Here is a 56,061-nt window from a genome sequence, read left to right on the forward strand (position 1 = left end):
AACTTTACAAAGGATGATGGAATTTTCTATTTCAGCAGTTGACTATCAAAATTCAGCTTAAATTGACGCGTATGATACCAAACTACTAATTTTGTGATAATTATCTTCCATTGCATTTATTGGAGGCTTCTGATATTTTGAAAAACTTACATTATTATATCTGGGTTATATAAGTTTTAAGCAGGGTCCTACTTTTGAGAATAGGGCCCTGCTTTCTATATATAAATGTAGAAATAGAAAAAATAGGGCCCTGTTTCCCCTATATATAATGTAGGGAAAATTCAAAAAGTGAGCTTTTAGTTTGGAAATTGGTATTTTTATGTTATAATATTACTCAGGTTGTACACAATATATGGAGAGGATGTTTGATATTTATGGTAAATAATGAAGTTGAAAATAAGGGTAACTATGTAATTATCACCTACGGTTGTCCGTAAGTTATCGCTTGAAACATTAAAAAATAAAAATATAAAGGCTTAAAATCTACCTTTAAGCCCTTTGGATCCTTGAGCCCACTTGAATTGGTGGGTTATATTATTTTTGAATTGTATTGTTAAAACTTTTTTGTTGTTTATAATTATTTTGTCTATAATGCTATTTATAAAGTTTTTAAGCATTTGTCTATCAGCAATAGCAATTTTTTTATAATTCACTTCGCTATTATCAAGTAACTTTTTAGCAATCAAAAATTGATTAGCTTTATTTAGAAAGTTGTAATTCGGTTTATTATCTGCTTTATTGCTTTGTAATTCTTTTTCGATTTCTGCTATCTTATCTTCGATCTGCTTCTTATTCAATAGATAGTCCTTCTCACTCATAGTTTCCTCAGAATATAAATAAAGCTTTTGGAGGCGGTCCAGGGCCCTTTGTTCTTTTGTTATTTCTTCTAGTAACTTCTTTCTTTTACTATTCTGCAATTCATCATTACTACTTTTCTCACTAAAGATTATATCTTTACCTTTTGTGGCAATTAAGCTATATATAGAGCTGCTACCTTTAACATCTTTAACTTCCTTAAAATACTTCCCTTCTAATAACTTTTCTTTATAATTTGAGTGATCGTATTTTTGTATATGGTTAGCTAGATTCATTAAGTTGGCTATGTAATCTAAAATAAACGGGCCCAAGTTAACTTCTGATATAAAGTTTTCACATTCATAACCAAAGTTATATTCTCGACATTTATAGATCCCTGGCCTAAAACCATTTTTTCTTTTGCGACCCCGAGAGGCCAAAAAGCCAGAACTACAGTTTCCGCATTCTATTAATTCAGAAAAGACGTGTATATGCTTAGCTTTCTTTCTTCCAGCTTCAGCAGGATTGGCGTTTTTAGTTATTATGGCATTGGCTTTCTCCCAGATGTCTCGATCGATAATTGAAGGAAAACAGTCCTTGGTTAATATTTGTTCTTCCTTATCTTTCTTTTGGCCTCGACCTGACTCACGGTAGTTATAGCGATAGTCACCTTTATAAATAGGGTTTTTAACTATCTGAGCTACGGTTTTAACTCTCCAGCGGCCGTCATTTTTAGTTTTGTAATCATTTTCATTGAGAAGGTTAGCAACGTGACGGCTAGATTCACTTTCTATGTATTGCTTAAAGATTAATTCTACTATTTCAGCCTCTGATTCATTGATGGTTAGCTTTTGAGTGTCGGGGTCATAGTCATAGCCAAGTGGGGTAGGAGCTCCGTTCCAGAGCCCTTTTCTGGCCCTATCTAGCATAATAGAAGTTACTCTCTCCGAAGCTAAGTTTCTTTCTAACTCAGCAAATACTAGAATTATCTTTAACATTGCTTCTCCCATGGCCGTACTGGTATCAAATTGTTCATTTTTGGAGATGAAGGTTACTCCGTAGTCTTTAAGCTCTTCATACATTTGAGCAAAGTCAATTAGGTTTCTGGAGATCCGATCTATCTTCCAGACTAGCAAATGAGTGAATTCTTTGTTTTCGATACCGGTCATCATTTCCTGATAGCCGGGCCGGTTGGTGTTTTTACCGGAGTAGCCGGCATCGGAGAAAATCTGATAGTTGTCTATTCCTAGGACATATTTTGAGTAGTTTTCGAGCTCTTGTTTTTGAAAGTCTAGGGATTCTTTGTCTACCTGGTGGTGGGTAGATACTCTGGTGTAGATGGCAGCTTTTTTCAATTTGATCAACTCCTTAATTGAGATTATAACATTTGTGGGATATCGGATTCAATAACGGTTAGGGTAAAGATTTGTTTATTTTTCAAATTGATCTAGTTGAATTTAAAAACAAGCAGGAAATAATGTCTTAATATAGTAATAAATATTATAGCTATAATTTACTTGAATGCATATTTTAGTTATTTGTCGAGTTAGGAGGTGGGCTACACTTGTTTAAGAGTAACAAAGTGTAAGTTATAAATATTAAATTATAATAAAGGAGAAAGAAATGTGAAAAAAAGAATATTAAGTGTAATGCTAATTTTGGTTTCCCTACTTTTATTCAATTCTATTTCTTATGCTTGTGTTGGAGCTAGACCTTTAGGAATGGGAGGAGCCTTTGTTTCTGTTGCTGATAATGTAAATGCTATCTACTGGAATCCAGCTGGACTAACACAATTAGAACAATACGAAACTACATATACAAGAACAATAAACAATAGAGATATGATTAACTATAATGATTTTATTGGATTTGCTGGAACTAACGATGAATTAGGTTTTAGTTATGGTTTAGGATACATTGGCGAAGGGCAAGAAGGTACAATGATAGATCCTTACTATGGAGAAACTGAAGTTGAATTAAGTACTAACTGGTTAGTATTTTCTTTTGGTAAAGATCTTTCTGAGTTAGAAAATGAAGTGTTTGATGGTCTTTCTGTAGGTGCTAATATTCGTCGTATGAGTCGTGAAGAAGAATATAACCCTATAAATTATCAAGGGACAGCTTCGGATTCCGATTCTAGTATAGCTGTTGATTTGAGTGCTTTGTATCAGATTAATAATGAATTATCAGCTGGTCTTTTAATTCAAGATCTTTTTGAAACCGAGTTTGAATTATTCGATCAAAAAATATCTTACATAAGAAATATTAGGCCAAGTGTATCCTATCAGTTAGATGACTATTTGACTCTAGCTTTTTCAGTATACGATTTTAGAGATGAATTTGACAGAAATATCTCTTTTGGTGGAGAATTAGAAGTTACAGCAATATCTGATTTAGAAGTATTAAATTCTGAAGAAGAAAAAGTATATGTTAGAGGTGGAGCATACCAAGAAAACTTGACATTAGGTGCAGGTTATGAGTATGAAGATCTTCAATTTGATTATGCCTTCTTAGGGGGAGACTTAGAAAATACTCATCAACTAGGTGTGACTTATCAATTTGAAGGATTATAATAAATTTAATAGAATTAACTTCTATTAACAGGGGGCAAAAATGATATATAAGATATCTAAATCTAAACTTGTTTCATTATTAATATGTTTGATGGTCGTTTTAATTTTGGCTGGATGCATCCCTTCTGCTAGTAATCCTTTTAGTAGTGATGATGGTGATGGCAGTGAAATAGTTTGGGATACTTATGTCACTGATGATTTTGGGATTAAATACCCATCAGAATGGGAAATAGTTGAAGAAAGTAGTAACTTTGTTTGGATCAGACCTTCTGAAGAATCAGATTTCTTATTTGAAATAGAAGGAGTGATTGATAAGGGAGATAAAGATAATTTTTTAGAGGTTATATCTAATTTTATAGAATACTGGGTAAATTCTGATGAATTTAGAATTATTAATTGGCAAGGATATGGACCAGAAAATTATAAAATTGAAATGGATGAGAATAGTTATGATGTATATGAGTTTGAAGTTGAAATTATCAACTGGGAAAATGAAGAAAATTTTGATAAATTCCTATTAACTAGTATGCATAATGAGGGAAAAGTTATACATTTGAATTATTTGGGTTTAGAATATGAATACAATAATAATTTAGATATAGCAAAAGAAATGGTGAAGTCTTTTGAATTTCTGAATTAATACCATGTTAATTAACCAGGGCCCAGATACGGCCCTGGTTTTATAATTAGTTACCTACTGTAATCTGATTCTTCATTCCATCAAACCTGGCCGATCTTATTCTAGAGATTCTTTTGATATATTTAAAACTTTTCTAAAAAGCTTGTCTATATTAGACTAAAGGTTAAATGATGTCTGATGTGCAAATATATTTATAGAACTATTAAAACTGAAATCGAAAGGAGAGATAGTAATGAGGTCAGTAGGTGTGGTAAGAAAAATAGATAACTTGGGTAGGATTACTATCCCTAAGGAAGTGAGAGGTAATTTAGAAATAAAAGAGGGTACTCCAATGGGGGTCTATGTGGATGGGGGAAAGGTTATAGTTAAAAAATATGAGCCGCAGTGTGTTTTTTGTAATAGTACAGAGGATGTGGTTGATTTTAAAGATGAACTTGTTTGTTCTGAATGCCTTTCTGAGATTGAGGGAAAAGTGACTTAGTTAAAGGTAAGATTTAGAGATAAAAGAGATATCAAATAGTGGTGAAAGTGGACCAGGGCCCAGCTACGGCCCTGGTTTTATAATTTAATCACCTACTGTAATCTGATCCTTCACTCCATCAAATCTGGCCGGCCCTATTCCAAAACTAGCTAAATTCAGTTATTTCTTATGCAGGGCCCTATTAATCAGATTCTGAGCTTTTAAGTGGAGCAGGGCCCGATGTTTTTGATCAGGCCCTATCCCCAGTGAAGCAGCACTCTGATTAACATAATTAATAAAGACCAAAAGAGGTTACTCTAAACTTTCCTCTACAACCTTAATTTCTTCTTCGGTTAGATTATACAGATCATAGACCAGCTGATCTATTTCTTGATCAGCTTTTTCTATCTTAGATTCTAAGCCTGCTATTTCTTGCTGCAAACCTTGCCATTCATTGACTACTTTCCGGACTACATTGTACTTATCAAAGTCAGGGATCTCTATTTGCTTGACTCGTTTAGGTAAGCTGCCGCTAAATTCATTGATTTCTTCTAACTGTTCATTGGTTAAATTCTCTAGATAATATTTGATATACCTTCTTTTATATTTATCGTTTACCTGGAACTTAAATAATTCATATTGGCCAGAACTCGATTTATCAGAGTAGAGGGTTATAATCTTATCATTGATATTAACCGTCATCTCTCTGACTTTTCTGGCCCGCCCGGAGTAAATCTCATTACAAAATTCTTGGTTCATTATTTCTTCAAGTGGTATGCCTAAGCTGGAACAATACCTATTAATAAAGTTACTAAAATCCTCTTGTTTTTGATCATAGATTTGTTTTTTAAAGTCTCTAATTTCAGAAACTTTTTTTACTAAAGTAGATTGTTGATAAGCTTCAGGATATTTAAACGGGAGCTCCTTACACTCAGCTATTAGTATCTTCTGAAACACATCTTTATAAATATCTAGAAACTTATATCTGTGTATAAAGGTTATGAGCTTAGAATTTAATAAAGCGGCAATGTATCTTGGATCTATTTCTTCTTCATTAGGGATCAATCCAAAGCCTATCTGAGCAAAATATAAGGACTTATCAGTATAAGCGGAGTATATCCTAGCTGGATTTCCAGATATAATCTGTCTAACAATAACTCTAGGCTTTTCAAAAAAGCGCTGTTCGCGAGGAGCGCCAAGCCATTCACCATACTTTATATACTCCTTAATTTTAGGCTTGATAAAGTAGCGAAGGATATTCCCGCCTTTAATTAACGGCTTATATTCTTCGCTATGCTTGTTTGGTGAATGAAACTCCCTATTATCTATCACTTCTTCAGAATGACCTTTATATTTATCATAAGGGGTTATGCCTAAGCTAAAATCACAAACTTCCTTAAATGGCACTGTATCTGCATAGCATTTGTCGATTATATTTATAACTTCATCTGTAGTATAAATATTAAAGTTGTTAGCTTCGTCTTTAAGCCAGTTTTCTTTACTGATCGACTTAGGCGGACTCGTCAAAACATCATTAATCTTTTCTAGGGAAGCATTATTGATAATATGGATATTGCTTTTTTCATGGAATACATTTTTTTGAAAGCAGAAAATGATTGTATTTACATTCAAGTTAGCAAAAACTTCATTTGGTAACTTAACTATACCAGTTATACCCTCGACTAATTTTTTTCGTATCTTTTTATACGAGGAGTTAACCAAAAGTGAATTAGGTATAATAAAAGAGAGATATCCAGTAGGCTTTAGAAGTTCCAATGACCTTTCAATGAAAATAGAATAAAGATTAATTCTGTTTATTGCTGTTTCGAAGTTCTCTAAAAAGTACTCTGTGATTTCTGTATCTAAATCTTTTATGTCTACATAGGGAGGATTGCCAATGATTACATCAAATCCGCCTTCTTCTGTAGTGATTGCATTAAGTTCACTGTCTTCTGTTTCAAAGACATACATTTTTTCACTCATTTCATCTAAAAATTCTTTTCCCCAATTAAATGCTTTATCTCCAGCAATTTCTGGATCCTCAATTAATGAATTTCCGCATTTAATATTATCGTCAAGATTAGTTAATGGCTTATTTTTATTAGCGGTTTTAAGCCATAGGGATAGTTTAGTAATTTCGACTGATTCTTCATTAAGATCAACTCCATAGATGTTATTCTTAAGTATTTCTTTTTGCAAAGAGGGGAGACCAAAAATACTTCTTTGACCGTGTTCGTGTTGAAGGAATTCTCTTTGCTTTTGGATCCATTGATGCTCTTGTAGTAAATAATCAAAGGCTTGGTTTAAAAAAGCTCCAGAACCACAGGCTGGGTCTAATACCTTGATATCTTTTAGCACTTCTTCGTATTTTTCATAAAATTCTAAGTGTTGCTTTTTATACTTTCCTTCGACTTGTGGAGTGCTTGCTGATTCAAGTTCTGGTAATTCATAATAACCAAGCTTTTTTCTGATATCGTCAAGATAGCTGCCTATAGAGTTTTCTACAATGTATTTGGTTATGTATTTAGGAGTATAATAGATTCCGTCTTTTTTGCGTCTAGATTCTTTTTCATCATACTCATCTTCTCTAATATCGGCTTTTAATTCTTCTATATCAGTGATGGATTGTTCGAAAATATGGCCGAGAATATTTACATCAAGATCGCTATCAAAATCATAATCGGAGATTTCATAAATATTATCGAAGAATTCGTTCTTAATAATTAGATCATCTAGGATATCGTCATATTTAAATAGGGTACCGTTATAGCCATTAATGTTATGCTCAGGATTACCTTTATCTACTGATCTAAAAACCCCTTTTATTTCTTGCCAAACTTTAGTAGGGCTCATGCTATAGGAACCTTTAGCTCTTTGTATTGCTTCATGGAGTAGGGTATTAGGCAATAAGCCTTTATCTTCACAAAAGCAGATGAAAATAATTCTATCTAGAAACTTTTGAGCCTTTTCTAAGAGGAGCTCTTGATCATAGTTTGGGTTATTTTCTTTAAGGTGCTCGAAAAGATCGATTCTAATTTGCTTATACAGGTTATAGAATTCGGTTGAAATATCTTCTTCTCGTTTGGTTGTTTCTTCGGTTAACTGCCAGGTTAGACTGTCTTGGTGTTTATTGATTAGGTTTTCTCTGGATAATAGAAAATGGAATTTCTTAAATTCATCTGGTTGATTTAACTCTGGGATTCGAAACTCTTCATAGTGTCCTTGACCGCGAGTATACTTATAGAGTCTAATTTCGATCATATTGGAGACTATAATCCAATTACAGCCGTCATACTTAGTAGCATAATTAAAGGCTTGTTCAACTGGGGTGCCGTAATCTTTCCCGGATCTTTTTTGTTTTTTATCTAGGCTGATTTTGGGCCCTTTAAGTTCGATTACGGCTTTGGTTTGTTCAACTCCGTTGATTTCGAAAAAGCCTAAGCTACCATCTGGTTTGCTGGCATCTACTTCGGTAGCTGGCTCGGCTTTCATTGTATACTGTTTATCTTCGGCTTCGGTGGTATCTTTATAGCCTAAAATTAAACCAAAGATACCTTTTAGAAAGGCTCCCTGAAGCTGTTCTTCATTAACTCCTTGGTTTAGTTCAAGGTTTTCTTTCCATTTGGTGATTCTATCTATTTTCTCCTTTTCTTCTGGAATAGAGTGCTTTGCTAAGTGTTTGCTTAATACTTTCTTATTGAATAAGTTTGCCAATTTTTCGGCCTCCTTTAATTTCTTAAATTGCAAAATGACTAAAAGGATGTTTCGAGATGTATTTCATCATTCTATTTAAAGACTCAGTAATAGTAAATTCTCCACCTGAATAACCCCACATTGAACCAGTTATTTCTTTTAGGAAACCTGATTTTTCAATCCTTTTTAGCAAAAATATTAAATCTTGTTCATCAATATATAGCTTATTAATTACTTGCTCTTTAGGATTTAATCTAGTGGATTTTTGCAATTCATTTTCATTATTGGTTTTATTGATATCATTTTGATAGCATTTATAAAAAATATAGATTACTTTTAACTCAAGTGGTGATAGAAGCTCCAATGAATATAAATATTCTTCAGGTCTAAATTTACCGTCATTATCTACAGATATAATATTAGTTAAAACCATTACATTCATAATAATTTTTTCTCGACTTCTGGTTTTTAATGTGGAATCTAGAGCAATATTAAGCATATCATGAAACTCTTCTGTTTCTGTCCACTTTAATTTTTGATCAAACCCTTTTTTATCTAGGCTATTTTTAATAGAATGCAAAGATTTATATAGTAAGACCAAAAACATATTCATTCTTTTTTCTCTAAATTTTGTACCTGCTTTTGCTAAAAATCCATCTATAATTGGTCCTGCAATAGGTATCAATTCTACAATTGATCTTATAATATCATTTTTGGAATAAATAGAAGGGAGGTTTTCTTTTGAAATTAAGTTTTTAAATTCTTTTTCTGACATGTCCAGAATTGTATTTTCCAAGATTATTCCTCCTAGCTCTATAAAAGCAAGAAATTATCTCATTTATTGATTTTACATAATTTTATATTATTGAATCTATTATTCACAATTTGACTAAAACCAACTACTTATTAATCTAAAGTTTTATTTTAATTTGCTTGTTAGTCTATTTAAGACCCAACCTGCAACTACTTTTTGTTTATCCTCATCAAGCCATTCTACTAAAAGCCAGTTATCTTCTTTATATAAGACCTTTATAGCTGATCCAAATTCTAATTTTTTAACTTTTTCAGATTCTAAAGATTTTCTTTCTTTTAAAATAGCATAATCTGAGCTGATAAATTTATAGTCATTGATTTTATGTTGGTTTCGTTGTAGGTTCGATTTATATTTTTCTAGAGTATCTTTCTTTCCTAAGAAATCGTACATTGAGCTTCTAATATCTTCAAAACACTCTTCAACAAGAGGTTTGAAGAAAAAAGATATAACATAAATAATAAACCTTGTGATTAAAGTAGCCACTATACCTAGAGTGATCGTCCTTATTTCTTGACTATTAATGGAGTTTGTTGCCTTAGAAATCACTTGTTGCACAATGGATTCCAAGTTGAAAACCAATTCATAGAGCCCGTCTACTAAGTAGGCTGTTAAGTCAACTTCTGACAGAATAATATCTATAATTTGTCTGGTTTTTTCAGGTGATCTTTTTATAGTAATTGAAGCTGGTTTGTCTGTAACAGCTGTATTTTTCTTTTCTTCCTTAAAATTTTGTATTTCTTGATTGAATTTATCTATGAATTCATCTCTGAATATCATGTCTATTTCGTCTGGTGAGTTGATAGTTAAAGGGGTTTCTAATTCTTCTAAAAAACTTATGGTTTCTAGGGATATATCTTTAATGCCTGGTATAGAAATGAGGTCTTTGAATGTTTGATTTAATTTTTTTATAAAGTTATGATTTTGGGATATTATTTCTTGATAGTACTCGAAATCGGCCTTGATATTTGGTATAATAAAGTTAATATCAAGATTTGTTAAAGTGCCTAAATCAATTATTTCTATTTCAGAAAGCGAGTGCTGAACTCTTATTCTTGAATCATAAATCGAGTTAATTGTTGAGTTTAATTCTTCTAGGTCTTGCCTAAACTGATCTATATTTTCTAGAGTTTGAGAGTAATTTGTTAAAAATTTTCTTTGTTGTTCAAGCTGTTCAAATAATTCTAAGTGTTCTGTTATGTAGTCCATTGAATCTCACCTCTTAAAAAATATTATAGGAGTGGTTAAAATGCTTTACATTTGTGGTGTAACTGTTGCAGTACTTAATTTAGCTGGATTTTATGCTGAACCTATAATCCCAGGTTTTTTGAGATACTTAGTGCCTAGTGTATATGTTGGCTTACTTGTTTACACAGGAGTAATCAGCGGTTTCGAAGATGGTCTTAGAGTGTTTAATGCCTATGTTATTTCTTTGCTTGTGTTAATTCATATAGGTATGCTCCTATCGGAAAACTTTTTGCCAAATTAATTATAGAAGTTATATAGGGCCCTGTTCCTAACAAGCCGGGACCTATTCCCATTTTAAGAATATGTCCTTGCCCCTTAGATTTTGGACAAGAAAAGACTATGCTTTTCTAACAGAAAATTGCTCTAATTTACTCGCTAATTCTTATGCTACTAGCTTGACACCATCTATTAGCTCGTTAACCAGCTGGCTATGATAATAAGCTGGTGGAACACCTGAGATGCTTGAATGTGGGCGTTCTTGATTATATCTAGCTACAAATTCATCTATAGAACCTTTACAATGAGCAATATGACGATAATGAGTCTGATATACTTCTTCTCGTTTTAGTGTTCCGTGAAAACTCTCAATATGAGAGTTTTGTTCTGGAGTATTAACAGCTATTCTTTCGTGCTCAATATTTGTTTCGCTAATATAGTTTTGAAAGTCATTGCTTCTAAACTGAGTACCATTATCCGTTCTTAAAACCAAGTTATCTATATCTCGTGAATTTACTGCCTTCTTTAAGGCTTTAAGAGCTTCATCAGTTCGGCATCTAAGACCTACATGATGTCCTACTATTTCTCTGGTATAAACATCTATTATATCGAACATATAGACCCAGCGACCGCTTTTATCTAAATACATTTGAACCATATCCATTTCCCATAATTGGTTAGGAGCTGTTAATTCACGTTTTTGCTTTAACTGATAATTATCTGGTTTTGGAGTAACTTTGTCTTGTAACAGATCAAGTACATCCATTATACGGTAAACACGCTTGTGATTGACTTTTAAACCATGCTTAAACCTTAAGTAATCAGTCATCATTCTATAGCCTATATAAGGATGCTCTCTGCAGTGCTCTTTAATTAGCTCGATAACTTCTTTTTCAGCTACTACATTACCAGCTTGATCATAAACTGGATGACCTGAATAAAGTTTTTTACTGCTATTATTATTCTTAGAGCTAGCGTTATTTAGGCGATAATAATAGGTGCTTCTTGCTATATTAAAGGTTTTACAAAGCTCAGTAATTGAATAGTCAACTTTAAGCTGATTAATTGCTTTGACCTTATCAGTGATATTTAATCCAGCCAGGGCTTTTTTTTAAGGATTTCCATCTGAACTTTTTGTTCGCCAATGATCTTTTTCATTTCCTGGATTTGCTGTTCTTTTTCTTTAAGTTCAGCATCCTTTTTAGACTTAACTTGATTATTGTTAGCTAAACCATCTAAAGCACCGTTAAGAAAGTCTTTTTTCCAAGTATATATGGAATTGCGACTAACTTCATATTCATCAGCTATTACAGATGGCTTACGACCTTTAAGAACTTCTAGCACTATCTCCATCTTAAATTCAGGATCATAAGTTTCACCTTTTGGCATTATTTTTACCCCCTATAATTATTATAAAGTGTTAACTGACCTTTTGTCCAACATCAATAGGGGGCGTCACAAATACTTACTTTTCAATCTTCGGAAATCTTCTTTTGAAAGCTTTTCTTTTAACCCTCTTAACTCTTGAGCATCAGTCATATCTAAATATCTATCCAGGACATTGATAGTTGCCTTATATCTACCAGTGTGATAATACATTTTAGCCAATTCTCTGTATGCAGCTGGGGCCGGTCCTATCCCAGAGCTAACTAACTTCAGCCATTTCTCATCCCTAAACTTAAGTAGAGTCTGTGTTTTGATCGGGCCCTGGGTTTTTGAGCGGAGCAGGGCGCACTTTAGGTAAAGATTAAGAGGGTTAGGCTGTATACTTATATATTTAATTAAACCTCACCACCCGAAACTTTCATTATTATTATTATTAAGTTCTTTATTCAACAAATCTATAGCACTTGAGAAATATTCTTCTTTAAAATCAAACCTATCTGAAATTCCTCTTCCGATTAAACCCTTATATCTTTTCTTTACTGCTGGATTAGGGTCAAACACCCAAAATCTCCTTATTCTTGAATCTCCTAAAGTTCCTAATGCAAATAAATATCTGAAAAAAGAATCACTTTTAGGCAATGAATATCCAAAAACATAAATATTTTTTGCATCCCCTAATTCTTTTGCAGCTTGATGCCAAACATTTGTTAATTTGCCATGATAACTAGTTTTATTCCAGGTTGGAGGAACAATTAATGGGACTTCATTAATTTCATCATGTTTATGATTAACTTTACATATTTTTTCACTATTACAAGTAAGAAAGTAGTCTGAACCTAAAGTATGTTTATTAAACGATATATTGGCAGGAATTATATCATCGCATTTTAAACAATGTGCCCAATTAATGGAACCATGTAGCTTTAATATTTTAACACCGTAATTACTATCAGGGTTAAGACAATAATTGCTTTCTATATTATTTAGTTTAAAAGCTACATCTAGTGCTAGATCATAATTGAAAGTGATAATCGCCGAATTGTTAACTTTATTTTCTTGGTTATTATCTTTACTATTCTTATCTATATTTTTTATTAATTGAACGAATTTATCATAAGAAGGTGTTGGCTTAGCAAAAGTTGATTTGCCTTTTGGATATCTAATGCTTTTTTCTAAAGTTTTTACAATCAAAATTACTAAAGCATTTCTAACTTCCGAAATTTCCTCTTGAGAATAGTCATCTAATTTTTTAATGATTTTAGCCATTTCTAATATTCCAAAGAGTGATTCTATATTGTTTAAATCTAAATAAGATTTTGCATATACACTATAAAGATCTGAAATAACTTTAAAAACTTTTTTTATACTCTTCGAATAATCTTTAAAAAAATCATTTCTTAGTAAATCTTCAGCTCTATCTAAAAAATTATCCATTACTGGTGCTCCTGATTCTACTGAAGCACCAGCACCTAATATAAAAACATTTTCAGCCAAATTAATCTCCTCCTAGATTTGAAATCCTCATATATTTTATATCAAAGTTTGTTCAAAACTAACTGAATTCAGTCATCGCTAAACTTAAGTAGAGTAGGCCCTATGTTCTTGACCTGGCCCTATTTCCTTGAATGTATTAGTGTAGAGGTTAGTTTATTTATAAAATATTATCGTTTTAGATTTCGTATAATGATTTAGAAATATTTAATACCCCTAGGATTCACGCTGTCCTGTTGTTGCAGTGTGAATTTTTTTAATGCTGATTGATTTCATAAGTTAGTTCCAGTTTGCTTTTATAAATTTAAATTGGATGTCGCTAACTTTGTGTTATGTGATGTTGGGGCTTTAAAGCATTAACATTATCTTAAAGCTAATATTTTTTTATAAAAATGTTTTAAAGAAAAATCTTTAACTGAATCTAAATTTTTAGAGCTTTGATTTAACTCTATTTTATAGTTATCATAAAAAATTATTTCTAAGATAAATTTAGACTCATGAGTTTTACTATCAAACACATCTAAATCATCAATTTTAAAAGATAGAGTCTTTATATCACATAAACTTCTACATGTTAACTCAAATTCGTTTATCTTATGATCATTTGCACTCTTATTAGATTTGATTTCCCATAAATTTTCTTCAATTATAATATAAATACTTTGTATATATGGATCCTCTTTTGGAGAGAATGCGGCATCTATCTCATCTAAATTCCTTATATTTAAATATTCACATAAAAAATCAAATGTTACTTTAGTTCCAAAAAAACTTTCTAATTTATCAAGATGAATATTTAAACATCTTTGGTCATATGTATCTACCATAATTAAATCACCTCATAATAATATATTTAATAAAATTTAGATAGAATCAGTTGACATAAATTTCTCATGTGCCTCTTCAAGAACATTATAAGAAAATGTTTTATTACCAGTTAAGGAACTATTATTATTTTTAAAAGCATCTTTTATAGTTTGAAAATAATCCATTACATTACCATTTTTAAACCTATAACAATTAAAATCTATAAAATTATCATAATTTTCCTTAATAGTTCCTTCGGGATCTAAAGTGATAACATCAATAGATTTTAAATGCTCAGAATCTAAAATCGAAGATTTAAATAAATACGTCATATAAGAATCTGTCATTGGTAAAGAATATCCCAAAATTCTAATATGATTAGCTTCTTGCAATAATTTATTAGCAAGTTTCCAAGTTTCTAATACATCAGAATTTGAATTTTTATTCCAAGTAGGAGGCACTATATTTCCTTTTTCTATACAACCATGTAATTTACATAAGCAAAATTTATACGAATCCTTTTCATAATCATTAATGGAATTTACAATCTGTAAATCATTCTCCCATTCATATGTATTAGATAAAAATTTAATATAATTTTCAATAACCATATCATAGTTAAGACTAACCATAGAATAGTCATATTTTCTATCTGTAGATACTTTACCTAATATATTTCCATCTACTTTTTCAAATACTAAATTTAGAATATTAGTTATAAGGTTACCATATAAATTATGTTTGGAATTATCTCCCATAATAAAATCATAAAAATCACTATGAAGTCTATCTTTAGGAGTTATTTCGTCAGTATAATAATTTATTACATCAGTTATATAATCTATAAATATATCTCTTTGATTATTATCAATAAGATAATTTCTCATTTCTAATACAGATAATATTTCTTCAATATTAAATAAATCTGCGTCATAATAATTTTTAATAAATGACATATCGTTTATTAACTCAAATACTTCTTTAAAATGATCATACTTATCGGGTTCAGAAAAATACATATCTTTAGACTTAAAAATAAAATTAGACATAACTGGTAATCCAAGTGGTGCTGAAAATCCAGCCCCTAATATGTAAACTACTTTTTCCATTTTTCATCTCCTCTGTTTTAGAAATTTTTCTTCCATTAGAAGTTTTTCTCATAACGTTCTTCGGGTTGTCGATGCCCATGAAAACTCATAATCTCCAAACAAAAATTGAGATTTTTATAAATAAAATCTAATTTCTTTTTATGCATTAAAATAGGTGTCGGCAACGCGATGTTAGATGAAGTGACATCTCACATAAAAACACATTTAATCTATAATAATTATCTTTTTTTCGTCATTAACACACTCACTAATCATTTCTTCGATTTCATTACTTTCATGTTCTTTTTCAAAAAATCTTGCATATCTTTTTTCAATATTATATTCTTTCTCAGTTTCTCTTATATAGGCTTGTAATTTTTTATCAGCAGCCCATTTTGTATGTGCTTTTATACAAATGCAGCCTTCTTCTTTTTTTATTTCAGATTTAAATGTAAACAAATACCATGTCGGTTTAAAAATTTTATTATCATATGTCATCATCGACTTACTTACAGTCAAATTTTCTTGAATATCATCTGGATAAATTTCAGAAATTTTTTGATTATGATATCTTGCTACCCATAAATATTTTCCCTTTATTTTTGCTTTATCAGTATTATTTAAATTTTGTTCAATTCTTTCTTTATGTTTAGCTAAGTAAGATAACTGTGCTTCCTTCCCATCAACTTCTTTAATATATTCTAAATAATCTAAAAAAGCTAACCCATCTGCATCTCTTTTTATTAAATTATTTAATATAGGAAAATTATCTTCCCACTCTTTTTTTCTTAATAAATTAATAACCGAACTATCAATTAATACTCTAGGATAAATTGCTTCTTTACTTTCTAACTTATAAGAATTAACTAAACCTGAAGAAAAAATAATATCATCACTTTGATAATGCAAATCGACGGTCACTCCACCTCTTATAAAAATATTATTAACAATTAATTCAGCCTGTATATACATTATATTTAGAAGAAAGAAGAACACCCAATCAGCTATATAATCCTCTGAATTTTCTATGCAATCTGAACTAATACTAATACAATCTGAAAAGATTTTAAATTTTGGATCTATTTTTAAAGATTCATCCTTCGGAGATAATTTAGAACTCAAATTTCTTTCTACACAACTACTAATACTATCCTTTAAATTTTTAATAATCTCAACTGCTTCTGATTTATTTTCATTTGCCTGTTTAATTAAATTAGAAAATCCCATAATATCAATAAAAGCCACTATTTGTTCCTTATATTCTACTTCTTTATCAGACATTAATATAAACCCTCCTTAAATAATGTCATTTCATCTGACCTCAGGTTAGACGATCGTAGGTATACTTAATTTAATATGCAGTAATCGGATTAATATTAATCTCCCACTTTTTATTTCTTCTAGGATTATAATTTCTATCTGTATTACTAACAATAGTCACTTCTCTACGATTTTCTGCTCCATATAATATATAATTATGTAAAAATTCTCTAGGTTCAAATTCCAGTAAATTACCTTCATCATCATATAATTTAATAGATAATTCTTGAAATTCTACAGGGGTTTCACCTTCGTTAATAAATCTAAGATCAATTTCTATTTCACCATTTTTATTCTCTTTAACTCTTTCTACATCTACTCTAATCAACGAATTATTATACTTATCTCTTCTAGATAAATTTTCAATTTTTTCTAAAAAATCATCTCTATCTCTTTCCCATACACTAGTATCTATTTCATTTAAACCAAATGAATTTATAATTTTATCTTTAAAAGTATTTAATCTTTCTTTATTATTCATTTTAAAACTTACTTTAGTGGGATCTATAGCACCTTCTATGTTAGAAAACTCGAAATGTGGCAATAAAATTGATTGATATTCCCTTGAAGTTACCCAAGTTGCTCCCATCTCATTTAAACAAGGAACACTATTATAATAATTTTTAGATAAAACACATAATACCATTATATTTTGGTTAAATTGTTTTTTTATATAATCATATATTTTTTTTCCTAAAGGGATATTGTAACCTTCTAAAGAACTGCAGAAAATATAATCGTTATTTTTAGGAATACCCATGTCATTTAATAATTGAATAAGTAACTCTACATATTCTTTATCTTTTGAAGAATGACTTATAAAAATTTTTTCAAAATTTTCACCTTTAAAAATGTTTGTTTCGAAACTTTTTTCTACAGTTTCTTTTAATGCTTGTAAAACTCCTATCATTGTGTTGAAGTAACTTTCTCCTCCACCTACAGCTTCTTCACTCGCCTCCATAAACTTTGAAGTTAACGGATGTGAAGGAAAATTATCATTTAAAATAGCTATACACTTAGAAATCCATCTTTCATATTCTTCTCCACTAATATAATCAGAAAACCATTCATCACGAGAAGCATGATAATTCCTTTCTTTAACTTCTCTTCCTTCAATAATTAAATCTTTCAAATATTCTTTTATATCATCCATTATTCAATCCCTCCCTTTGATAAATAAAAATCTACTATGCCTATGTCGTCTAACTTGATTATTAATGATAAATGTCGTTTATATTCCAAATTTATTACTATTAATGACTGTCATTTATACTTTTAATATATAACGCCAAATAGAAAAAGTGTTTAGAATTATCATTCTATAGCTATCAGTTAGTCGCTTTGAGTTTATCATTAAGTATGTTTTCAGATAAGTAATTAACAGTTTTATTTTTTAATCAATAGGGCAGCAGGCCCTACTCACCAACAGCCCTAATAAGAATCCCCCGCCAAAGCCTGTCCAATACCTGATCATTCCATTCAAATTCCTTTCTCAATGAATTCCTAACCTTGATCCCCAACCCAAAATGAAATAGGTCCTCAGGATCGCCATCTTGCAGCTGCCGGCGAATCTTCTCAATTGTATCTTCTGGCATATTTTCAGCTAAATAGTCAACAGCCTAGTTTTGTTTATATTTTTGAGTTGAGTAGGGTCATATTAACTTATAAGCTCAATTATTTCTTTACCTAACTTAGTAGCAGCTGCTATATTTGGTAGCCAATCAACTAACATTCTTATTCTAGATGGTTCTGGATCTTCTTTAGATATTTCTTCTTGAATCATAGCAACCTTTTCTAACTCTTGTTCTTTTTCAGCTTTATTAAGTTGAGATTCTTTGATTACACTTCTAAGTTGTTCGAGTAAAGGTTCATAATCATTTTGATTTATGCTTAGGGTTTGATTAACATTAGATGAATTGTTAGCTATATTAGCTTGGCCATAATTTTTAATTATTTGGCTTGCAGGATTCTTCGGTTTAGGCTTTAAAGACTTGGCTTTTTCTTCTAATTGTCGTATAATATACCTAATGAAGCGGCTGATTATTTTTTTATTAACTTTTCTAATTTGATCATTAAATTTCTTGCAATACATAGAGCTGTGACCATAATTTAAAATTAAATCTTTAGCATTTTCGGCCCACAACATTATATAAATAACAGTGTAGGCATCTAATTCTTTTTTTGGCAAAGTTCCATCTGCTGATCCGACCATCCCTCTTTCTTTTGTGGCTTTTTCATACCAACTGTCAAAATCAAAACCGTTTTTTCTTATAGGTTTAAGTATTTCTTGTATTATTGGGTTATTATCACAGTAAGATTTTAAAAAATTCAGATCGGTTTGAAAGTTATCATAATCAGTGTCTAAAAAATCAGCGGCTTTATCTCTGAATTCTGTAGTAGTTTTTTGCACTTCTTCATAAGAATGCATATTTTTACCTCCTTTTAAAAATGAAAGGGTGATATTATGAGTCGAAAGCATATAGAAGTTCAGATTCCTTTAGATGACTATGGTTTAGTTAGACAGAAGTGTTCTTATTGTAGTCAAGAGTTTAAACTATTTCCTGAAGATCTTGAAGCTATAACAACCCAAAGAATGTATTGCCCGATTTGCGGACTTCATTCTGATGTAAATGAGTTTTTAACCGAAGAACAACTTGGTAAAATGATGGATATTGCTCAAAATCATGCAATTAATTTAGTTAATAACTCACTTAAAAAATTAGATAAAAGTCTTAAAAGTTCTCCAAATGTAGAATTTGAATCTAAACCTCTAAGCAAGAAAGAAGTCAGAGTTTTAATTGAAAAGTCTGATTTTGAAAAAGCTGTACTTAGTTGTTTAGAATGTTCTGAGTATTCCATATTTTTATTTGTCCCTGCAACTATGTCAGTGGTGTATTGTCTAAAATGTGGTGATATGTTATTTTTTGAGTAGTTGTTTGTGCTTAATTATATAAGTTATATTAGGGCCAACAATCTTGGCTCTTTTTTTATTCTATCTCTACTACTGTACCGTCGAGGGAGCCAGTAGTGGGGGAGTCAGATAGACAGCCAGCTGCTAGAGCAGCCAATATTAAAATCAATATTAAATAATTTTTCTTCAAGAGAGATCACTCCTTAAGTTATTCTTCGTCATAGTTCGACAATAAAATTACAAAATAGCTAAATATTTCTCAGGCAGGTAATAAAAAAAGGCTTCCGTTAGCCACTAATACCACTAATAATCCCTATCATTTCAGAAGCGAAGCCGTCAGCTGCATTTTCTATTGATGTATGTTGCATGTCCAATCCAATTATGTAATTTTTCTTTGGTGAGTGGTAAAGTATATGCTCAACTTCGTGCATAAAAACTTCCTGCTGCATTTGTTTGGTAAGATTTTTATCTATGATTATGAAGTAGTTGCTATAAGCAGACTTGTACACAAATCCCCAGAAACCCGACGGGAGCCTTGTTGTATGATAATATATGTTGTTACTCCTGGCCCACTCTTCAAAGCTTATGTATGTATCCTGGAGGGCATCTATGATCTCCTGTTTAATATCATCCTCCATAGCGTTCAGCTTCCTCTTCTTCGATCAGCTTTACTATTTCGATTATTCGTTTGATACTGCTAGGTTTTAAGTCTTTGGTCTGCTTAAACATTAGTAGTAGTTCTTCTCTAGTAGATACTTCCTCCCAAAACTCCATTAGCTCTGGATTATCTGCCAGGGCTTGTTTAATTTTTTTGTTTGCCTGTCCTGGGTTACGTTGATCGGTACGGCCGAGAAGGTAGTCTGTACTGCAATTAAAATAATTAGCTATTTTTTGTAATGTATCATAATCAGGTTGTCTTTTATTAGATTCGTATAGGCTTATTGTTTGTTGCTTTAACCCTAATTCTTTGGCTAAATCTTTTTGATATATATTATTTTCTTTTCTTAATTTCTTAATTCTATCGCCAATCATTTAAATAACCTCCAGTATTTCAATTTTAATTATACAACTATACGTAATAAAAATAAAGCTTAACAACAAATTGAAATATAAGCATTGACAAACAACATAATGTAATATATAATAAAGATAGTTAAAACAACAATATGCAATATATGAAGGAGGGGTATTATGCCTGTTAGAGATAAAATGATTGCTAAGAGAACAGCTAAAAATTGGAGCCAAGAGAAATTAGCAAGCAAAATAGGGACAAGTCAGCAAAATATATCTCTTATAGAAAATGGTAAAAGGAATCCTACACTTAAATTAGCTAAAAAGCTAGAAATAGTTCTTGAAGAAAAAATGGAAAATTTATTTCCTGATATTTTTTTGGCAATAGAAACAACAAAATGCAATGCGGATAATGAAGAAGACCAAAAACCAGCTTAGAAAGGCGGTGAGAGGATTGGGTGTACTAGTAAATCCAAGAACTAATTACTATTATGATAATTTGATTAGATATGAATGCCTTGAATGTGAAAAAGGATTTATAGTAGGTAAATATCTTAGCCAAAACAGCGACAAGGATATAATCTGTCCTTATTATCATAGTGATAGGGTAGAAGCAGATGCTTGCAGTGATGATGATTTGCTGGAAAGATATCAGCTGGGTTGTCTTAATCTTGGCTATTATAAAGAAAAATAGAATTCAAAACCGAATAAAGGGCCCTAACCAAGCCTACAAAGGTGGCAATGACTCTTATTGACAGATAAGACGAGCTTCGACGCCTCCACGGTCTAAAGAGAGCGTGGCAGACACTTGAGCAATAGCTAAGACTCAAGATGTAGCGGGATTTGTGGTCTGGGATAGGGCCCTTTGGCGAAAAGAGAGGAGGGTTAATAATGGAAAAACAAGCTATTCAGGAATTGAGATTAACATTGTTGGACTTAAAAGAAATAGAGGAAGAACTAGAGAATGAATTTTCCAAATCGGAAATGAAACTGCCAGCAGAAAAAGAAGGAGTTAGAGTAACTGAGGTGAGAGCTCAGCTACTCAAGGTATATGAATTAAAAATTAAAGTTCTATCAGAATTAAATAGCTTCTAATTCTTTTTCTACAATTATATGTGGTGGTTCTTCTTTGATTTTGATGGTTTCATATTGCTGAATCTTAAACTGTAGTTCTCTTTGATCACGAAACTCTATTAAATCTTCAAATACTCTGTCGTACTCTTCATTTTTTATTCTGTCTGAACCTAATAACTTTCCAAAGTGCAAAGTTGAATGTTCAGAAGAAGATCAAAAACCAGCTTAGGAAGGAGGGCCAGACATGAATGGTTTCAATAGAGATAGATTTAAGAAACTAATTGAAAAAGCTCAAGGGGATAGAGAACAAATGGAATTTGCCAAGGAAAGTGATCTACCTCTCAGTTACATTTCCCATGCTATAAATAAAGAAGTGTATACTCCGCCTGCTCCTAGAGTGCTAAAAAGAATAGCCGATGCATCTCAAAATAATGTAACTTATGAAGATTTAATGGATGCCGCTGGATATCTGGATGGAGTAGCTAAAATTGAGTTTAACAATAAGATCAGCAAGTTAGAACAGAAGATCGGACAGTTGGAAGAAAAGGTAGCTGAACTGGAGAAGGGAGCTCCAGCACAGCAAAAAGAATATCATTTTACTCCTAAGATTGATAGTTTAAAGACTTGCAAACCAGAAGAACTTCACTCTAAGCTTAAACAGCATAAAAAGAAAAGCCAAAAGGTCAGTTCGAAAGAAATTAAACAAGAGTTAATCAAAAAGAATTTAGAGAGATTGGCTGTCTTTGAAGAGTGCCTGGATATTGAAGTTGAATACAATGATGGTGAAGTACATAGCTCAAATAGTAAAAATTATATTTGCTGGATAAGCACTATTAATGATTTGATTAGAACTATTATTAAGTTAGCTGGTGAAGATTTAGAAAATTGGTGGTTGCGGGAATATAAAAAGATAAAAGAAAGTAAGAGTAGTGGCACATAATTAGGTTTGTTTTAAAATGTACCAGCTTTTTTCTTAGTTTTATTATATTTTTTCACTAAGAAGTTATAGACCTTTATATAATTATCCGAATAATTGTCAGCCAAGGTAGTTATATCGGCGTTATTTTCAAAGTTATATTTAGATAGAATTTCCAAGGTTAATGTGTGGATATCTTTATCTTTTCTATCTAAAATACTTGAAATTGTTGCTAAGTCTTCTTTGTTCTTTTTATTCATTTGTTACCACCTCATTCAATCTTAACTTGCCACTACTCTAAAGACATGTTTCAATGGTTTGGTAATAAAATCCTTTTTTAAAGGAGGATCCCAATGATAAACGAAATTATACAAGCTCCAGTTGAGAGCTTAAAGCCTCATCCTCAAAATGATGAATTCTTTGACGATATAGATGGCGAAAATTATCAACGCTTCAAAGAGTCAGTTCAGGAAGATGGAATAATTAGTCCGATAGTAGTTTCTTTAGATATGACTATTATAAGTGGTCACCAAAGATACAGAGCAGCCAAGGATCTGGGGATAGAGGAAGTGCCGGTTTTAATTCAGGATGAACTTACAGATGAAGACCAGAAGCTTAAAGCTTTGTTAGCTGCTAATTTTGGCAGGATTGACCATAATCCAATTAAGCAATCCAAGGTAATTAGCAAATATGAGGAACTGTGTGGTATTAGCCATGGAGGGGACAGGAAATCAAGCGGACATAATGTCCGCTTGAACCAAAAAGACATAGCTGATCAGCTAGGAGTTGATGAAAGGACAGTCCGCAGGATTAAGAAGCTACAGGATTTAATACCAGATCTTCAGGACTTAGTAGAGTCAGGTCAGTTAAGTAAGACAGCTGCAATTAAGGTTTGGTCTAGACTCCCAGAAGATGAACAGCAAGAATTTCTTGAAGAGATAGGCAAAGATAAGCTCCAGGAGATGACCACTAAAGACCAGCAGTCTAAAGTAGAAGATTTAAAAATGAAGCTTGAAAAAGCAGAGAAAGAGAAGTTAGAACTAGAAAGACAGAAGCGGGTAGCCGAAAGTCGAAAACAGAAAGCTGAAAAAGAGAAAGCCAAGCTAGAAAAAGAGTTAGAGCACGAAAAGAGCAAGGAGCCTGAAGTTGTAGAAAAAGAAGTCTTACCCGAACATGCTCGCCAGAAGCTTAAGGAATTACAGATCAAAGCTGCTAAGTTAGATGAACTTAAAGAAAGTCAGGAAGAAGTCAAAAACTACAAACAGCGGAAAAGGGAGCTGGAAAAAGAGATAGGTCAGCTTTTGGAATACCAAAGGCAACTTAAGGAGGAAAACGATGAATCGGCCCAGAGAGCCAAGATAGTCGAAGGTGTCTGCGGTCCGATCCGTAAGCTAGAAAAGCACAAAGCAGAGATAGAACAGTTACTAAAGCTAGAAGTAGAGCTAGATAAATGGGCTAGGGAGAACTTGAGAATGAAAGCAGACTTTTTAACCGAATTAGCTGAATTGATTTATGGCCGAATTGATGGAGTCAGCGTAAGCAGTCCTCAAAAAGCGGAGGTGATCGAAATTGAAGGATAACATCTACGAAGTGATGCTTAGACAGCAAAATGAACAGCAGGAGTTTGAGATTGAAAAGAACTTAGAGGAACATTATTTATTTGTGCTGGCTCTGACTGATAAAAGTATCTGCCTATCTGAGATAGGAAAAGAGAACTCTAGAAGTATTACGGCTCAGATAAGAATCTGGAAAGAGAGCCTATCGGCTAAAGAGCGAAATACTAAGTTCCTCTTTATCAAGGTAGAAGATAGCTTTAATGAGTTTAAAGACTATGTTTTAAATAAGTATTCCGGCAGCAAGAAGGACGCCTGGGAGGCTAAGTTTTCAAATCCTCAGTTCGTTAAAGATGCTAAAAGGCTTTTCATTTCTAGAGTATATAGGCACAAATATCAGTTAGCTATCAATGGTAAAGGCGGCTTCTTTAGCGGTCTAGCTCATAACCAGATGCAGCTAATCGAAACTAAAAAGCATATCCGGGGACTGTCTCACGAAGCAGCTAATAAGGCAATTAAGTATATAGAGAAACAACCAGCAGGAGCCAGATACTTAACCAGAGGAGACTTTGAGGCAATTAGGGAGATATTTGAAGATTTACTTGATCAAAAGATAGAAAACTGTCTGCCGGATAGAGCTAACGAGATGAACTTAAAGGCTATTAATTAAAATTTTTATAGATTTCCCCTTTGTACGAAAGGCGGTGGCACCAATGTAATCAAAACTTCATAGAGGCTTGCAGCAGGTTTCACTTATCGTAAGTGCTCACCTGCAAGCTTCTTTAAAGTTTTGAAAGAAGGGAGGTGAAAACAGTGGATATCTCAGAGATCTTTGATGAAGATGGCAATAAGATCCCCAGCAAGCAGGCCGATTGGTTAAGAAAGGTGTTAGCAGAAAAGCATGATATACACTCTGAAGAGGAGTTAGAGAGGGAGCATCAAAAGCTACAAGAGCAATGGGAGCAACTGGCTGAAGCAGAGATAGACTTGAATGAATCCGCTTAACTAAGGAGGTGAGTTGAAGTTGCCTAGGATGCCTACGGAAATAATCAACAATGATAATTTAGTAACTGTGAGAGAAGCTGCGGAAGTACTTGGGGTCAGTATAAATACAGTAAGCAGATACTGTAGGAGAGGCAAACTCAAAGCTTTTAAGGTTAAATCAGTATGGGCTATTGAAAAGGCTGGATTAGAGGAGTTTGATTGCAAATCCAAGCATAACAACACTTCGTTTGAGCCTCCTGAAGAGGAAGTTCAGGAGATGTGGGATACACTTTATGATTTAATTCAGACAAGCCAGAAGAAGAGAAACAGAACTAAAGTTGACTATAAGGGGAGTGAAGTCTGTTGAAAAAAGTTAAAAAGACTATGGAATGTGAAGTGATCACTAATAGTGGCTTGCCAGCTGCAATTGGTGAAGTAGTAGAAGCAGAGTGGACTGAAGTAATTGGCCCTGAAGGACTAGAAGAAGTTGTAGATATGAAGATCAATGGAGAGCCTTGCGAATTTCTAGTAAATACTAAGATGGGTTATGTATATTCATCATAATGGTGATAGCTTCCGATCAGAGGAAGGTGACTGATAGAAGCTAGTCAACCGGCGAGGAACCGGTTAAGTGAGTAACTTAGCTTAAAGCTAGTATATCAACCGAGAGTAAACAGTTTTATATTGAAATGACCTAAATCTAAACAAAGGGAGGTGTAAATGTGCGTACCGGAGACTTGATCAGAGAAGAGAGGCTTAGAAAAGGGATCACTCAAAGGGAGTTGGCCAAAAAGATACATACCTCCAGATCTACAGTAAGTAGGTATGAATCAGGAAAGCAGTCTATACCTTATGATGATTTGATGAAGATTATTGAGGTCTTAGATAGCCCTAAGTTAAGACTAGAGGTTTTGGGAGCTGCAATACCTTGTTATTACCTAGATCAGGTTAATCTAGAACCTTTAGCTACTCAGCAGAAAGCAATAGAGGAGCTAGAGGAGGCCCTGGAGAGACTGAAAAAACTCCAGCTAGTGAATAAGGTTAAGCCGGAGGATTTAAGCGAGAAAGAAAGACAGGAGCTGCTTGAGGATACAATGATGGAGCTGCACGATGTGAATGTATGTATAGATTTAACCTTTATCTCTTTATCAGAAAAGTATGATATAGACCTTAAGGAGCTAGATAAACTCAGTAGAAGGAAGATGGTGGAGAGTGGTTATAGGAGCAGAAGTTATAAGTTTGCTTAAACTCAGGGAGGTGAGATCAGTGAGCCAAGAAAAGTTAATGGAGCTTTTGATTGAACATTTGGAAAGTAGTCACGCTGGAGTTAACGGCTCGTTTAGGTATTTCCTGGAAAATAATAGAGAATAGGAGGGTTTAAATTGGCTATAGCTAAGGCGGCTTATGCTACCAAAGTCAGGACTTTCTGTGAAGATTGCATTAAAAAAGAAAAGACTTGCAATCGCAACAGAGACAAATGCAAGTCTAAAGGTAAACTGTATTTCAAGCTATACGATAAGAACTCAGTGTACCAAGCACTGAGACTTAGAAAATAGCTTAAAATACTAGGGTCTGACCTAACCAAAGGTCAGGCCCACAGCAAGAATTAGCAACTTAATTCTAACATGATTCAGACTTATTTTCAATAAGGAGGGTTGATTAAATGAGTATTACTACTAAAATTACTGACATTAGAGACTGTGTAGAGTCTCCCCGGAGGATTTGCGAATATAATTATTTGGATTTGAACTCTGAAGTTACCCAGGTTGTAAGAAGTAGAATTACTATTGATGAAATCGAAGATAAGCTTTTTCAGCTGCAAAAGGTGAGAGTCTCCCAGGATATTAACGGTAAGTTTCTATATCCCCATAATGAAGCTCTTGTCTTTGAAGATCTGTTAAAGCTGGCTAGAAAAGGGCAGTTGATTAATGTAATTCATTTGGATATGGGTTGGGTGCAGAGTTATTATCTAGTAGTGAGTATTTTGGACCAACACTTAATCTGGAAGATTTGCGGTAGCACTTGGAGTGGTCGTAATGCCAGCTAAATATATCGAGTGCAATCTTAAAAAGTACGGAATGCAGGAGAAGCATAACGGCTATTTGGATAAGCAAGGAGTGGAGAAGTTTGTTGAAGATATGAGAAGTGATATAGCTCCTGAGCAGATATATTGTATCGAAAGAGTTAACTGTAATGAGAATGTTCACTTCCTAGTCAAATATGGTGATAAATCTATGGAGAACACTAAGCGATACATTCTATCAAGATACGGCCCGGGACAAGGATCGGGAAAGCTATGCTGGTTGAATCAGATCAGAGACTTGGTTATTCCAGAAGAAGAAATAGAGAAGAGACAAAAAGTTGGAGTAAAGGAAGTTGTATAATGTTAGCTCTAGATAGGATTGAAGGAGTTGAAAAACTAGAAAGACTAAGGAACTACTTGGCTTTGATTTGTTGTATTGCAAATGAAATAGCTCCTAGTACAGCTCTAGAAGGGTTTGGTTTGTTGGATCCAAATAAAGAGCAGCAGATAATAGAGATGATCCAGCTTAAGAAGCAAGGACTTAGTTATAAAGATATAGGCAGTAGATATAATTTGAGTGCCGATGCAGTTTATAACAGGATCAGAAGGTATATGCAAAACCAAGGTGCTTGGAAGGATAGAGACTGGTAATAATAGTCGGGGTCTTCGGATCCCGGCTAACTACGAAAGGAGCGGTTAAAATGAGTAAGCCTAAATTGAAATATATAGATTATAACTGTGTATCGATCGGGGTTAGACGAAGAATTGGTACTTATCTAACTAAAGAGGATAGAGCTAATAATAAAAAGTTAGCTATTGTTTTCAATCGCAAGTACAAGGATAACAGCAAAGCTTTCCTTATATCGCCTAAGACGGCGTTAAGATTTAAAGAGGGTTTGGAGTTAAAGCTAAAGTCTATACCTAGAGATAGTGAGGATATCAGTATCTATCCAACGGTTGAAACTATAAACAATGATTTAGAAATCAAGTTAGATTTTACAATGTTCGATTTTAAATTTATGAACAGACGAGAGAATGATTTTTGGCATAGGTACATCACTTACTTAACTAAGGGCCAAGCTTTGCAGCTTTTAGAGAAGTTGAATAGGGCCCTAAGTAGAACAGGAGTTCCGGAACATAAAGTAATTATACCTAAAAGTGGTGCAGTTTGGGATTACGGTAAGGACTACCGGAGAGTATTTGCTGATGAGGTAGGGATAGATGCAGAGAAAATGATTGAAGCCGCGATCAATAGATCAGATCGAGAAGTTGTCTCTTCTGAGGAATTTAAAAGCTTTGATTTAGCTAAAAAAGCTATATAAGGAAAGGGTGAGCAAGTTGATTAATGGCATTAAGGATATAAATAGGAATCCTACAGAGCTTGAGGTTGGTCAGATTAGAATTGGCAAGAAAAACTCTCAAGGCTATCCTACTAAGCTGGACCACTTTATAATAGTAGACCCTGAAAATCAGAAACAGTTACCTGTTCAAAGTAATTATGGTAAGAAACCAAAAAGGATAAGCGTATTCCTGTTACATGATGATATAAATTCTAATTTTTTGAATTACTATGCTTATTATCAAGGCTATAACAAGCTAAGATGTCGTGGGGACGGTGAGCAGTCAGTTTGGAGGAAGGATAACGGAAGCACCAAAGAAGGTAAATGTAGTCCTTCTAACTGCAAGTATTATCAGCAGAAAAATGGCTGCAAAATCAATGGCATCTTGAAGGTTGGCTTAACTGAAGATCCTAGACTTTATGCTGCTTATTTCTTTAGAACTACTAGTTATTATACAGTTAAAAGAATCAGGGATTCACTAGGCTATATTTCTAGATTAACTGGTGGTATTTTAGCTGGACTTGAGCTCGATCTTTGCATTAAAGAAGAGAAGAATGATAACGGAAATATGTATATAGTCCATTTAGAATACCCTGGAGACATTAAGCAGCTTCAAAATGAAGCTATGCAGTTGAACTCTAGCAGAAGTAAGTTAACTAGTGGCAGCTATAATGCAAATAAAGAAGAATTAGATATTGGAAATATAGAGCTGGATAATGATTGTAAGTCAAAATTAACCAAAGAGGATCCAGAAGCCAATAAATCAGATGATGATATTATAGATAACCAAAGTAGTAGAGCTCAAAATAATAAGTCAGTTGGTAAGAAAAAAAGCCTTATAAAGAAGATAGATCAAGTTATTGAAAAGAGAGGTCTAAGCGATAAAGAGGTTAAGACAATGCTGGTTAATATATTTAGTAAAACGGACACTGAGTATTTAGCATATAATCAATTAGTTAGTTTTTTAGCAGTGCTCAAGAAAGAAAGATGTCCTAAATGTCTTAAGGACTTTCTGGACAAAGATAGCGATAGAGAAATTTGCAAGAGGTGTCAATAAACCAAGGGCCGGCTTTGGTTGGTCCAAGATATAGAGCTGGGGCCTGCGGGCCCTGGCTATCTATACTGCAAAAGGGGGCTATACTTTGAATATCCTAGTGGGATACAAATTAGTTTGGTATGTTCTGGTATGTACTTATGTGTGGTGGGGTCTTTCTTTAGTCAAATATCTCTGGTTATTCGTGATAATGAGCATTGTATTTTGGCTACAGAATTTAGATATTAATTTGAATAATTTCGTGGTTATAATCTAACAGGGAGGTGAAGAGAATTGAGTAGATATGTAAAAGTAGCAACTAAATTTTGGACGGATGAAAAAGTTAGAAAACTGTCCGAAGATGCCAGAGAATTATATTTGTATATACTGACTTCTCCACATTCAAACATGGCTGGTTATTACCGTTTGCCAAAGGCTTATATTGCTGAAGATTTATACTTTAATAATGACTTAGCAAAGGGTTTAGAAAGGGTTTCAAAAGGGTTAAAAGAACTGATAGAAAATGGTCTTATAAGGTATTGTGAAAGCAGTTCGGTAGTCTTGATTTGCAATTTTTTCAAATATAACTCAATACAGAATAAAAACCAAGCCAAAGGTGTTAATAACAAAATTTCTGAACTGCCTGAAAACCGCCTAACTTCTTATTTTATAAGGGCTTGCAAGGATTATGCTGATAATTATATTGAAGAGCTGACCAAAGGGTTACCTAAACCGTCTCGAAAGGGTTCGGGGAATACAGAAACAGAAACAGTAACAGAAACAGTATATAATAATAATTCATGTTCGGACTCTGACGAGTCCAACGACGACATTAATAATCCAGATGATCAAGCTGATTCTAAAAATCAGGAATCAAATCCTCCAGTAGCTACAGAAGAAGAGGAACCTAAGTTTGATCAAGAGAGCCCTCCTTTCAAAGCATCTTGTTATCTCCGTAAGCGAATACTGGAAAATAATAAGCGGGCCCGGGTACCAGATCCCAATCCGTCAGATATGGAAGATTGGGCTACAGAGATTGACAGACTCAATAGATTGGGCCCTATAGGTGCCAAAGAAAGTGATAACAAAGGTTACAGCTGGCAGGAGATCAGGGAAATTATTGATTGGTGCCAAGATGATAACTTTTGGAAATCTAATATTTTGAGTGCCGGTAAACTTAGGGAACAGATTGTCAAATTAGAGAATCAAATGAGGAATAGAGCATCACCGAAGGAGTCTAAGCAGGCCCAAAAAGATGATATGCTAAGAAAACTATACGCTAAAGGGGGATAACTATGACTAGACAAGAGGTTATTAAGATTTTATCGTTCATTTCAAATGCTTATGCGGGCAAGTTTGAATTTCCCAAAGGGACTGAAGAGGCTTCGGAAACATTAATTCAGTCTTGGCTTGAGTTTTTAGAAGATTATGAGCATCAAGCTGCTAAAGTAGCTTTGAAAAAATATATAGTTGAGAATCCTAAGTGGCCACCGGCAGTAGGAGAACTAGTACAGGAAATCAATAAGATTCATTTACCTGAAGAAGATAACTTACTTCCAGCGGAGGCTTGGAGCCAGCTAGTCAAAGCAATCAGGCACTATGGTTACTACAGAGAACAGGAAGCTCTAGAGAGTATGAGTCCGTTAGTTGCTAAAACTGTAGAATATATGGGTTGGCGAGAACTTTGCTATGAAACTAATACTGGAGTCTTGCGAGGCCAATTCTTGAAAATGTATAAGCAGCTGCAGCAGAGGCAGCAAAAAGAAAATATGTTACCGAGTAGTTTGAAAAAAGAAATAAAGGAGCTTAAGGGTGATCACCAAAAACGTGATGTTCTTAAATTGATTGATGATGTCAGTGATTCAGCATAATCATCATTCAGAGGGCCATACTATCGGCCGTGAGAGGGAGGTGGATTAATTGGCTTACATAGTACTGTTAGGGATAATTTTAGCAGCAGTAGTATTTCTTAGACGGGACCAGGCAAAACTAGAAGTTAAAGAGATTAATTTGGAAGGAGTTGAATTTAAAAATGAGGAAGAGAAATTGCTTTAAATGCCGTCATTTTTCAAACTGCTGGAGTATTTGGGAGTATCGAAATCCATTGGAAGTATGCGAAGGATATGAAGAGTACCAACGGAAGGAGGTGGGGTAAGTGGAGTTAGAATCTTGCTATCCCAAGGGGACAGATCTTGATAAGCAGATATCTAAACTTATCGAAGAGTTAGAAGAGTTATTCTTAGCCGCAGACCATAAAGAATTGGCAGCGGAAGCATTAGATATTAGAACTGTTTGCGACGGTATATTTGAACTAGCTATCGAAGAGATCGGCCGGAATAATGATAATTACAAGCAAGAACTAACCGAAAGACTAATTCAGGAACATAAAGAAAAATTGCTATCTAAAAAGCAGTTAGACGGGGAAGGGGAAGTTAATAATGTCAGTAATATACAAGCCGAGCGGCAGGGCTAGAGAATATGCAGACTTAGCGCTTAATATTTATAAAGGCTGTGAGCATAGATGTGAATATTGTTTTGGGCCAGCTACCCTCAGGAAGAAAAAAGAGGACTTCTTTAGCAATCCAGATCCAAAGAAGAACATAATCGATCGTTTAAGAAGAGATGCAGAGAACTGGAAAGAGGAAAAGAAACCAGTCTTATTAAGCTTTGTATCAGATCCCTACCAAGCTATAGATAGCAAGCTAGAATTGACTAGACAGGCTATTATAATTCTGAAAAAGAACGGCTTCCCGATAAAGATATTGACCAAAGCTGGAACATTAGCAATTAGAGACTTTGGTATATTAGATTCGAATGATTGGTTTGGTGTTAGTTTAACTTGCAGCTTAGAAAGCGAAAGGAAAAGATTAGAACCTGGAGCTGCCATAATTAATGATAGAATTAATAATTTGAAGTGGGCCAAAAGGTGTGGTTTGAATACTTGGGTTAGCTTAGAACCGATAATTTCTCCGACAGCGACAGTAGAATTAATTAAAAAGACTAATAAATTTGTAGATCACTATAAGGCTGGTAAATTGAATTATCATCAAGAAGCTAAGCAAATAGAAGAAGTTATCGGCTGGGATAATGTAGCTAATATGATCATAGATCAGTTAGAGCAAGTTAATGCAGATTATTATATCAAGAATAGTTTAAAAGAACATTTGGAGGGTAATTAATATGCGGAAAACTATAGGAAAAAGCCTAGCGGGAAGAAATCTCAAAGTCAAAATGCACGATCCGGGACAGAGGACGGGCCCGGGTACTCTTCAAGGGGTCAGCTTAAAATACAATAAAAAAGCGAGAAGAAAGGTGATGAAAAATGCAAGGAATAACCAATCTTCGAGTGGTACAGCGAGGCTATCAGCTAAGGTTTGAGAAGCAAGGTTTTGATTTTAAGAAAGATCAGGGCCCTGCAATAGCAGGCTGGATATCAAAAAACCGGGTCGATATATGGCTTAATTATCTTAGGGAAGAAGCTATTAAAGACGGCAAGTCAATACTAGGTTTTGCTAGTGATATTAATAGGTATTTTAGGATTAAAGAAAGACCAGAGGTTAACGAAGATCACATAAACTTGTATGAACAAGGCAGTCCAATAGGTTGGATTAGCCGGGAATACAGACAGCAGGTGGAAAATATGCTTTGGAATTATTTAAAGTATGGAGATTCAGTAGTTGAAATTGAACAAACCAATGAAGAAGAGCAGCTGTCATTATTTTAAAAAATCAGAAAGGGTGATTAAAATGGCAGATTACATAAAAGAAGGCGCAGAAAGCATAGAAGCAGTAGCTAATAGAGTAATCAAGAAACATCACGAAAAACTGGCTAATATCAAAATAGGTTACCAGTTTAGAGGCACGGCCAGAAAATCCAAAGGCAGAACTATACTAGCTGAAGCAAGTAAGATCCCTGGAAAGCTGCAAAACTTTATTAATCTTGATCTGATTATTACAGTCGCAGAAGATAAATGGGCAGCTGCTGAAGATAACAGAATAAGAGAAGCTATTATTGATGATGTTTTAAGAACTATCCATTTAGAAGAACAGGAAACAGCCGAAAACTTCCCCAGGAGATTAGCAGATGATTATTACCAGTTAAGTAGTGGGAAGAAGGTTAAAGGCTTAAAGAAAGCTCAAGAGGCTCAACTAAAGCTGTGTGATTATGAAATTAAGATCTATGATTATGATGTTAAGGCTAATATCAGGAATATGGAAGAGTACGGCCCTTGGAGAAAGGATCTTGAGAAAATGGAGCAGTCTATAAAACAGACTAATATTTTTTCTCAGGTAGCAGGTGACTAATATGAGTTATGCTAATCGAGGACAGGCACTTGAGGATATGATAGAGTTGACTAATAATCAATATCTGCGCCAGGGTAGGGCTCTGGTGCAGAAGATCGAAACTCCCGTAAAGCAATTATCTAAAATAAGCAGGAACGGAACATTTAAAGCTTGCTATAAGAAAAAATCTACCGTAGACTATTTAGGTATTTACAAAGGCCAAGGAATAGCTTTTGATGCTAAGCAGACTAAAGTAGAGACTAGATTTGACCTTAAAAACGTCAAAAAGCATCAATACTTGTACTTAACTAGCTGGGTGGCTAATGGAGGAATAGGTTTTTTGATAGTTCACTTTGCAATTCAGGATGAATTTTATTACCTGCCGTTTAAGCTACTGGATAGATACTGGCAAGCAAAGTTAAAGGGCGGCCGTAAAAGCATCCCTTATGATGAAGTCGCTAAAAAGAAGTACAGGATAGATCAGGGCCAGAGTGGAGCTTTAATAGATTACTTAAGCGTTATAGAAGATGAGGTGATTTGATGAATTTAAAAGAGGCTAAAACACTTGCCAAACTACAAGATACTAGACTAGAAATTGAAGCAAGGATTTATTGTCCAGCGTGTGATAGCGACAAAAAGACTTTAGTGTTAAAACTGCAACACGATAGAGCTTATTGTTTTAACTGCAAAAAGCATTGGACTCAAGCTCATATAGATGATTTGAGAATGATAATTCAGGCTGAGAAAGAAGAGGAGAAGATGGATATTGTTCAGATTATGAACCAGAAAGGAGTGAACCAATAAAAAAAGAAAGGCGAGCCTTAAGCCCGCCCGAATGGAAGATATATCATTGGAATCCCTAAGTTAAAATTAATTATATCAGATATTAGGGGGCGGGTAAAGGTGACTAAAGAGATAGATCGAAAAACTAGAAAGCTTATCGGCACATTAATAGAGTGGTATTTAACAGGTGAGTTAGAAGACAGGATTGAAATAGAAAAGATTAAAGCAGAAGAGGATCCAGCTCCAAGAGGAGCAAACTATAGCGGGGTTGCTTCAGGTAGTGGAGGAGGCGGTGGAAGTATAACCGAAATAGAAGGGTTTGAAATAAAGATATCTAGAGCAGAGTATAGGATGAAGAAACTAAAGAGTTTAAAGAAAATGATGGATGCAGCTTATCGGCTAATAGATAAAGAGTATAAAGTTATCTTAGAAATGTATTACAAGGAAGGTTACACTATAAAGCAGATATCAGTTAAACTTGGCTACTCAAAAAGATCCGTAAAACGTAAGAAGAGGTCTATATTAGATAATCTGGCCCGCCATTTGGATATAAAAAACTGCAAAATAATATGAGTTGGCACTTTGCTGTCACTTTTTTGGCACTAATTTGGCACTTTGCTGGCACTTTTACTACCCTTTCTTATGCTATAATGTATAATAAGAAAGATTTTATCGAAAGCGACAAATGGAAGTTTCACAATTTTTCCTCCTCGTTCTTTTGGAGAGCGAGCAATATCTGACTTAGGCCCTGCTTGAAATGGTAGGGCCTAATTTTATGTATACTTATAACTTAGTCACTTATGACTTAACTTTTTTAAAATAAAACAGGTAAATATTAAAACATTTATCTTCTTTTTTCGCAACCAATTATATAAATTGCTAAACTTAATTGTTAATTAATATCAAATAACGTATAATAAAAGCAAAGCTTTTTAGATTGGAGGCGAATAAATGATAGTTGTAAATACTGATAGTGTTGCTGGCCAAGAAATAAAGAAAACTCTAGGCTTAGTAAGAGGTAATACAATCAAGGCTAAGCATTTAGGAAATGATATTGGAGCTTCATTAAAGACTTTAGTTGGCGGAGAGATTAAAGGATATACTGACATGATCACTCAGGCTAGAGAAGAAGCAGTTGAAAGAATGATAGCAGAGGCTGAGAAGCTAGAAGCGGATGCGGTAATTAATGTCCGTTTTACTACTTCTCAGGTTATGAAAGGAGCTGCTGAAATTTTAGCTTACGGGACTGCTGTAAAGTTAAAATAATAGATCATAAAAATTTCAATATTTTATAAAGTAATGATTACACATTTTGCAATCGGTTATTATAAAATTATACTTGATGAAGATGATATAAAATAAGCTACATTCTAAACTGTAAAATGAAGCCTTAGATTAAGTGAGAACAACTAAAAAAGGAAAACTCCTAACAAATTCATAAATTGTTATTTGATTAATCTCCCCCTTAAAGCACCCAGACCCCCTTTCCCCATACTGGGTGCTTTTTTAATTTGAAAAATTAAACTAAGGAGGTGTTGCCAGTGCCAGAAGAAACCAAAATCTTACGATGCATAGGTAAGAAGAATGATGGCTCTAGATGTACTAGAGAAAAAGAGTTTGCAATGAAAAAAGCTCCAGAAGAGTGGAGGTGTTGGCAGCATCCTCCCGAAGGAAGTAAGAAAACTAATAAATCTAATGAAGTAGGTCAAAATAAGCTAACTGATAATCAAAAGGAGCAATTGATATTATGGCTTGCCGAAGGAAAAGGGCCCAAGGATATTGTTAGATTAATAGAAAAAGAGTTTGAAATGAGTTTTGCACCTGCTACAATCTGCTATTATAAAAAGAAGTACCAAGATAAAATTTTGAAAAAACAGAAGGAAATAGAGAAATATATTTCAATCAATGTTAAGCTGGCCAATAAAACTAAAAGGATAGAAGAGTTAGATAGTCTTTATCAGAGATCTTTAAATCAAAATAAACTTGATACTGCCAGAAGAGTATTAAAGTTAATTGCAGAAGAAATGGGAGAGCTTGAGCAAAACATTAATTTGAATACAACTGCTAAAGAAGGAATAATGGCAGCTTATAAAAGGAGAAAAGAGAGGGAGAGCAATGACCAATGAACCTGATTGGGAAGAGCTCTCTTATTTTTATTATGACAAACCAGTAGAATTTGTAGAAGATATTATTGGTCAAGAGCCTACTGATCAGCAAGCTAAGCTTTTAAATTCAGTTTTAGAAAATCGGGCCACTTCTGCTAAAGCGGGCCATGGAGTAGGAAAAACAGCAGGCGAAGCCTGGGTAGTGCTTTGGTTTATGTTTACTAGAGCTATGTGCAGGATCCCCTGTACTGCTCCTACTGGCCATCAGCTTAATGATATACTTTGGCCTGAAATCAAGAAATGGTATAACCAAAGCAAACTAAAGGAACATGAACTCTTTCTATGGACCAAAACTAGATTTGCATTTAATGATGAAGAGTATAAGGATATGTGGTTTGCTACTCCTAGAAGTTCAAACAAACCTGATAATATGCAAGGTTTTCATGCTGATGAAGTTTTATATATAGTTGATGAAGCTTCAGGGGTAGATCAAGAAGTAATGGAAGTTATAGAGGGGGCCCTAACAAATGATGGGGCCCGTCTTTTAATGTGTGGAAATCCTACTCAAATTTCAGGTATGTTTTATGATTCGCATAAAAAAGATAGAGACTTCTTTAACTGTCTTACTTTTTCTTGCGAGGATAGTCCTTTAGTTAGTCAGGAGTATATAGATAGGATCTATGATAGATACGGCTATCACTCCAATGTGGCCCGGGTAAGAGTTAGAGGTCAATTTCCAACTCAGGAGCCAGATACTATTATTCCAATTACTCTACCTGAAAAGGCTGCAATGACAGAGATAGATCCAGAAGGTAGAGTAGTTCATATTGGAGTAGATGTGGCCCGGTATGGAGACGATGAAACTGTATTCTACAGCAGGAGAGGTGGCAAAAACTTAGATTATGAAATAAAGCAGCAGACTTCCACTACAGATACTTCAGGCTTTGCAGCTGCCTTAGCTAAAAAATATAATAGCCAGTATCAAGTTAAAATTAAAGTTGATGTAACAGGAGTTGGAGGTGGAGTAGTTGATGAACTTAAAGCTAAGAGTTTAAATAATACTATAATAATTCCTGTTGGCTTTGGAGAAAAAGCAGCCGAAAATGATAAGTACGCTAATAAAGTAACTGAAATGTATTTTTTAGCTAAAGAGTACTTAAAAGAAAATCCTAATCAGATTCCAAATGATGAAGAGTTAATAGCTCAGTTATCCAGTAGAAAGTATAGTATCGATTCTAAGGATAGATTTAGGATAGAATCTAAAGATGATTTTAAAAAGAGGACTGGCCAGAGTCCTGACAGAGCCGATGGATTTGTATTGAGTTATTACGAAGCTAAAAGAAAAACAGCTGGTACCTGGTAGGAGGTGGATCAATGTCAGAAGAAGCAATTAAAGCTATGAGTGCTTTAGTTAATAGATTTAGATTTGTAAGCAGAATAGGAACTAGCCATAATGGTGAGCGTGATTATTATGATGTGCTTGGTTATCCAGGGATAGGCGGAATGTCTTTTGAAGACTATTGGAATATGTACGATCGTAATCCTATAGCAGGTAATATAGTTGAAAAGCCAGTCTTCTATTCTTGGAAAAACAGTCCCAAAATCATAGAAGATCAGGATAATGATACTCAGTTTGAAAAGGATATAAAAGAAATCAGGGAGAATACAAAGCTGTTCCATTATATGAAGAGGGCCGATAAAATAAGCGGGATAGGTCAGTTTGGAATATTACTTATCGGGACTAGTCAAGGAAATCTCAATGAACCTTTAGAGGATAACTCGTTAAGCGGGCCCGGAGATATATTATATACCAAACCTTATCACCAGGGGAGCGTAGAGATTAAAGAGTATTATGAGGATGCAAGTAATAAGAAGTTTGGTAAACCTAAATTCTATAATGTTAAGATTGATTTTCCGGCGACTGGTCAAACAAAGACTAAGGAAGTACATGAAAGTAGAATAATTCATATAGCGGAGGATAAAGATGAATCCGATGTAATTGGCAGGCCCAGACTTAAAAGAGCTTATAATAATTTAATCGATCTGCTTAAAGTTGTTGGCGGTGGTGCAGAGACATTTTGGCTTAATGCTAGAAATCCTAAGCAGTTTCAACCTAAGGAGGATTATGATTTTGGGCCCGGAGAGAAAGAAGAAACTGAGGCTGAAATAGAGAAGTTTTATAATAAATTAACTCGTTGGATAAAGACCAAAGGAATTGAAATTAACGAGCTAAACAATGAAATTGCTGATCCTTCCTCTAGCTTTGAAACTATAATCAAACTATTAGCAGCCTCAGCTAATATGCCGGTTAGAATTTTAATAGGTAATGAAGCTGGAGAGCTGGCCAGCAGTCAAGATGAGAGGAACTGGCTATCTTATATAGAAAGCCGCAGGGAAAACTATGTTAACCCTGAAATATTAGAACCTTTTGTAGATTGGTGTATCGATAAAGGAGCTATTAGTGAGCCTGAAGATAGTTATAAAATTAACTGGCCTAATCTATTCCAATTGAGTGCCAAAGAGAAATCAGAAATATTAAGCGATGTAAGTGATGCTTTGAGTAATATGAGCCCTGACCAAGATGTAACCAAGCTTTTAGAAGATGCAACCTTAATAGTCGATATAATAGAAGAATATACCTCACTTAATATAGATCGGGATAAGATGCCTGATAAAAATGTGAGTTCCTTATTAGAGATAACTAGAAAGTTAAGAGAAGATCAGGACATTAGCCAGGAGACTAGACTTGAGATTATAGCTCCGCTTATTGACGGCCTAGAAGTTAAAAAGGAACTTAATAGGTTAGATGCGGAAGATAAGAAGGAGTATAATCGGATTAAAGAAGAGATGGACCAAGCTTTAGCTGGAGAAGAGTGATAATATGCCTACGGAGTTTGTAATTAAGAGTATAGAAGAAAGGTTGAAAGAAGAGGAGCGGGCCCAGAAATATGTTAAGCTTTTGGAAGGTACCTTAAAAAGAATAGATAGAGACTTGCTGGAGATGTTTCCTAAAGCCAGTGAAGACGGCAGCTGGTCTAAGTCTAAGTTGCATAAGTATAACCGTAAACAAAAATTGAAAGAGCAGATCGAAGCTGAGATAAAAAAATATGCTCAGGATTTTAAGAAGGAATTAAGGGATGGACTGGCTCAGGGATATAAGCAGCAGTCGCTTTTTGTGCAAGAAACTATATCTAAAGCTACTGATCAGTCTTTTTCAAGACTACCTGTTCAGTCAATCAAAACCGTTGCTATTGATCAAGCCGAGATTGCCGGTAAAACATTAACTGAATATATTAGCAAGTACAGTACTGATTTAGCTCATAGGATCCAGACGGAGGTATTTCAAGGAATTGCTTTAGGAGAAAACCCAGAAAGGGTAGCTAAAAGGCTGGCCCAAGCTGGGAAGATGGGAGAAGCTAGGGCTAAGACTACTTTCCGCAGCTGGTATAATAAAATATTAAATTCAGCTAACTTTGATACTTATGAACAATCAAGCGTGGAAAAAGTTATTTATGACGCTACTTTAGATACTAGAACTACAATGATATGTGCTAGCAGAGATGGTAATATCTATACTTTAGAAGAAATCAGGGACATGTTACCGGCTCATCATAACTGACGTAGTATCGGTAGACCGATAGTCCCAGGTGTGGACTACGATGTCGGCAAAACCTATGATGATTGGTTATTAGATGGCCGGAGATCCAAAGAGCAAATCAATGAGGTTAAGAATAAATTAGAGCAAGCTAAAAAATATGAACGAATCGGTGATCAAGAGTATCAGCGATTAGATGGTATAGTGAAAAAAGCAGAACAAAAACTAGCTTAAGCACCCGCAAGGGTGTTTTTTTATATTACCTAGAAAGGAGGTGTAAAGTTGACAGAGTTAAATTTAGTCTGTAATGAGATAAAGAATGAAAATATAAGCTATAAGACTTTAGAAGGCCAGAAGTATTTAGTGGCTCCAGTGGTAATTGTCCAAGAGCAAGTGCTTAATGGAGAGCTGCTTACTGCTAATGAATTAAGCAAGTATATAGCAGCTTGGAATGGGGTACCGGTAACAGTCCCTCACCCTGAGGATGATCAGGGCCGTAAGGTAAGTGCCAACTCTTCCCCAAAAACATTAGAAAGATATAAAGTAGGTATAGTTTTTAATGTATCCTATGATCAACAAAAGAAGCAGCTCAAAGGCGAAGTCTGGATTAATGAAGATAAAGCCAAAAAGATACCTAAGGGAGAGAAGGCTGTAAAAAAGATCAAAAATAATAAGCCGTTGGATGTAAGCAGTGGTTATTTTTCTGATACCAGCAAAGAGAGCGGCTACCATAACGGCCAAAAGTATAATGGCAAGCAATATAACCTTAGACCTGATCATTTAGCTTTGCTCCCAGAGACCAAAGGAGCTTGTAGTTGGCAAGATGGTTGCGGCATCAGGGCTAATGAGCAGCAGGGAGGGGGTGGTATTATCAGCACCAAGGAAAAGGTGGAAACCTTGTTTGGTAGATTTTTAGATAGCCTGGGCCCGCTAGATGAAGAAGAAGAAATAGTAGATAATGATCTAAGCGATCGAGATGTAAGGAGTCAGTTAAGAAAGAAGTTAGCCGATAAGTTCGGCGGAAAGAAGATTAGCGTTAGGGTAAGGGAGGTATTTCCAAATTATGTAATCTTCCGGGTTATCGATAATAGAATGGAGCGTCAATCTTCTTTATACCAAATGAGTTATAGTCGTAATGATAATGAGGATGAAGTTAGTTTAGGCGAAGAGGCTCAGGAAGTGCAAAGGAAGGTAGAGTATGAGCCAATTAACAACAATAAGGAGGATGAAGAGATGAAAGTAAATGAAGATGCTAGCAGAGAAGATATTATTGCTAACGTGCTGGATTGTGACTGTAATAAGTTATCTGAAAGTACTTTAAAGGCCATGGATGATGAAGAATTAGAGTTTTATGCTGGTGGTTTGGATTGTAATGAAGAGGAAGGCGAAGAAAGCACTGAAGGTGATTCCGGTGAGGATACTTCTTCAAAGCAGGAAGATGAAGATAATGAAGAAGTACAAGCTAACCAGCTACAAGGGATCATCAACAAGGCTCTAGAGCCAGTAACTAATAAACTAGAGCAGCTTGAAGAAGAGATCAATAAGGATAAGGTGGAGCAGAAAAGACCTTATATTGACCTGATTGCTAACTCTGAAGATAATCCGTTTCCGGAAGAAGAACTTAAAGAGATGAGCTTAGATAAGCTTAAGTCTTTAAGTAGAGCTTTTGGAAGTTCTTCGGCAGTTGACTATTCGGGGTTAGGCGGGCCCAGAGTTAATCTAGAGCAGGATGAAGACGTTGATTATGAAGGTTCAACTATTGATGACTTAAAATCAAACCAAGGGGGTAGTAAGTAATGGCACCAAAAAAGATTCATATTAAGCAGTATGTAGACTGTCAAAAAGAAGCGCCGGCAGCTGCTGAGATTACTCCAGGTGAGTTGCTAGAAGAGGTTGATGGTAAGGTGCAACCTCACTCATCAGCTGGAGAGAACTGTATTCCTTTAGTGGCTAAAGAAGAAGGTTATATAGGAAGGAGTATTGATGAAACCTATTCAGAGGATGATCAAGTAAGATATGAAGTTGGTCATACTGGAGAGAGGTTTTATATGCTCCTAGGTGCTGGAGAGGATGTAGGTAAAGACGATTTGCTTGAATCAGCAGGAAATGGAGCTTTGCAGGCCCACGATGAGCCAACTGCTGATGGTGACAGCTCTGTTATTCAAGTAGATGCTGCTCGTTTTAAAGCGGTGGAAGCGGTAGATAACAGCGGAGAAACAGAGAAAACTAGAATTCGAGTAGAGGTGATTAAATAATGAGTAAAAATATTATAGCTCCTGATCAATTAAGCGGAGCAAGTTATAACTTTAATAGGATGGTGCTGGCCGGACTTACTTTGAACGAGATCAAAAAGCAAAGGCTTAAAACTAATGCTAGTCTGCTGCGAAAAGATGAATGGAAGGTAATTGATGATACTATTGTAACCGTAGCTAGAAATAGACTGCATGCAGTTCAAGATTTGATCGATAGAAACTTAACTAAGGATGCCGGAGGGTTAGGATCACTGCTGGCTCAGTATGAAAAGGCTTCTGGAATGACTGAGGCTGAGATTAGTATGAGCCCGATTACCGATAGTGAAGAAGATACCCAGACCTTTGATATTGCATCTACTCCAATTCCGATTGTGCAAAAAGACTTCACTCTTGATATTAGACGCTTGCAGGCTAGTCGTCGCCGAGGTACTTCCCTAGATGATAGCCAGGCTACCGAGGCTACTAGAAAAGTTTCGGAAGCTAGTGAAGATATGGTAGTTAATGGGGTGCAGCTTACTTTAAACGGAAATAAGATCTATGGCTATACAAGCTTCCCGGATCGAATTCAAGGAGCAGCACCAGGGAGTTGGGATACACTGAGCAATATTTATACTACCGTCCGTTTAATGATTAAAGATGCTAGGGATAATGGCGATTTCCGCGGGCCCTTCTTATTATATACTGCTTCTGAGCAATGGGATGAAATGATGGAAGTTTATGAGGATGGCTCAGGACAGACGGCCAGAGATAGAGTCTTAGATAAGTTTCCTAATCTTGAAGATATTAAGCCGCTTTATAATCTTGAAGATGGAGAGTTAGTGCTTGTGCAGATGACTTCTGATGTGGTTAACTTACAGATTGCAGAAAGCATCAATACTATAGAGTGGAATACACATGGGGAGTTAAAGTCTCATTATAAGGTAATGGCTTGTTGGGTACCTGAGATCCGCTCTGATTCTAAAGGTCGCTGCGGTCTGGTTCATTATACTGGAGCTTAAATTCAAATCATAAGAGGAGGCTTTTATAAATGAAAGTTAAATTATTAAGGAGCACGTTTTCCCGTACTGAAGCGGGGAAGCGTGTTACCTATAAGGCTGGCGAAGTTATAGAAGATGTAAGTCAGAATACCTATGAATCTTTTAAGGAGAATATGCAGGTTATTCAACCGGGCCCGCTTGACGAGAATAATGCTGATGGCGAAGATAATACTGGAGATTCCAAGGAGCAAGATAACTCTTCTAAAGAAAGTGACTCTGCGGAAAATGAGGAAAGCGAATACACTCGTGAGGAATTAGAAGCTAAAAATGTGACTGGTGAAGACGGACTAAGATCTATCGGTTCAGAGCTGGGAGTTACTGATTATAATAACTTGAAGAAGAAAGAGTTAATTAAAGAGATTTTAGCTGCTCAGGAAGAGCAAGAAGAGAAAGATGATCAGTAATGATTGAATATATAACTACAGAAGAGCTTAGAGATAACCTAGAGATTGATGGTGACTTTAGAGAGAAGAAGTTGGCCCGGATAGTCAACCGGGTTAATGCTGAAATTTCTGATTTGACTAATAACAACTCTACTGATATGAATATTTTGAAAGATGCTGCCTTTGATTATGCAGAATATAAATATCATCGTACTCCTGGTACTGAAAGCGAATCAGAGGATGATCTTAACTACAAATGGGGTAAAGATGTTAAGGAAGCTGCTGATTTTGTCCCGGATAAGTATATAGTTGAAGAAGATGAGAGAAGTGATAATGCAGAAATAAGTTTCTTATAGAGGTGATCTGATGAGGTTTATGAAGGTTATTAGCTCGAATATTCAGGATGAAGGTATAGTTGGAGTTGAGTCTGAGGCCAAAGATGGCGTTATAATGACTGATTACCCTTGTAAGATTGATGAATCAGTTAGTTATGATACCGGAGAAGATGGAGAAAGTTATGAGGGGTCAGCTAAACTAAAGGGCCAGCTTACCCAAAACATTAAGAAAGGCTATATTCTCGAAGATGAAAACGGTCTCTATAAGATAGTTACTGTTCCGAAGTTGGGCCGTAAGTGGTTAAGGGCTGAATTAGTTAAGCTAGGATGAGGGGGTGAGCTTATTGGTTCAAGATGAGTTGATAGCATTTGAATGGGAAGGTCTTGACGAACAGATTAGAGAGTTAAAGATAGTTGAACATGAAATTGAAGATGAACTTGATCGGATCCTACTTCAATGTGCAGAAATATATCAATCAGAAGTCCAAAAACTAATTAAACAGGATAAGTGGCACCATAAAACTCCCGATAAACACGGTAAATACGTTAGAGACTTGATAGATACTGGCTATATGAGGAAAGCAATTACTAGTTATGTAGCTCGAGACTTAAACCACCGCTACGGAGTGACTATTTTTCCAGCTGAATATACTAAGTATTTAAACTATGGCACTGAAGATGAACATGGCAATGAGTTGATTCAGGCTTATAAGTTTGTAGAGAAAGCTAAGAAGAATGTAGAGGATGAAATTTATGATTATTTTGAAGAGAAGATAATTGAGGTTTTAGGGTAGGTGGTGATAATTGAAGCTTATAACTGATGTAATTGAAAACTATTTAGGTCAACTGAAGATAAGTGATAGTTACGGGCCAGTGGATAAAGTGAAGTCTTATGGCCACTTAAAGGATTTAAAAGGGGTAGATTATGGCTTGGCTTATCAGTTGGATACTGGCCAAGCTTATAAAAATAGAAAGATGAAATTTGATGACCTTCTATTTATTCACGGCTTTAGTCCTAACATTAGGTCAGCTTACTATTTACGGCCAAAGATAATTCAACACTTAGATAAAAGCCGGGAAGATCTGGAGGATGAAAATATTTATGTTTATAGCTGTCGGTATCGAAATAAAGAAGGTACCCCAAAGAAAAATAAGGTCTTAGAATTATGGGAAGTAGTTGTATCCTTTGATATCCGTTGGGAGGTGCTATAAGTGAATGAAGTTTTAAATGATTTCAAAGAGCAGGTTACTGATAATTTTACAATCAAATATACAAATAAGACAAAAGAGGAATATTTTGTCCCTGGGGACTATCCGGCCCTATGTGTTGATCCTGAAAATTTTGATCCAGAAACGAAAGGTTTGAGTCGTAAGTTTGCTTATAATAACTTTGCTTTTAATTTAGTTTATTATGAGCCAATTCCAGCTAATGATAATGTAGATATGAGTTCTTTTATAGATAAGATTGAAGATATAATGAAAGAGTTAGTAACTAGCTCAGAGTTAAACAAAAAGTATTTGTTTGGAGCAAGTGTTAGTTTACCTAAGAAAAGACGACACGACAATGAAGAGTTTAAGGCAGTTATTAAAATCAAAGGAGAAGTCATTTAAACCCCTATTTGGGTGTTTTTATTATTTTAGAAGGAGGAATGCAAGATGGGAACTGGACGCAACGCAAGAATGATGGTTGGGATCCAAGAAGAAAAAGGCCAAGAGGCTCAGGAGTTAAAGAGATATATGCCTAGAAGCATTACTATGGAGACTCAAACTGAAAGTGCCGAAAGTGAAGCCTTAACCGGTAATCGTTTCGTGGAAGATGAAATGACTTCCGCTATCTACTGTGATGGTGATTCTAATCTGGAGGTTAATATAGAAAGCTTTCCGGATTTACTCAAACTAGCTGGCTTTGAAGAAAATTCAGAGCCGAATAACTTTCAAACTGAAGTAGTTGAAAGTGAGGATAATACTGAAAATACTATCAAGGTTGAGGCTACCTATGGACTCAAAGCAGGAGATTCTATAGATATTGATATCGATACTGCTACTATAGACAGTGTAGATCACGAGACTAAGTTAGTTAAGCTTGATGAGCCTCTAGAAGAAGCTCCGAGTGCTGGAGATGCAGTAGTCAATAATGATAGATATGCTCACGTATTCAAAACAGCTTTAACTATTGATTATTGGGCCACCTTGATTAGAGATATGAGAGATGAGGATATGTACTCTATTTTCAAGGACTGTAAGATTAACTCTCTTAACCTTAATGCTACTTCGCAAGCTTATCTTACTTTAGACGTTACCTGGAATGGTATTAAAGGAGATGAGGTTGAGGATCAGGCTCCGGAAGATGACTATACTGTTGATAATCTTACGGGTCCTAAAATGGTGGCTACTGATATTGATCTGTTGATTGATGAAGAAGATGCCACCGATATAGTAGATGATTTTACTACTGCAGTTAATAATAATCTGGATACTGAAGATTTTGGTCTTAACCGGACTAAGCAGCGTAGAACTCTGGATGTAGAGGAAGGTGAGATTAACCTGGACTTTACGGCTCAATTTGATAGGCAGATGTATCTTGACCTGAAGGAAAAGGAGAAAGAAAATATCTATACTGAGGTTGAAGCTCAGTTTGATGAAGGATTGGCTATTGAGTACCCAAGAGTTAAGGTTAATTCTGTGGAGGCTCCGGTAGACGGGCCCGGAAAGGTAACTACTAGCTTCAATGGTAATGCTTTATTTGATCAGACTGAGGAGACTCCAATGATTGTTACTGTTGTTGATGAGAATGATCAGAAGTACTAAGAGGTTAGTATTTTTTATTATTCGTTGTGTTCTTAGCTTTTTGTTTCTTTATATTTTTGGGGTTGTTTTGTTGTCAATAGTAAGTCTTTTTATATTTTTGATAACCATTGAAATAATAGGGGAGCTGATACTAATGTCAATGAGAGAAGAAACTATTAGAGTTGAAGATGGAGAGAGATTTGTTGAGGCTAAGAAATATTTATCACTAATTAACCGCAGGAGCTACCAAAGGCTCGGCCAGCCTGAGAAGTTAAAGATTAAGAAGGGCCAGGAGATGGAGACTAATATAGATAAGTCCCCTGAGAGTGATAAAGTGCTGTGGATTCTAAAAAAGCAGGTTACTGATTGGTCCTGCGAAGAGGAAGTTAATGATGGTAATATAGAGCAAAATATTGAAGTTGCTGACCTGCTTATGGATCTGGCTGATGAGATTATTGAGGCTAATGACTTAGGACAGTTAGAAGAAGAGACTAAGGTTGTTAGATGTCCTGAGTGTCAGGTTAAGTATGATCTAGAAGAGGATATGGTGGTAGAGACAAAAAACTAGATCCTAGGTCTGATGAGCGGAGATATCTTTATAATGCTGCTGGTATGTATGTTAGAGGTGAACCTCCTGGAACTCATAAGGGGAGAAAGTATTATCGAGAGATTCAGGAGGCTAGCATTTATTTTGTTAATGATTTCAACGGTCGTTGGCAGCTTCAACATTTACCTTATGGTGATGCGGTGGGTATAGATAATCATCCGGCGGTGCTTATGGATCGTTTGTTTTTGATTCAAAGCTATGTTAATCAGCAGATCAAGAAGAAGCAGGATAGGAAGAAGAGAAAATAGGGGAGTGATGTCAAGTGAGTATTTAAATTATTTTAAAATAATACTTGATATGGGACTATAATACTGGTACAATATGCATGTAAGTACCTAGGTATCTAGGTATTAAGACAAGCTTTGATTTTTGGTTATATTATTTTGATTTGTGCATAATAATTAGTAACAAACTAACTATTAAAAGTGTATTATAAAATAAACCCAGCTAGATGGGGGTCTAGCTGGGCCCAGAGTTACCTCCTATGTAAGGTCTATAGAGTCAAAACTACTTTAAAGTAGTTTCTTGATTATCTCCAATAGTAGTTGGAGGATGGCTAATAACACTTCGATTATTCTTAACCAATTCATATTAACCACCTCCTTTCTTGAATATTTAGGAGGCAGCGCTCTGGTAAGCCAGTACCTACCGATAATAGGTGCTGGCTTAACCATTATTATAACATGCTTTACCAGTATCGACAAAAATAAATAGATATTAAACCACCAAATAGTGGTGGTTTTTTTATTTCCCGAAATATTTAAATAATAATTAATTTTTGAAACACTCGCAAGGGTGTTTTTTTCTATTTAATAGGAGGTGTAATCAATGACTAGGCAAGAAGTTGTAAGTCTTATGATCCGGGCCCAGAAAGATCTACAAGGAATAGACGCTACCGTTCAAAGCCTCCAGGGAATGAGAAGAGAATTGGAGAGGGTAGCTAGAGGTGTTAGATCTCAAAGCAGAAAGATAATCCGCAATATTGAGCGGATGAAAAGAGGTTGGGAGAGGCTTAGAAATACTATGAAGACAATCAGAAATGCTGCCTTGGGCTTCTTTACCCTGATTGTTGCCAAAGCATCGATTCCAATAAAGTTTTATGCAGATTTGCAAAAAGAGTTATCTAATGTCAATACGCTATTAAACGTGTCTCAGGAAGAGTTGAGAGAGTATGAGCAGGCTATAATATCATTATCAAATCAGACTGGAAAGAGTGCTACAGAGCTAACTCAGGGTTTATATGATGTAGTTTCTGCTGGAGTTGATGCTGCAAATTCTATGGGAGTATTAGAGCAGGCTGCCAAGGCTGCTCAGGCTGGAATGACTGAGGTTGATACCGCTGCTAAAGCTGGAATATCTACTATTAATGCCTACGGAATGTCTATTGATGAGCTTAATGATGTTTATGATATTCAATTTAGCACAATCCGTTCAGGGATTATAACTTATGAGGAACTAGGAAATAACATAGGCAAGTTAATTCCATCAGCTGCTGCTTTGGACGAAGAGTTAAGTAATGTTTATGGTTCTTTAGGTTTTATTACTCAGCAGGGCCAGAATGCTGATCAAGCTACTACATCTTTAGCTAGGGCTTTTGATGAATTAGCTGCAAGATCAGAGGAAATAAGAAGTGTAACTGGGATAGAGGTATTTGATGATTTAGGAGAGTTTAGAGGCTTACCCGAAGTTATGGAAGAATTAGCTGAGCATATGGAAGATATGTCAAGAGAGGAAGTAATAGGCAACTTAGAAGAAATAGGCTTTGGAGAGCAAGCAAGTAGGGCTATAAGGCCTATGATCCGCAACTATGAGCAGTTTGAAGAGATAATCGATGATGTAGCGGACTCTTCAGGAGCTATGGAAGAGGCCCACGAGAAGGCGATAGATAATATAGCTCACGATTTCAACAGATTACGCCAAACTGCAATTAATGTATTAAGACAGATCGGCTCTGCTTTCGAGGGTGAGTCCAGAGATATTATCACTACACTCAGGGAATGGTTAGAGACGACCGGTGAAGTGATAGAAGAAAATAGAGAAGCGATCAAGATTGTAGCCGAATTTGCACTTGGATTAGCTAAAACAGCAGCGATTATCGCAGCGGTGGCTACTGCATTTTTGGCATTGACTACTCCTTTAGGCTTGTTGATTACAGGGGTAGCTGCTTTATATGCTGCTTGGAGGTTGAACCTCTTCGGGGTCAGAGAGATAACTGAAGAAGTTATAGAAGATATTAAAAAAATATGGGATGATTTAAGAAGCATTGAAGCTGTAAAGTTTTTGATTGAATTTGCAGGTGACACCTGGAAAGCTCTTAAGGATGGAGACTTACAAACTGTTCTAGGTAGGATTGTTACTTTGAAGGTTAGCTTGGCTTTGATGAAGGGTGCAGCTGCTGCTATTAAGGCTAAAATAATATCTGGTTTAGGATTAGGGTTAGGAACAGCAGCTTTAGGAGCTGGTAAGGTTGGTTTAGGAACTAGTATGTTAGGTGTTCTTTCAGTAGGTATAGCCTTAAAAGAAGCTTTAGGAGATGAAGGCGATTTTGAAAGCTTTGGTGCTGATCTGATTGCTGCTTTAGCTGCTGGTATAGGAGTTAGTTTTATAGGTGGTCCAAAAGCTGGAACATTAGCTTTTACAGTATTTATGAACTTCCAAATAGGGAGCTGGATAGCTGAAGAGTTAGATGAAAAATTAAGTGAAATAGGGCCAAAGGCTGATAGTTGGTTTACTAGATTTCAACCAAGTGGCGGTTCAAGTTCAGTACATAATCCGCTTCCTGGATTGAAATCCGGAGGTTATACAGGCAATATACCAGTAGATGAAGTAGCCGGAGTAGTTCACGGTGGGGAGTGGGTAGCTCCTGCTTGGATGGTAGATGATCCTGAGTTTGGTTCTATAATTGCACAACTTGAACAAGCCAGACGTGGATATAAAGATGGAGGACATGTGGGCCGTAACCTTTCTACTCTCCAAGAATCAGGACTAGCAGACGATTCAATGCTATACGGAATGCTTGAAAACTTATCTAAAATAGCCGAGGATACAGAAGAATTTCAAAAGCTAGTTGAGGTTATAGCTTCGGTTGATCAAATCCAAAATAGCTTTGAAAATGAACTGCAAGATGTTAAAAGTCAGATTGAAGAAGATACCGGAGAAGTAGAAGAGTTTCTTGAAAATATTGAAAGTAATCAACAAGAGCAAAGCAGACTATTAGAAAAGACCAATAGTGTACTAGCTGAAAATCTAACCGAAATCTTAGGTCAAGATGGAGACTATGGAGATCTTCAGAATATGCTGGCCCAGGACTTATACGGAGCAGCTACCGAAAATATAACTAATCAATTTGCAGATGCTTTCGAGGCTCATTTCCAAACTGAATTTGCTGGTATTTTAACTGATATTGAAGAGATAGACTTTAGCGATGATCCTGAGGAAGCATTTGAGCAGGCTCAGCAAGCATTGGAAGAGTTTGAAGATCAGCTGGAAGAGGCAGGTTATGAACTAGAGGGTTCTACAAGTAGTTTAGAAAGATTTGCTGATACCTTAGAGGCAACACTTAACGATCTTTCCGGGGTTATAAGCGATCTGAATAATTTAGGTATGGAAAGTGATACCCTAGATAATCTCGATAGCTTGATTAATTCAATGCAAAGTGGTATGAGCCTAATGGATAGCCTAAGTGGGACATTAGGAAACCTTGCTTCAGGGTTAGATAATATAGGAGCTTCTTCGTTATCCAGTGGTGCTTCATCGTTAGCTAGCTTGGCAGGCGGGCCCGCTGGAATGATAGCAGGCGCTGGGATAGGAATAGGGAGCGAATTGATAAGTAGCTCTAGACAAAGACAACAAGAACAAATCGAAGCCTTTGAAGAAGGTTTAGCTGAATCTAAAGAACAAACAGAGCTTTTAGAAGAAATCAAGGGGAATACTTTAGAAACAGCTAGAAACATAGTGTCGTTAGTTGCTGGCCATCCTACCCAACACTATATTGGCCAAGGTGAAGAGCACTTGCAAAATTATTTAGGAATGATGCAGACAGATATACTACCTGATTTTTCAGAGCTAGAAGTATTAGGAGCTAGAAATCGTAGAACACCTGGCAGAAGTGATGAAGATATGAGTGAAACTTTAGATTTATTTACTGCACTGAGATATATGGGCCATGATGTATCTGGGTTTTTAGAACGTGCCGGAGGCTCTTGGGGGCCTGATTACGATGATCTAAAAGAGATGAATGACTTAATTCAAGGTTTAGATGAAAGTGATTTTGATGAAGATGTTATAGAAGATATATTTGGAGAAAGTAGGATAAGAGATGATGTAGATACAAACCTTGAAGAAATACAAGATCAAATTCAATATTACTTAGATACTATAGGAGAGCTTAAAAAGCAAATTGATAACTTCTCTGAATCTGTTCGGTATGAAGATTTTGGAATGACCGAATGGCAATCAGCCCAGGATCAAGTTGAAAATTATAGAGAACAAATAGAGCAGATGTACGAAGAATCAGGTAAGGATTTAGATGATCATATGCCTGAAATAGATGAAGCTGTAGAAGAGTATGCAGATAAATTTGTAGATGGCGGCGAAAGAATTATTACAGTAATGCAAGATGTCAGAGGTAGTTTTATCAATACTTTTGCTGATGGTGGGTCTTTAATTGAATCATTTGCCGGAGGATTAAGCAGTGCTTTTGGCACAATGTTCGAAGATATATCCCGCCTAATGTATGATACTCTATTAAATGACTTAGACCAAGGATTTAATGAACTTTTTGGGAGCGTTGCAGATGAATTAGTAGAATATGATCTGAGTGAAGATGGCAATTTAATGGATTTCTCTGAAGATCTGATAGAATCTAGTGATTTAGATGGTCTATTTGATGAAATGGCTGAGTTAGAAGATAAGCAAGAAAATATGACTACCATTGTAGATGTTATAAGACAGCAGGCACGAGATGCTGGAATAAGTGAAGAAATGATTGACCAGATGCTGCCTATGACTGAAGCTGAAGAGCGGGCCCGAGAAATAGCCAATACTGTTAGCAATGAATTGGGCTCAGCTATGAGAGACGCTTTAGATACTGGCGACTATTTAGACTTTACTCAATCAATGGGAGAGAGCATCTATCAAAATGCTAAAGATGGGTTGATAGACGCTTTTGTAGAGAGTGAAACTTATCAAAAGCTATTCGAAGATTGGTTTGATTTTGGTAATGTGGATAGCTTACTAGATGGCGTAGAAGACCCCAGGCAAGCTTTTAAAGTTATAGAATCAGAGTTAGATGTTGTAATGGAAGATCTAAAAGAAGCAGGACTTGACTTTGGTTACGATAGAGTACCTGGTGAATCTGGCCGTGAGGAATATGCCGGTGGGGATTATTATGCTGGAGCTGATACTTCAGGTGAAAAAGCTAAAATAGTTAATCAGCACTTTTATTTTAATCCCAGCATAGGACATCTTTACGGCCCAAGCCAGACAGAATTATTTGAAAAATGGGAAGACTGGCAGGAAGAACAAGAGAAAACTCAAATTTAAAAATAACTACGGGGAGCAGGAGGCTGCTCCTCATATTTATTGGGAGGCGATGATTATGCCAAAAGAGATTACGGAATTTGGATATCAAACTATTAGAGATTTTATCGAAGGTAAAGAGATAAATCATTGGGAGTATTTGGCTTTATTTGACCATACAGGAGAAGAGTTTTTAAGAATATCTATTGATGAAGATGAAAGGTTAGAGTGGATACATGAAGAAGGAGCTGATGTTTTAGTTTTAGAAGGTGAATTTAGTGGCAGTAATGAGGATATAGATCTGCCGAGAGCATTTGAAGAAGGGTGTTTGTTTAATCAAGCAGAGGGAGGAGATCCAGTAACACCTAAGCAGAATATCAAAGACCCTGAATCTCCCTATGCTCCAGTTTTAGAAAACTCAGCAGATACCATTACTATAACTATAGAGATAGAAGCTCCTAAAGGGGAGGAATAACAGATGAACTTAACCTTATGTGGATACCCTGTTAAGGATGAAAAACACGAAAATGTAGGCGATAAAATATTCTTTTTAGAACACGACACTATCTTAGAAAGTACGATTGAGATAGAAACAGATGGCGGAGAGGAGTTGACTTACGAAGAAGATTTTGAACTGGTTAGTGAAATCGAAAAATATTCTAATGAAGTTGATGATAAGGTATTTAGGTATCTGAGAATAATCAATGAAGATTATCAAGAAGTTAAATTGGTCTTCAATTATAAAACTCTCACTCCAATCAGGCTAAATTTAAACTTCTTTGGTTATCAAATCAAAAATGAAGAACATAGGGATGTAGGTGATGAAGTATTCCCTTTAGCACATGATACTATTTTAGAAAGTACGATCAAGATAGAAACTGAATCTGGCACTGAATTAACCTATGAAGAAGATTTTGAATTAAAAAGTAAAGATCCTATGTATTCCGAACAAATAGAAGACGATGAAGTTTTCAAGTATGTTAAGGTAACTAATAAAGATTACCAAAGTACTAAATTAATTGTCGACTATAGAACAATAGGGGATTATTTTGATTATGCTGATTTAAAAAGAGTAAAAGAAGACTCTCAATTAATGTCAAATATTATAGCTAATAATGCTGCTGACAGTGCTGAAAGTAGTGCTAAAAGTTACGCTGATGATTTATTAAATGGTTATGAGATACAAGTAAATGGTGATGACGGTGATGGTATAATTAATTTTAAAACAAAGTAGGTGATAAAATGACAATAACCATAGATGGAATGGAGTTAGAATCAGTCAAAGTAGATGACGAGGAAGTTAAAGAGATAACTATTGATGGTTTAACTGTCTGGCTTATACTATACAACCATGGAAAAGAATTTGTTAATTGGGTTGAAGGTTATATAGCTGGTTCTCCTGAAATGTCAAAAGAAGGAGAATATTTATATATCAAGGCAGGCAATGATGATGATATAGAAGAAGGAACTTGGATTACTGAAGATAAATTTGAATTAGAAGCAGGTGATAAAATAGAATTAACTGGTTATATGGATGCTGAAAGCGGTGATGAACATGTTGGTGCTGGTTATACTTATGAAAAAGAAGAAAGCTTATTAACTCATGATATTATACCAAACAATGATGAGTTTTATATAGGTATCCGAGCAAGGGATAATTCTCCAAAAATTAAACGGTTAGCAGAAATTGAAATTAATAAAATAAATATAATTAAACAATATAGCAAATCGTTAATATGGGCTACAGACGAACAAGGAAGACGTGTTCAATCCGCACACTTTGAAGATAATATTTTAGTTGCATGTGGTAATGATGAAAAAGCAAGAATCTATGATATATCTGACCCTAGTAATCCAGACCATAAAGCTACTATTGATGTTGGCGATATGCTTAATTCTGTACGAATCAGAAACAATATATTAGTTATAGGGGGTCGTAATAATAAAGCAGAAATTTATGATATATCTGACCCCAGTAATCCAGACTATAAAGCTACTACTGATGGTCATAGTGATAATATTAGAACTATGAGTCTTAGAAATAATATTTTAGTTACGGCGGGTGCTGATGAGACAGCAAGAATCTATGATATATCTGACCCTAGTAGTCCAGACCATAAAGCTACTATTGATTACCATACTTCATATATCGATGATGTTTATCTTAGAAATGATATACTAATTACAGGTAGTTGGGATGATAAATCAGCTATTTATGATATATCTGACCCTAGTAGTCCAGACCATAAAGCTACTATTGATTTTGATACTGGTGTTTATACTGTTTATCATAGGGACAATATATTAGTTATAGGCGATGCAGATGGGATAGTAAAAATTTATGATATATCTGACCCCAGTAATCCAGACCATAAAGCTACTATTGATTTTGATACTGGTGTTTATGCTGTTTATCATAGGGACAATATATTAGTTATAGGCGATGCAGATGGGATAGTAAAAATTTATGATATATCTGACCCCAGTAATCCAGACCATAAAGCTACTTTTGATTACCACCATGATAGAATTAAATCTTTATACCATATTGATGATATATTGATTACAGGTAGTTGGGATGATAGATTAGCCATTTATGACTTATCAATTTTATTAGGAGGATGATAAAAGTGGAAATGATTATTTCTGATGCAAAGCTTGGAGAAAATTTAGGTGCTGAAATTGAATATAGGCTAATAAATAGATCTAAAAAACAAATGAGGGATAAAGAAAATAAAGTTATTCTTTATAACTTAGAAGATGAATTATGTATAATTAGTCCAGACACAGATTTGAATTATTTCAATACTGGCAAGATGAATAAAGTAATTAAAATACCATATGGAGGAACTAAAGCATCTATGCGATCTATAGATTACAATGGTTTCCTTATGCAGTTTTTAATTAATCCAAGAATTGATTATTTACTGTTAGGACATTTGTCCTGTTAAAAGCTCAGTTTTTCTTACAATTTAAATAGACCGCTACTTCTTAATATGCT

70 protein-coding genes are annotated in these 56,061 nt (G+C 34.9%); 53 read left to right on the top strand and 17 right to left on the bottom strand.

Annotated elements, in window-relative coordinates; translation table 11 throughout:
• Positions 1–476: 476 nt before the first annotated feature.
• Positions 477–2,150 (bottom strand): recombinase family protein, encoded by a 1,674-nt coding sequence (locus MWH30_RS06320; RefSeq protein WP_248663217.1) that lies wholly within the window; start codon positions 2,148–2,150, stop codon positions 477–479.
• Positions 2,151–2,420: 270 nt separating this feature from the next.
• On the opposite strand from MWH30_RS06320, the gene MWH30_RS06325 reads away from it, so the two are divergent.
• The 3 genes from MWH30_RS06325 to MWH30_RS06335 all read left to right on the top strand — a co-directional run bounded on the left by MWH30_RS06325 (position 2,421) and on the right by MWH30_RS06335 (position 4,489).
• On the top strand, positions 2,421–3,368 hold the full coding sequence (locus MWH30_RS06325; RefSeq protein ID WP_248663218.1) for a PorV/PorQ family protein: 948 nt from the start codon (positions 2,421–2,423) through the stop codon (positions 3,366–3,368).
• A 40-nt stretch (positions 3,369–3,408) separates the two neighbouring features.
• Positions 3,409–4,008, top strand: coding sequence for a hypothetical protein (locus MWH30_RS06330; RefSeq protein ID WP_248663219.1), 600 nt, complete (start codon positions 3,409–3,411; stop codon positions 4,006–4,008).
• Between the two features lie 232 nt (positions 4,009–4,240).
• Positions 4,241–4,489, top strand: coding sequence for an AbrB/MazE/SpoVT family DNA-binding domain-containing protein (locus MWH30_RS06335; RefSeq protein ID WP_248663220.1), 249 nt, complete (start codon positions 4,241–4,243; stop codon positions 4,487–4,489).
• A 291-nt stretch (positions 4,490–4,780) separates the two neighbouring features.
• Here MWH30_RS06335 and MWH30_RS06340 read toward each other — a convergent pair whose 3' ends face one another.
• From MWH30_RS06340 to MWH30_RS06350, 3 genes are all read right to left on the bottom strand, one after another.
• A complete protein-coding gene (locus tag MWH30_RS06340; RefSeq protein WP_248663221.1) occupies positions 4,781–8,182 on the bottom strand; it encodes an Eco57I restriction-modification methylase domain-containing protein in 3,402 nt (1,133 codons plus the stop codon).
• A gap of 22 nt (positions 8,183–8,204) precedes the next feature.
• Positions 8,205–8,957, bottom strand: coding sequence for a hypothetical protein (locus MWH30_RS06345; RefSeq protein WP_248663222.1), 753 nt, complete (start codon positions 8,955–8,957; stop codon positions 8,205–8,207).
• Positions 8,958–9,080: 123 nt separating this feature from the next.
• Complete coding sequence (locus MWH30_RS06350; RefSeq protein WP_248663223.1) at positions 9,081–10,181, bottom strand: hypothetical protein; 1,101 nt, start codon at positions 10,179–10,181, stop codon at positions 9,081–9,083.
• 40 nt (positions 10,182–10,221) lie between these two features.
• Between MWH30_RS06350 and MWH30_RS06355 the strand changes: the two genes are divergently transcribed.
• Positions 10,222–10,461: a hypothetical protein gene (locus MWH30_RS06355; RefSeq protein WP_248663224.1), complete on the top strand. Its 240-nt coding sequence runs from the start codon at positions 10,222–10,224 to the stop codon at positions 10,459–10,461.
• A gap of 141 nt (positions 10,462–10,602) precedes the next feature.
• Here MWH30_RS06355 and MWH30_RS06360 read toward each other — a convergent pair whose 3' ends face one another.
• The 9 genes from MWH30_RS06360 to MWH30_RS06400 form a co-directional block, all read right to left on the bottom strand.
• The gene (locus MWH30_RS06360; RefSeq protein ID WP_282706226.1) at positions 10,603–11,538 is read right to left on the bottom strand and encodes an IS3 family transposase; all 936 of its coding nucleotides are present in this window, start codon (positions 11,536–11,538) and stop codon (positions 10,603–10,605) included.
• On the bottom strand, positions 11,526–11,825 hold the full coding sequence (locus tag MWH30_RS06365; RefSeq protein ID WP_248663225.1) for a transposase: 300 nt from the start codon (positions 11,823–11,825) through the stop codon (positions 11,526–11,528). Before MWH30_RS06365 ends, MWH30_RS06360 begins: the two co-directional genes overlap by 13 nt.
• A 399-nt stretch (positions 11,826–12,224) precedes the next feature.
• Positions 12,225–13,316, bottom strand: coding sequence for an SIR2 family protein (locus MWH30_RS06370; protein ID WP_248663226.1), 1,092 nt, complete (start codon positions 13,314–13,316; stop codon positions 12,225–12,227).
• Positions 13,317–13,675: 359 nt separating this feature from the next.
• Complete coding sequence (locus MWH30_RS06375) at positions 13,676–14,140, bottom strand: hypothetical protein (protein ID WP_248663227.1); 465 nt, start codon at positions 14,138–14,140, stop codon at positions 13,676–13,678.
• Between the two features lie 36 nt (positions 14,141–14,176).
• Positions 14,177–15,229, bottom strand: a complete 1,053-nt coding sequence (locus tag MWH30_RS06380; protein WP_248663228.1) for a hypothetical protein — start codon at positions 15,227–15,229, stop codon at positions 14,177–14,179.
• A 204-nt stretch (positions 15,230–15,433) separates the two neighbouring features.
• Positions 15,434–16,489, bottom strand: coding sequence for a hypothetical protein (locus MWH30_RS06385; protein WP_248663229.1), 1,056 nt, complete (start codon positions 16,487–16,489; stop codon positions 15,434–15,436).
• Between the two features lie 70 nt (positions 16,490–16,559).
• Entirely contained in the window at positions 16,560–17,681 is a 1,122-nt protein-coding gene (locus MWH30_RS06390; RefSeq protein ID WP_248663230.1) for a toll/interleukin-1 receptor domain-containing protein, read from the bottom strand.
• Positions 17,682–17,943: 262 nt separating this feature from the next.
• Positions 17,944–18,123, bottom strand: coding sequence for a hypothetical protein (locus MWH30_RS06395; protein ID WP_248663231.1), 180 nt, complete (start codon positions 18,121–18,123; stop codon positions 17,944–17,946).
• Between the two features lie 62 nt (positions 18,124–18,185).
• Complete coding sequence (locus tag MWH30_RS06400) at positions 18,186–18,956, bottom strand: hypothetical protein (RefSeq protein ID WP_248663232.1); 771 nt, start codon at positions 18,954–18,956, stop codon at positions 18,186–18,188.
• Positions 18,957–18,992: 36 nt separating this feature from the next.
• On the opposite strand from MWH30_RS06400, the gene MWH30_RS06405 reads away from it, so the two are divergent.
• Positions 18,993–19,460, top strand: a complete 468-nt coding sequence (locus MWH30_RS06405; RefSeq protein WP_248663233.1) for a hypothetical protein — start codon at positions 18,993–18,995, stop codon at positions 19,458–19,460.
• 266 nt (positions 19,461–19,726) lie between these two features.
• Here the strand turns inward: MWH30_RS06405 and MWH30_RS06410 are convergent, their stop codons facing one another.
• Positions 19,727–20,077 (bottom strand): ImmA/IrrE family metallo-endopeptidase, encoded by a 351-nt coding sequence (locus MWH30_RS06410; RefSeq protein ID WP_248663234.1) that lies wholly within the window; start codon positions 20,075–20,077, stop codon positions 19,727–19,729.
• Positions 20,067–20,471: a helix-turn-helix domain-containing protein gene (locus tag MWH30_RS06415; RefSeq protein ID WP_248663235.1), complete on the bottom strand. Its 405-nt coding sequence runs from the start codon at positions 20,469–20,471 to the stop codon at positions 20,067–20,069. The genes MWH30_RS06410 and MWH30_RS06415 overlap by 11 nt, the downstream gene beginning before the upstream one ends.
• A 159-nt stretch (positions 20,472–20,630) precedes the next feature.
• Here MWH30_RS06415 and MWH30_RS06420 point away from each other — a divergent pair, with 159 nt between their 5' ends.
• The 4 genes from MWH30_RS06420 (at position 20,631) to MWH30_RS06435 (ending at position 22,464) form a co-directional block, all read left to right on the top strand.
• Entirely contained in the window at positions 20,631–20,888 is a 258-nt protein-coding gene (locus MWH30_RS06420; RefSeq protein ID WP_248663236.1) for a helix-turn-helix transcriptional regulator, read from the top strand.
• Between the two features lie 16 nt (positions 20,889–20,904).
• Positions 20,905–21,144 carry a hypothetical protein gene (locus tag MWH30_RS06425; RefSeq protein WP_248663237.1) on the top strand — a complete coding sequence of 80 codons (240 nt, stop codon included), beginning with the start codon at positions 20,905–20,907 and terminating at the stop codon, positions 21,142–21,144.
• A gap of 197 nt (positions 21,145–21,341) precedes the next feature.
• The gene (locus MWH30_RS06430; protein WP_248663238.1) at positions 21,342–21,545 is read left to right on the top strand and encodes a hypothetical protein; all 204 of its coding nucleotides are present in this window, start codon (positions 21,342–21,344) and stop codon (positions 21,543–21,545) included.
• Between the two features lie 223 nt (positions 21,546–21,768).
• Positions 21,769–22,464: a hypothetical protein gene (locus MWH30_RS06435; RefSeq protein ID WP_248663239.1), complete on the top strand. Its 696-nt coding sequence runs from the start codon at positions 21,769–21,771 to the stop codon at positions 22,462–22,464.
• Between the two features lie 11 nt (positions 22,465–22,475).
• Here MWH30_RS06435 and MWH30_RS06440 read toward each other — a convergent pair whose 3' ends face one another.
• Positions 22,476–22,700, bottom strand: a complete 225-nt coding sequence (locus tag MWH30_RS06440) for a hypothetical protein (RefSeq protein ID WP_248663240.1) — start codon at positions 22,698–22,700, stop codon at positions 22,476–22,478.
• Between the two features lie 93 nt (positions 22,701–22,793).
• Between MWH30_RS06440 and MWH30_RS06445 the strand changes: the two genes are divergently transcribed.
• From MWH30_RS06445 to MWH30_RS06630, 39 genes are all read left to right on the top strand, one after another.
• Positions 22,794–24,020, top strand: a complete 1,227-nt coding sequence (locus MWH30_RS06445) for a ParB/RepB/Spo0J family partition protein (protein WP_248663241.1) — start codon at positions 22,794–22,796, stop codon at positions 24,018–24,020.
• Positions 24,010–24,663, top strand: a complete 654-nt coding sequence (locus MWH30_RS06450) for a hypothetical protein (RefSeq protein ID WP_248663242.1) — start codon at positions 24,010–24,012, stop codon at positions 24,661–24,663. The genes MWH30_RS06445 and MWH30_RS06450 overlap by 11 nt, the downstream gene beginning before the upstream one ends.
• Positions 24,664–24,806: 143 nt before the next feature.
• Complete coding sequence (locus MWH30_RS06455; protein WP_248663243.1) at positions 24,807–24,998, top strand: hypothetical protein; 192 nt, start codon at positions 24,807–24,809, stop codon at positions 24,996–24,998.
• Positions 24,999–25,011: 13 nt separating this feature from the next.
• A complete protein-coding gene (locus tag MWH30_RS06460) occupies positions 25,012–25,344 on the top strand; it encodes a helix-turn-helix domain-containing protein (RefSeq protein ID WP_248663244.1) in 333 nt (110 codons plus the stop codon).
• Positions 25,341–25,541: a hypothetical protein gene (locus MWH30_RS06465; RefSeq protein WP_248663245.1), complete on the top strand. Its 201-nt coding sequence runs from the start codon at positions 25,341–25,343 to the stop codon at positions 25,539–25,541. Before MWH30_RS06460 ends, MWH30_RS06465 begins: the two co-directional genes overlap by 4 nt.
• 158 nt (positions 25,542–25,699) lie before the next feature.
• A complete protein-coding gene (locus MWH30_RS06470) occupies positions 25,700–26,224 on the top strand; it encodes a helix-turn-helix domain-containing protein (protein ID WP_248663246.1) in 525 nt (174 codons plus the stop codon).
• Positions 26,225–26,640: 416 nt separating this feature from the next.
• A complete protein-coding gene (locus tag MWH30_RS06475; RefSeq protein ID WP_248663247.1) occupies positions 26,641–27,024 on the top strand; it encodes a hypothetical protein in 384 nt (127 codons plus the stop codon).
• Positions 27,014–27,361, top strand: coding sequence for a hypothetical protein (locus tag MWH30_RS06480; protein ID WP_248663248.1), 348 nt, complete (start codon positions 27,014–27,016; stop codon positions 27,359–27,361). Before MWH30_RS06475 ends, MWH30_RS06480 begins: the two co-directional genes overlap by 11 nt.
• A complete protein-coding gene (locus MWH30_RS06485; RefSeq protein ID WP_248663249.1) occupies positions 27,361–27,651 on the top strand; it encodes a helix-turn-helix domain-containing protein in 291 nt (96 codons plus the stop codon). Before MWH30_RS06480 ends, MWH30_RS06485 begins: the two co-directional genes overlap by 1 nt.
• A 50-nt stretch (positions 27,652–27,701) precedes the next feature.
• Positions 27,702–28,322, top strand: a complete 621-nt coding sequence (locus MWH30_RS06490; protein ID WP_248663250.1) for a hypothetical protein — start codon at positions 27,702–27,704, stop codon at positions 28,320–28,322.
• A gap of 16 nt (positions 28,323–28,338) precedes the next feature.
• Positions 28,339–29,397, top strand: a complete 1,059-nt coding sequence (locus tag MWH30_RS06495; protein ID WP_248663251.1) for a recombination directionality factor — start codon at positions 28,339–28,341, stop codon at positions 29,395–29,397.
• Positions 29,398–29,667: 270 nt separating this feature from the next.
• Positions 29,668–30,666 carry a phage replication protein O gene (locus MWH30_RS06500; RefSeq protein WP_248663252.1) on the top strand — a complete coding sequence of 333 codons (999 nt, stop codon included), beginning with the start codon at positions 29,668–29,670 and terminating at the stop codon, positions 30,664–30,666.
• Positions 30,667–30,668: 2 nt separating this feature from the next.
• On the top strand, positions 30,669–31,244 hold the full coding sequence (locus MWH30_RS06505) for a replicative helicase loader/inhibitor (RefSeq protein ID WP_248663253.1): 576 nt from the start codon (positions 30,669–30,671) through the stop codon (positions 31,242–31,244).
• Between the two features lie 49 nt (positions 31,245–31,293).
• Complete coding sequence (locus tag MWH30_RS13830; RefSeq protein ID WP_282706225.1) at positions 31,294–31,428, top strand: hypothetical protein; 135 nt, start codon at positions 31,294–31,296, stop codon at positions 31,426–31,428.
• A gap of 100 nt (positions 31,429–31,528) precedes the next feature.
• The gene (locus MWH30_RS06510) at positions 31,529–31,846 is read left to right on the top strand and encodes a hypothetical protein (protein ID WP_248663254.1); all 318 of its coding nucleotides are present in this window, start codon (positions 31,529–31,531) and stop codon (positions 31,844–31,846) included.
• On the top strand, positions 31,812–32,552 hold the full coding sequence (locus MWH30_RS06515; protein WP_248663255.1) for an SPL family radical SAM protein: 741 nt from the start codon (positions 31,812–31,814) through the stop codon (positions 32,550–32,552). The genes MWH30_RS06510 and MWH30_RS06515 overlap by 35 nt, the downstream gene beginning before the upstream one ends.
• A 143-nt stretch (positions 32,553–32,695) precedes the next feature.
• Positions 32,696–33,097: a hypothetical protein gene (locus MWH30_RS06520; RefSeq protein ID WP_248663256.1), complete on the top strand. Its 402-nt coding sequence runs from the start codon at positions 32,696–32,698 to the stop codon at positions 33,095–33,097.
• Between the two features lie 22 nt (positions 33,098–33,119).
• A complete protein-coding gene (locus MWH30_RS06525; RefSeq protein ID WP_248663257.1) occupies positions 33,120–33,677 on the top strand; it encodes a putative metallopeptidase in 558 nt (185 codons plus the stop codon).
• A 1-nt stretch (position 33,678) separates the two neighbouring features.
• Positions 33,679–34,197 (top strand): Holliday junction resolvase RecU, encoded by a 519-nt coding sequence (locus MWH30_RS06530; protein ID WP_248663258.1) that lies wholly within the window; start codon positions 33,679–33,681, stop codon positions 34,195–34,197.
• On the top strand, positions 34,197–34,460 hold the full coding sequence (locus tag MWH30_RS06535; RefSeq protein ID WP_248663259.1) for a hypothetical protein: 264 nt from the start codon (positions 34,197–34,199) through the stop codon (positions 34,458–34,460). The genes MWH30_RS06530 and MWH30_RS06535 overlap by 1 nt, the downstream gene beginning before the upstream one ends.
• Positions 34,461–34,559: 99 nt before the next feature.
• The gene (locus MWH30_RS06540; protein ID WP_248663260.1) at positions 34,560–35,012 is read left to right on the top strand and encodes a DUF722 domain-containing protein; all 453 of its coding nucleotides are present in this window, start codon (positions 34,560–34,562) and stop codon (positions 35,010–35,012) included.
• 378 nt (positions 35,013–35,390) lie between these two features.
• Complete coding sequence (locus MWH30_RS06545) at positions 35,391–35,705, top strand: YbjQ family protein (RefSeq protein WP_248663261.1); 315 nt, start codon at positions 35,391–35,393, stop codon at positions 35,703–35,705.
• A gap of 275 nt (positions 35,706–35,980) precedes the next feature.
• Positions 35,981–36,565, top strand: a complete 585-nt coding sequence (locus MWH30_RS06550; RefSeq protein WP_248663262.1) for a hypothetical protein — start codon at positions 35,981–35,983, stop codon at positions 36,563–36,565.
• The gene (locus tag MWH30_RS06555; protein ID WP_248663263.1) at positions 36,555–37,907 is read left to right on the top strand and encodes a DEAD/DEAH box helicase family protein; all 1,353 of its coding nucleotides are present in this window, start codon (positions 36,555–36,557) and stop codon (positions 37,905–37,907) included. Before MWH30_RS06550 ends, MWH30_RS06555 begins: the two co-directional genes overlap by 11 nt.
• Before the next feature lie 11 nt (positions 37,908–37,918).
• A complete protein-coding gene (locus tag MWH30_RS06560; protein WP_248663264.1) occupies positions 37,919–39,421 on the top strand; it encodes an anti-CBASS protein Acb1 family protein in 1,503 nt (500 codons plus the stop codon).
• Positions 39,422–39,425: 4 nt separating this feature from the next.
• Positions 39,426–40,163 carry a phage minor head protein gene (locus MWH30_RS06565; protein WP_248663265.1) on the top strand — a complete coding sequence of 246 codons (738 nt, stop codon included), beginning with the start codon at positions 39,426–39,428 and terminating at the stop codon, positions 40,161–40,163.
• A 30-nt stretch (positions 40,164–40,193) separates the two neighbouring features.
• Positions 40,194–40,373: a hypothetical protein gene (locus MWH30_RS06570; protein ID WP_248663266.1), complete on the top strand. Its 180-nt coding sequence runs from the start codon at positions 40,194–40,196 to the stop codon at positions 40,371–40,373.
• A 48-nt stretch (positions 40,374–40,421) separates the two neighbouring features.
• A complete protein-coding gene (locus MWH30_RS06575; protein ID WP_248663267.1) occupies positions 40,422–41,936 on the top strand; it encodes a DUF2213 domain-containing protein in 1,515 nt (504 codons plus the stop codon).
• Complete coding sequence (locus MWH30_RS06580; protein ID WP_248663268.1) at positions 41,936–42,394, top strand: hypothetical protein; 459 nt, start codon at positions 41,936–41,938, stop codon at positions 42,392–42,394. The genes MWH30_RS06575 and MWH30_RS06580 overlap by 1 nt, the downstream gene beginning before the upstream one ends.
• A complete protein-coding gene (locus MWH30_RS06585; protein WP_248663269.1) occupies positions 42,394–43,389 on the top strand; it encodes a major capsid protein in 996 nt (331 codons plus the stop codon). Before MWH30_RS06580 ends, MWH30_RS06585 begins: the two co-directional genes overlap by 1 nt.
• A gap of 29 nt (positions 43,390–43,418) precedes the next feature.
• Positions 43,419–43,832: a Rho termination factor N-terminal domain-containing protein gene (locus tag MWH30_RS06590; protein ID WP_248663270.1), complete on the top strand. Its 414-nt coding sequence runs from the start codon at positions 43,419–43,421 to the stop codon at positions 43,830–43,832.
• Positions 43,832–44,167 (top strand): hypothetical protein, encoded by a 336-nt coding sequence (locus MWH30_RS06595; protein ID WP_248663271.1) that lies wholly within the window; start codon positions 43,832–43,834, stop codon positions 44,165–44,167. Before MWH30_RS06590 ends, MWH30_RS06595 begins: the two co-directional genes overlap by 1 nt.
• A gap of 10 nt (positions 44,168–44,177) precedes the next feature.
• Positions 44,178–44,477 carry a hypothetical protein gene (locus tag MWH30_RS06600; RefSeq protein ID WP_248663272.1) on the top strand — a complete coding sequence of 100 codons (300 nt, stop codon included), beginning with the start codon at positions 44,178–44,180 and terminating at the stop codon, positions 44,475–44,477.
• A 13-nt stretch (positions 44,478–44,490) separates the two neighbouring features.
• Positions 44,491–44,940 carry an HK97 gp10 family phage protein gene (locus MWH30_RS06605; protein WP_248663273.1) on the top strand — a complete coding sequence of 150 codons (450 nt, stop codon included), beginning with the start codon at positions 44,491–44,493 and terminating at the stop codon, positions 44,938–44,940.
• Between the two features lie 10 nt (positions 44,941–44,950).
• Positions 44,951–45,358, top strand: coding sequence for a hypothetical protein (locus MWH30_RS06610; RefSeq protein ID WP_248663274.1), 408 nt, complete (start codon positions 44,951–44,953; stop codon positions 45,356–45,358).
• The gene (locus tag MWH30_RS06615) at positions 45,359–45,757 is read left to right on the top strand and encodes a hypothetical protein (protein ID WP_248663275.1); all 399 of its coding nucleotides are present in this window, start codon (positions 45,359–45,361) and stop codon (positions 45,755–45,757) included.
• A 45-nt stretch (positions 45,758–45,802) separates the two neighbouring features.
• On the top strand, positions 45,803–46,954 hold the full coding sequence (locus MWH30_RS06620) for a phage tail tube protein (RefSeq protein WP_248663276.1): 1,152 nt from the start codon (positions 45,803–45,805) through the stop codon (positions 46,952–46,954).
• Between the two features lie 133 nt (positions 46,955–47,087).
• Positions 47,088–47,501, top strand: coding sequence for a hypothetical protein (locus tag MWH30_RS06625; RefSeq protein ID WP_248663277.1), 414 nt, complete (start codon positions 47,088–47,090; stop codon positions 47,499–47,501).
• A 44-nt stretch (positions 47,502–47,545) separates the two neighbouring features.
• Positions 47,546–47,788, top strand: a complete 243-nt coding sequence (locus MWH30_RS06630; protein ID WP_248663278.1) for a hypothetical protein — start codon at positions 47,546–47,548, stop codon at positions 47,786–47,788.
• 264 nt (positions 47,789–48,052) lie between these two features.
• On the opposite strand, the gene MWH30_RS06635 is transcribed toward MWH30_RS06630, so the two are convergent.
• Positions 48,053–48,214: a hypothetical protein gene (locus MWH30_RS06635; protein WP_248663279.1), complete on the bottom strand. Its 162-nt coding sequence runs from the start codon at positions 48,212–48,214 to the stop codon at positions 48,053–48,055.
• Positions 48,215–48,368: 154 nt separating this feature from the next.
• Between MWH30_RS06635 and MWH30_RS06640 the strand changes: the two genes are divergently transcribed.
• From MWH30_RS06640 to MWH30_RS06660, 5 genes are read left to right on the top strand one after another with little or no spacing between them, the layout of a single operon-like run.
• Positions 48,369–53,084, top strand: a complete 4,716-nt coding sequence (locus MWH30_RS06640) for a phage tail tape measure protein (RefSeq protein WP_248663280.1) — start codon at positions 48,369–48,371, stop codon at positions 53,082–53,084.
• A 55-nt stretch (positions 53,085–53,139) separates the two neighbouring features.
• Entirely contained in the window at positions 53,140–53,535 is a 396-nt protein-coding gene (locus MWH30_RS06645; RefSeq protein WP_248663281.1) for a hypothetical protein, read from the top strand.
• Between the two features lie 3 nt (positions 53,536–53,538).
• Positions 53,539–54,294, top strand: coding sequence for a hypothetical protein (locus MWH30_RS06650; protein ID WP_248663282.1), 756 nt, complete (start codon positions 53,539–53,541; stop codon positions 54,292–54,294).
• Positions 54,295–54,302: 8 nt separating this feature from the next.
• Positions 54,303–55,685, top strand: coding sequence for an LVIVD repeat-containing protein (locus MWH30_RS06655; protein WP_248663283.1), 1,383 nt, complete (start codon positions 54,303–54,305; stop codon positions 55,683–55,685).
• A gap of 5 nt (positions 55,686–55,690) precedes the next feature.
• Entirely contained in the window at positions 55,691–56,011 is a 321-nt protein-coding gene (locus MWH30_RS06660; protein WP_248663284.1) for a hypothetical protein, read from the top strand.
• The last annotated feature ends 50 nt before the right edge of the window (positions 56,012–56,061 follow it).

The sequence above is a fragment of the Fuchsiella alkaliacetigena genome (genome assembly GCF_023227765.1).
Taxonomy (GTDB): domain Bacteria; phylum Bacillota; class Halanaerobiia; order Halobacteroidales; family Acetohalobiaceae; genus Fuchsiella; species Fuchsiella alkaliacetigena.

What these genes read in the sequence shown, in the direction of transcription:
- MWH30_RS06330 (WP_248663219.1), top strand. Translation starts at nt 3,409, where the DNA reads ATGATATATAAGATATCTAAATCTAAACTTGTTTCATTATTAATATGT.
- MWH30_RS06335 (WP_248663220.1), top strand. Translation starts at nt 4,241, where the DNA reads ATGAGGTCAGTAGGTGTGGTAAGAAAAATAGATAACTTGGGTAGGATT.
- MWH30_RS06350 (WP_248663223.1), bottom strand. Translation starts at nt 10,181, where the DNA reads ATGGACTACATAACAGAACACTTAGAATTATTTGAACAGCTTGAACAA.
- MWH30_RS06355 (WP_248663224.1), top strand. Translation starts at nt 10,222, where the DNA reads ATGCTTTACATTTGTGGTGTAACTGTTGCAGTACTTAATTTAGCTGGA.
- MWH30_RS06365 (WP_248663225.1), bottom strand. Translation starts at nt 11,825, where the DNA reads ATGCCAAAAGGTGAAACTTATGATCCTGAATTTAAGATGGAGATAGTG.
- MWH30_RS06375 (WP_248663227.1), bottom strand. Translation starts at nt 14,140, where the DNA reads ATGGTAGATACATATGACCAAAGATGTTTAAATATTCATCTTGATAAA.
- MWH30_RS06380 (WP_248663228.1), bottom strand. Translation starts at nt 15,229, where the DNA reads ATGGAAAAAGTAGTTTACATATTAGGGGCTGGATTTTCAGCACCACTT.
- MWH30_RS06385 (WP_248663229.1), bottom strand. Translation starts at nt 16,489, where the DNA reads ATGTCTGATAAAGAAGTAGAATATAAGGAACAAATAGTGGCTTTTATT.
- MWH30_RS06390 (WP_248663230.1), bottom strand. Translation starts at nt 17,681, where the DNA reads ATGGATGATATAAAAGAATATTTGAAAGATTTAATTATTGAAGGAAGA.
- MWH30_RS06395 (WP_248663231.1), bottom strand. Translation starts at nt 18,123, where the DNA reads ATGCCAGAAGATACAATTGAGAAGATTCGCCGGCAGCTGCAAGATGGC.
- MWH30_RS06400 (WP_248663232.1), bottom strand. Translation starts at nt 18,956, where the DNA reads ATGCATTCTTATGAAGAAGTGCAAAAAACTACTACAGAATTCAGAGAT.
- MWH30_RS06405 (WP_248663233.1), top strand. Translation starts at nt 18,993, where the DNA reads ATGAGTCGAAAGCATATAGAAGTTCAGATTCCTTTAGATGACTATGGT.
- MWH30_RS06410 (WP_248663234.1), bottom strand. Translation starts at nt 20,077, where the DNA reads ATGGAGGATGATATTAAACAGGAGATCATAGATGCCCTCCAGGATACA.
- MWH30_RS06415 (WP_248663235.1), bottom strand. Translation starts at nt 20,471, where the DNA reads ATGATTGGCGATAGAATTAAGAAATTAAGAAAAGAAAATAATATATAT.
- MWH30_RS06420 (WP_248663236.1), top strand. Translation starts at nt 20,631, where the DNA reads ATGCCTGTTAGAGATAAAATGATTGCTAAGAGAACAGCTAAAAATTGG.
- MWH30_RS06430 (WP_248663238.1), top strand. Translation starts at nt 21,342, where the DNA reads ATGGAAAAACAAGCTATTCAGGAATTGAGATTAACATTGTTGGACTTA.
- MWH30_RS06435 (WP_248663239.1), top strand. Translation starts at nt 21,769, where the DNA reads ATGAATGGTTTCAATAGAGATAGATTTAAGAAACTAATTGAAAAAGCT.
- MWH30_RS06440 (WP_248663240.1), bottom strand. Translation starts at nt 22,700, where the DNA reads ATGAATAAAAAGAACAAAGAAGACTTAGCAACAATTTCAAGTATTTTA.
- MWH30_RS06445 (WP_248663241.1), top strand. Translation starts at nt 22,794, where the DNA reads ATGATAAACGAAATTATACAAGCTCCAGTTGAGAGCTTAAAGCCTCAT.
- MWH30_RS06475 (WP_248663247.1), top strand. Translation starts at nt 26,641, where the DNA reads ATGAGTATTACTACTAAAATTACTGACATTAGAGACTGTGTAGAGTCT.
- MWH30_RS06480 (WP_248663248.1), top strand. Translation starts at nt 27,014, where the DNA reads ATGCCAGCTAAATATATCGAGTGCAATCTTAAAAAGTACGGAATGCAG.
- MWH30_RS06485 (WP_248663249.1), top strand. Translation starts at nt 27,361, where the DNA reads ATGTTAGCTCTAGATAGGATTGAAGGAGTTGAAAAACTAGAAAGACTA.
- MWH30_RS06490 (WP_248663250.1), top strand. Translation starts at nt 27,702, where the DNA reads ATGAGTAAGCCTAAATTGAAATATATAGATTATAACTGTGTATCGATC.
- MWH30_RS06505 (WP_248663253.1), top strand. Translation starts at nt 30,669, where the DNA reads ATGACTAGACAAGAGGTTATTAAGATTTTATCGTTCATTTCAAATGCT.
- MWH30_RS06515 (WP_248663255.1), top strand. Translation starts at nt 31,812, where the DNA reads ATGTCAGTAATATACAAGCCGAGCGGCAGGGCTAGAGAATATGCAGAC.
- MWH30_RS06520 (WP_248663256.1), top strand. Translation starts at nt 32,696, where the DNA reads ATGCAAGGAATAACCAATCTTCGAGTGGTACAGCGAGGCTATCAGCTA.
- MWH30_RS06525 (WP_248663257.1), top strand. Translation starts at nt 33,120, where the DNA reads ATGGCAGATTACATAAAAGAAGGCGCAGAAAGCATAGAAGCAGTAGCT.
- MWH30_RS06530 (WP_248663258.1), top strand. Translation starts at nt 33,679, where the DNA reads ATGAGTTATGCTAATCGAGGACAGGCACTTGAGGATATGATAGAGTTG.
- MWH30_RS06535 (WP_248663259.1), top strand. Translation starts at nt 34,197, where the DNA reads ATGAATTTAAAAGAGGCTAAAACACTTGCCAAACTACAAGATACTAGA.
- MWH30_RS06545 (WP_248663261.1), top strand. Translation starts at nt 35,391, where the DNA reads ATGATAGTTGTAAATACTGATAGTGTTGCTGGCCAAGAAATAAAGAAA.
- MWH30_RS06555 (WP_248663263.1), top strand. Translation starts at nt 36,555, where the DNA reads ATGACCAATGAACCTGATTGGGAAGAGCTCTCTTATTTTTATTATGAC.
- MWH30_RS06560 (WP_248663264.1), top strand. Translation starts at nt 37,919, where the DNA reads ATGTCAGAAGAAGCAATTAAAGCTATGAGTGCTTTAGTTAATAGATTT.
- MWH30_RS06565 (WP_248663265.1), top strand. Translation starts at nt 39,426, where the DNA reads ATGCCTACGGAGTTTGTAATTAAGAGTATAGAAGAAAGGTTGAAAGAA.
- MWH30_RS06580 (WP_248663268.1), top strand. Translation starts at nt 41,936, where the DNA reads ATGGCACCAAAAAAGATTCATATTAAGCAGTATGTAGACTGTCAAAAA.
- MWH30_RS06585 (WP_248663269.1), top strand. Translation starts at nt 42,394, where the DNA reads ATGAGTAAAAATATTATAGCTCCTGATCAATTAAGCGGAGCAAGTTAT.
- MWH30_RS06590 (WP_248663270.1), top strand. Translation starts at nt 43,419, where the DNA reads ATGAAAGTTAAATTATTAAGGAGCACGTTTTCCCGTACTGAAGCGGGG.
- MWH30_RS06595 (WP_248663271.1), top strand. Translation starts at nt 43,832, where the DNA reads ATGATTGAATATATAACTACAGAAGAGCTTAGAGATAACCTAGAGATT.
- MWH30_RS06600 (WP_248663272.1), top strand. Translation starts at nt 44,178, where the DNA reads ATGAGGTTTATGAAGGTTATTAGCTCGAATATTCAGGATGAAGGTATA.
- MWH30_RS06620 (WP_248663276.1), top strand. Translation starts at nt 45,803, where the DNA reads ATGGGAACTGGACGCAACGCAAGAATGATGGTTGGGATCCAAGAAGAA.
- MWH30_RS06625 (WP_248663277.1), top strand. Translation starts at nt 47,088, where the DNA reads ATGTCAATGAGAGAAGAAACTATTAGAGTTGAAGATGGAGAGAGATTT.
- MWH30_RS06630 (WP_248663278.1), top strand. Translation starts at nt 47,546, where the DNA reads ATGTATGTTAGAGGTGAACCTCCTGGAACTCATAAGGGGAGAAAGTAT.
- MWH30_RS06635 (WP_248663279.1), bottom strand. Translation starts at nt 48,214, where the DNA reads ATGGTTAAGCCAGCACCTATTATCGGTAGGTACTGGCTTACCAGAGCG.
- MWH30_RS06640 (WP_248663280.1), top strand. Translation starts at nt 48,369, where the DNA reads ATGACTAGGCAAGAAGTTGTAAGTCTTATGATCCGGGCCCAGAAAGAT.
- MWH30_RS06645 (WP_248663281.1), top strand. Translation starts at nt 53,140, where the DNA reads ATGCCAAAAGAGATTACGGAATTTGGATATCAAACTATTAGAGATTTT.
- MWH30_RS06650 (WP_248663282.1), top strand. Translation starts at nt 53,539, where the DNA reads ATGAACTTAACCTTATGTGGATACCCTGTTAAGGATGAAAAACACGAA.
- MWH30_RS06655 (WP_248663283.1), top strand. Translation starts at nt 54,303, where the DNA reads ATGACAATAACCATAGATGGAATGGAGTTAGAATCAGTCAAAGTAGAT.